This window comes from Parabacteroides caecihominis (genome assembly GCF_023656785.1).
Lineage (GTDB): Bacteria > Bacteroidota > Bacteroidia > Bacteroidales > Tannerellaceae > Parabacteroides > Parabacteroides segnis.
Map to the genome: position 1 here is coordinate 1 of NZ_JAMOKS010000021.1, position 57,671 is coordinate 57,671.

The following is a 57,671-nucleotide window of genomic DNA, read 5'->3' on the forward strand; positions in this document are numbered from 1 at the left end:
AATCGTGTAAAAGAAGAGATAAATAATGTATTTACGCAGTTGGTTCTTGTCCTTGCCGACAAAGGTTTCATCAGCCTTGACGTAGAGTATATCGACGGTACCAAGATTGAGTCCAGAGCCAACCGGAAGCAGTTTTTGGACAAATGAAACACAACATGGCATACAGAAGGTTCCGGCATGGGGGAGAAGACAAGGTGACTATGGACTTTGCCTTCTTTGCTATAGCTTTTAATATCAAAAAGATGTGTACAAAACTACTAAAAGCAGGAAAGAGAAGGAGTGCACACACTATATTTATCTTTATCAGACCACGTGTGACTCAACATACGACGAATATTAAGCCTTATTACCTAATTACTGAAAAAATAGTCGCATAGACAAAAAAAAGAGGAACGACTATTTTAAGATAAAAAAGGAGATGTGCCTTAGTTTTGACACACCCCCTTTGTGTTTCTTAACATGTGGAATTTTGAATGTTGGGTATGTTTATTTCTTAGCTTTACGACCAATAAAAAGAAAATGCAATGAGATTTAAACTAGTATTACAAATCGACAAAAAATACGGAAATCGCTTACCTTTTAACTACCAATACGAGCAAATGGCTGTTATCTATAAGATTCTTTCATTGTCAAGTGAATCTTATGCAAACTGGTTACATGATAATGGATTTGAACTAGATGGAAAACAATTCAAGCTGTTCACTTACTCATCTTTGATTATACCTTCTCGCTGGTTAGATAAGGAGCATGGATGCCTACATATAAATAGTGATACTGTAGAATGGTATATATCTTTTCTTCCTGAAAAATCAACACGGCAGTTTATTCAAGGTATCTTTATGGAACAGACATTCCAACTGGGAAATAGACAGAATGTTGTTCAATTCAAAGTACAGAGTGTCGAGATGTTACCAGCTTTAGACTGTGAAGAGGAGGCTGATTTTAGAACTTTATCTCCGATGTGTATTTCCCGTCGAGAGGAAAATGATAAAACGGTATATCTTTCTCCGGTAGATCCTTATGCGAAAGGAGCTATTTTAATGAGTCTTCTTAATCGGTATGTTGCTTATTATGGAAAGCCGTATCAAGGGATATTAAATTACGATTTTACTGTGACGAATGTTCTTAAGTCTAAATTAATAACAATAAAAGCAGATACCCCTCAACAAACAAGGGTGAAAGGCTTTCTTTGTGAATTTAGAATGAAGGCTCCAAAAGAATTAATGAATATAATGTATGAATCCGGGATCGCTGAAAAAGGTAGTTCAGGTTTTGGAATGGTAGAGAAAATAGATAAATCATCCTTAAAGTAATATATTATGAGCTTAGATACAGTAATAAAAATAGGTCAATTTTATCGTGAAACAAGAGATGCGTGGAAATACCATGATCAGATAAATTGGGCGATAAACGATGTGAAAGCATTAGAAAAGAAGAAAGATAAAGATGGTAATACCATCACTACTACATTCTATGAAGTAAATATTATTGATAATGGAAATAGTTTCTTTCTTGACTTCGATTCTATGGCACGTATCATAGATGAGGATAAGATTAAATCTATTTATTATTTGAATTTCAAGACATCAAAAAAAGATTCTTCTAAGCGTTATCTGTTAGGAGATTTGGTATATTCTTGCTATGAAGATAAAAAAGGAATGCTGATAGAGGGGGGTAACTATAGGATGTATGGAACATGGGCTGATAAAGAAAAAAATGGAATTGTGGAAAAGAAATCCTCTTTCTGGTTGAGTGAGGATGCTGCAAGCCGTATGGAGAATCCTTTTATTCAGAAATTTCGCTCCGAATTCAGGAGAAAAGCTGAATCTATTGAACAATTTCTTAAAAATCAGACATCCGTTGTGCTACATTTTAACTTCGACGGGAAAAGTTGGCAGGATATGGATGGTATAGTTGATAATATAGATATTATCCTGACAGAGAGTCTTGTAAAATCCCTTCCGGATACCGATAAGGTTATGTTGGACAAGTATCTATATAAAACGCTGGGTGGTGTTACCCCCGGCTTTGGAGAAACAGGGTATAAGAATCGTTTGTTTACACGTGATGATATCATTAGTTTGATGTATGCGGGAAACGCAGCAGAGAAACCATTGATGCGTATAGGTGGAATAGGTATAATAGCTTTGCCGCATTCAAAGCAACTGACATCCGATATGGTCGTTTACTTTTTTGAACGAGATAAAAGAACATTGGAGCAGGAGGGTAGGAAAGAAGCCGATATGACATTCGTAGATGAGGAAGATTCATGTGATTCATCCTTTGAAGGTTTATTGAAAAATGATTTTGATGATTCTGTTAAATTTGATATCATTTTTACGAATGTTCCGGCTTCTCCGGCTGGTGTTTTCTCTGACTTGATAGAATTTTCAGACGTACAAAAATCTCTCTTAAGAAGGGTTCATGCGCGAATTATTGAATGTAGACGCGAGATAGAGGACATGGCTTATACTGAATTTCCTAATGCCAGGAATTTTCAATATCAGATCCGTAACTCTTTTCAAAATCTGTTAGGTGATGTAACGAAAGATAAGAAAAAGTTCCAGTCCCATATTTTGAAAGCTTTGCCTCAGATTTATACGGATACTTATTATGAAGATCCTGTTTTGCTTCCTGCATTTTTGGAAAAGGTGGAATATAATATCCGAAACGATAATACAAATTTTAATCTACTGAAATATGATTTTTATTTTCTAATGAAAATACAAAAAAAGAATACGCTTATGATGATTAAAGATTTAAAAAGTTATGCTTTAGGTAAACAACTAGGCATAATGGCTCAACAGTTTGCGTCATGGAGGAAAGATTGTCCGATTAAATCATTTGAGAAATCTTATGTAGGGAATCTTTCCCGGAGGACAGCTTCGTTGGACGAGTTGGTAAAGTTTGCTGCTTTTCTTAATGAAAAGTTGGTTATGCATGGTTTGACTAAAAAGTGGGTAAAAGAAGCCTATATGAAGTTTGCAGATATCGTTAAAGATTTTGGCGGAGAGAAGTATAGTAAATATAATTGCTCACTTGGTTTTTTTGAAAGTTATTATGATTCGAGAAAACCCATTGAAGAAGAAATAACGGATGCTAATTAAATTATAGATACAAATGGAAAATCAACAGGAAAAATCAGAAATCCTTTTTTGGTACGATAGTACTTATTCAATACCTAATGGTGACCCTTTTACAGGGGAACAACGTTATGATGATGAAACAAAACGTATTTTGGTAAGTGATGTTCGTATTAAACGTTTTATCCGGGATTATTTTATTCAACAGAATGAAATAGAGAAAGATAAATATGATGTATATGTTTTCAATGATAAGTCACAGATTGCTGAAGGGAGTAAGGAGTCGGGTTCTTCTGCCAGAATGAAATCTTTGAGAGTGAAATATAATTGTGAGAAACCGGATAAAAAGAGACTGGAAGAGGAAGCATTGTCTTTAATGAAACATTGTATCGATGTACGTTTATTCGGTGGAATCTCTACTGAAAAAGATGCAGCTGTAAATATTACAGGTCCGGTACAATTTGCTCTTCTTAATCCATCTATGAATAAGATCGATTTGCGTATTCATCAAAATACGTCTGTCTTTTCATCCAGTGCAGATAAGTCAGGAGGCGCAATTGGTACGACAACAGTGGTGCCTTATGCTCTTAATCAGATTCACGGTTGGATTAATCCTTATTCGGCAAAGAATAGCGGGTTGACTGATGATGATGTGCAGGAAATGTTTAAAGCACTTTGGAACAGTATAAATAATGCAAATACCCGAAGTAAATCCAATCAGAATTCAGTGCTGTTGCTTCAGATTGTTTATCGTACTCCGAATGATAAATTGTATGGTGTCGATAAATTAGTAACGATAACATCAGAGAAAGAAGAAGAACAAATACGTGGAATGGTTGATTTTCAGTTTGATTTTAATAAGTTAAAGACTGTGGCAGATTCCGAAAAAGTGAATGAAGTACGCTTCTATACGGAAATAGAGGCTATAAAGAATGCGCTTCTTGCTTTGGGAAATGAGAAAATCAAGTCAATCGATATATTCACAAAATAATTGGAGGCATGAAAGGTGTTCGATTAAATATAAAAGGAAATTGGGCACAGTTTCGACGATCTGAGACCAATAATAATCCGCTTTCTCATGATTTGATAACAAAGACGGCACTGGTTGGTATGATCGGAGCTGTGCTTGGTAAGAATCGGGAAGAAATGAGGAATCTGTTCCCGGTTTTGTGTGATGACTTGAAATATGGCGTGCAGGTGAAAAATGAAGTAAAGAAGCAATCGTGGGGATTTACTTTTCGAAGTGCGACGAATGATTGGGATAAAGTACCGAAACAGATGGAGTTTCTTCGTAATCCTGAGTATGAAGTTATACTTTGCCTTGTCAATCAGCGTTCGGAAGCCTTGTTTACATCATTTGTCGATTATTGCAAGGAGGAAAAAGCTTGTTATAATCCTGTGTTAGGATTGCACAATTGTCCTGCAGAAATTCGATGGGAGGAAGATGGTGAAATTGAATATGTGGCTGATGGAGTGTTCTCTACGAAAGGTTTTGTTACAAGCAAACATATTCCGGAGGAATTGGATGCGAATACGTTACGTATAGGTTTTGACCGGATACCTTGTTTTCAGAATGATGATTTCTGGAATTTACCGGAAGGTTATGTTTCAATCGTTTATCCATCTGCCGGTCATTCAATTAAGGTGCGGGGTGAACATTATTTGTTTAATGGAGAAACACAGTGGTGTCTGATATGAAATACTGGTCTCATGTAGATAAGCTATTAGAAGTTCATATTTGCGGGGTGATTGAAAAATCCCGCAAATATACTTCTTTATCGATCACTGAAGTAGCTGCTCTTTTTCATGACTTTGGAAAGATAAATCCTAATTTTCAAAAAAAACTGGCGGGAATTAATGGTGGGAGATATTCAAATCATTCTTATTTGTCTGTATTTGCATTTGTTTATTTTGCAAAGACAAATCGGGAAGCCTGTTGGCAGTTGCTTAAGGCTGAAAATGCTGCTGACTATAAGATTAAAATTCGACAGGTAATCGCTTTGATTTCTCATCATCATGGAGATTTGCCTAATTTCAGGGATTTACTGAATTTGGAAGAAGTAACAAATGCGGGTATGTTCGTTGAAAAGAATGAGTTGCCGTTTTCATCCTTTCTATCCAAGCAATTGTCAATCGAACATAACCAGTTTTCAATAGATTATGATGAATCTGACTTTCAGAATTCGAGTAAGTTTGTAGAATATCTACACTTGAGACTTTGGCGTGCAAAAGCTTTGCAGTATTTTATGGATACCCAATTCGGATTTGCATCGTTAATACATGCAGATAAAAGAGATGCCGGAAATAATGTTTGGTATCAATTTGAGGATAGGATTCCACAGGCTATTGAAGAGATGAATTTGGCATTGGACCGGAAGTTTCAACTGTTTGATCAAGGACCAGTTTTATCTGATTTAAATTGTTTAAGAACTGCTATTCGGATAGAGGCTACAAAGAATATTTCTCGCTATTTATTGTCATCCGGGAGAGTGTTCACTATAACAGCTCCCACAGGTGCGGGAAAAACTTATACCTTATTATCGGTTGCTAAAGAAATACAACGTCAAAAAGGACAGTTGGGTATCATATATGCTTTACCTTTCCTATCTATCACCGAGCAAGTTCAACGGATATTGGATGAAGATGGAATTGATTATTTGCCTGTGAATTCGAAAGCAAATAACCAAGAATTGGTTACTGCATTGAATATGTATGAGGTAAATCCGACTTCGGAAAATTTGCAAAAGATACTTCAACAAGATTTTGCTGAACATTCGTTTGACCATCCTTTTATTATAACAACCTTTGTTCAATTTTTTGAAACTCTGGTTAGTAATAAGAATGCCACGTTATTGAAATTACCTAATTTTTCAAATCGAATATTTCTCATTGATGAATTGCAAGCATTGCCGCCACGTCTATATCTATTTTTTTCTGCGTGGCTGGAAGCTTTTTGCCGTATAAATAACTCATATGCCATATTGTCTACCGCGACTATGCCCAAGTTAGATTTTCCGGTAAAGAATTATGCCGATGAATTGGCTGACCCTTATCTCTTGTTTAAAGAGTATTCTGATAATCTGCCAATAGAACTGATAACTCCTGAAAGATATTTTTCGGAGAAAACGTTTAATCGCTATAAAATACATTTGATAGATAATGACAAATTTATGCTACAGGATTTGATTGACCATGTTTTGAGTCAGACTAAATCTTGTCTGGTGATTTTGAATACTATCGGTGATACAAAGGATCTATATGAGAAACTGGAAGAATTTTCTCATATTATCCTGTTAAATACTCATTTTACCTCTTCTGATCGGAGTGAAAAAATAAAAATGGCAAAAGCCTTTTTGAATGCGAATGAAAAGGTTATTTTAGTATCTACTCAATTGATTGAGGCAGGTGTTGATATTGATTTTCCTGTTGTATATCGGGATTTATGTCCGTTGCCAAGTCTTATTCAAAGTGCCGGAAGATGTAATAGGAATAATACTTTTTCAGAAATGGGAGATGTTTATTTCTTCCAATTGAAAAAAGAACAAGGAAAAGCGAGTTCAGAAGTAATTTACAAAGGAGAGGCTGCTCAGTTTCTTCATTTTTGTAAGGAGCATATTACTGATGGGGTAGAAGAAAATAAGTTGTATACTATTCAGTCTGATTTCTTTTCTTCTATTCGGGATTCTCTTACTATAGGTGAATTTAAGAAAGGAGACAAATCAATAAATATGATTGAATGTGTTAATAACGCTGAGTTTGAACATTTAGGACAATTTCAATTAATAGATAATGATCTGTTTGGTGAGCAGTATAAGTATTATATTCCAAAAGATGAAGAAGATTTTAGTTGTGAAGAGTTGGCAGACTTGACAGCACAATCTTTAAATACAACTGATTTTGAAAAGAATAGAAAGACTCGGATAGAAATTAATAGCAGACTTAAAATTTTAAGTGATAGAATCATAAATGTCCGTTTGAACTCTAAAGGAAATCAGGTAACCCCTGCTTATCGAGGAGGGAAAACTTATTTGGGTATACGTGTCTTATATGATTTGAACAGTTATTCATTTGAAAAAGGTTTAGAGTTAGGAACAAATAATTTATTATTATAATGCAGCATGTAACAGGTACATTGATTTCTTATTATTTCTATTGTAAACGTAGGATGTGGCTTCATGCCAATGATATTCGTTTTGAAGACACTTCGGATGATGTGGCTATGGGACGTCTTATTGAGGATTCTACTTATTTACAACGTGACAGTAACTATGAACAAGTAGAGCTAGATGGTATTAAGATCGATTTTTATGATCATAAAAATCGGATTATACACGAAACTAAAAAATCTCCTAAATTTGAGCAAACGCATATTTGGCAATTGAAATATTATATGTATGTTTTACTGAAAAATGGAATGGAGGGTATAACAGGTATTTTGGAATATCCGACGGAACGTAAGACACATAAAATAGAACTTAGTTTAGATGATGTGGCTGAAATTGATCAGATGATATTAGAAATTAAGAGAATTATTCAGTCTGGGGATTGTCCGCCACTTGTAAAAAGTGTTCGATGTAAAAATTGTAGTTATTATGAATTTTGTTATATTACGGAGGATGAAATATGAAGAAAACTTATTATTTATTTAATCCCGGTAAACTCAGTAGAAAAGATAATACCTTGAAGTTCGTTCCTGTGACAGAAGATGAAAATGGTCTTGAACACGATGGACAACCTAGATTTATACCTATAGAAGGTGTAAGTGAATTTTTTGTTTTTGGATCATTAGTGGCAAATAGTGCTTTGTTTAATTTTTTAGGACAAAATGATATTGCTGTACATTTTTTTGATTATTATGAAAATTATACAGGTTCTTTTATGCCCAAAGACTATTTGTTATCTGGCAAAATGTTATTAGCTCAAACGTCTAATTATGAAGATTGTTCTAAACGTTTGGTTGTGGCACGAAAATTTATTGAGGGAGCATCATATAATATGATAAAGAATCTTCAATATTATAATCGCAGAGGGAAAGATATGGAACCGATGATTGAACAGATGAAAGGTTATGCTTCTAAATTAGATCAAACTCAGAGTATACAAGAGGTAATGGGATTGGAAGGTAATATCCGCCAGGTCTATTATGAATCATTTAATTTGATATTAAATGATTTTCAAATGAATGGAAGAAGTAAACAGCCGCCAAAGAATGAGGTTAATGCTTTGATCTCATTTGGAAATATGATGTGTTATGGTTTTTGTCTTCGATCTATTCATCAGACGCAACTGAATCCTACGATTAGTTATTTGCATACTCCGGGAGAGCGTCGTTATTCACTTGCTTTAGATTTAGCAGAAATATTTAAACCGATTATTGTAGATCGTACAATTTTTAAAGTTTTAAATAGAAAAGAACTGCAAAGTAAACACTTTAACAGTTCTTTGAATAAATGTATTTTAAACGAGGCTGGGAAAAAAGTTTTTGTTAAAGCAATTGAAGATCGTATGTCTGAAACAATTCAACATCGTAGCCTCAAGCGTAATGTAAGCTACAGGCATTTAATTAAATTAGAATGTTATAAACTTAGCAAGCATTTACTAGGGATGGAAGAATATAAACCTTTTAAAATGTGGTGGTAGATGTATATTATTCTTGTATATGATATGGGAGAGAAAAGAGTTGCAAAAATGCTTCGTCTTTGTCGAAAATATTTAAATTGGATTCAAAACTCTGTATTTGAAGGAGAATTGAGCGATGTTAAATTAAAAGAACTGAAAATTCTGGCAGGAGAAATAATGGATAAAGACGAGGATAGCCTAATTATTTTTTCAAATCGTTGGGATAAGTGGATGGAGCGGGAAGTGATTGGAAAAGAGCGGTCTAGTATTGATCAATTTTTGTAAAAGTTGTCGATGCAAATTTTTGTGGATAAAAAGAGGGTTTATAGGAATCATTCATCTTTCAAAAAGTTCTTTGACATATTGAAAATCAAACCAATAATATAATTTGTCGATACCCTGTCTTTTTTCTATGATTGGGGATCGACAACTTTGTAAATAGAAAATGATAGTTGAATGCCGCGAAAAGCCTTTTATTATCGTATATAATGCTCGTTTTTGTAACGACTATAAATAGAACCTAACGGAATTGAAACACAATACATGTTGTTCCCACTCAAAATACTTCGTTGCTATAAATAGAACCTAACGGAATTGAAACGAAGAAGCCATTCAGGGAAAGACGGCAACAAGCCAGCTATAAATAGAACCTAACGGAATTGAAACGTCGTGTCCTCACATTCACATAGTTTCAAACCCTGTGCTATAAATAGAACCTAACGGAATTGAAACCTGGAGAGCTTCGGATATAAGCGAAACATCCATTTTCTATAAATAGAACCTAACGGAATTGAAACAAACTCAGAACTTTATCTCCGAATGCGAAAATTGCATCTATAAATAGAACCTAACGGAATTGAAACTTTATTTGGTTCCTTATGATGATGGTGATAGGATTCTATAAATAGAACCTAACGGAATTGAAACAGAAGAAAGGAATCTTAAGTTCGGAACAGCAAACTAACTATAAATAGAACCTAACGGAATTGAAACATGAGTCTTCGTAAAGTCAAGGCCATAGACCTCGCGCTATAAATAGAACCTAACGGAATTGAAACCCAGAATGTGGACAATCATTTAATACTCAAACCAGACCTATAAATAGAACCTAACGGAATTGAAACGCAGTGGCCCGTATATTTCAGCCGGGTATCAAATTCTATAAATAGAACCTAACGGAATTGAAACATGATGAGCAACAATGAGGAATATCAACAGGGTGAACTATAAATAGAACCTAACGGAATTGAAACATTGATGAATGAAAAAGGTATGACTTTCAGTAACCGTCTATAAATAGAACCTAACGGAATTGAAACGACGCAATGCGGGTATAAGTTGGCCGACCACATTACTATAAATAGAACCTAACGGAATTGAAACAAAGGTATGACTTTCAGTAACCGTGAACAAGAGATTCTATAAATAGAACCTAACGGAATTGAAACTGGGATATTCTTGGTTCTTATTTTTCCTGCTGCTACCTATAAATAGAACCTAACGGAATTGAAACAAGGCCGTTACTGTCGTATTTTCTTTTCCCTATGCTATAAATAGAACCTAACGGAATTGAAACTCCATCCGATCAGCGGGAAACGGAAGTAACAACTGCTATAAATAGAACCTAACGGAATTGAAACAGTTTATGACCGAAAATACAACCTGAAGGGTGGAGCTATAAATAGAACCTAACGGAATTGAAACCGGCTAATCTCAATTCATTTCGAATAAATCCATCATTCTATAAATAGAACCTAACGGAATTGAAACCTATTAACTAACTTTGCACATTTCTTGCTAAACTTCTATAAATAGAACCTAACGGAATTGAAACCCAGTAACTTTCAATGTAGGAAACCACATACCTTCTATAAATAGAACCTAACGGAATTGAAACTGACAAGTATCTGCTTTGGGCTTACACCCTGAAGGAACTATAAATAGAACCTAACGGAATTGAAACTTGAAGTTGGCCGGACAGGGTACAGACCAGCGCAGTCCTATAAATAGAACCTAACGGAATTGAAACGAACAGAATCGATTAAAGTATATCCATGCAGAAACTCTATAAATAGAACCTAACGGAATTGAAACTATAGAATCCGTAATAGATAAGTTTATGCCTGAATCCTATAAATAGAACCTAACGGAATTGAAACTACTGGGGATAGATACACTCCACGCTTACGTACATCTATAAATAGAACCTAACGGAATTGAAACATGAAAAAGGTAAACAAGCCCGTCGATATTTCATAGACTATAAATAGAACCTAACGGAATTGAAACATACTAGCCACAGCACCAATAGCCGTTACCCATCCACTATAAATAGAACCTAACGGAATTGAAACATCCTTATATGATTATATGAATGATCACCAGAAAAGTCTATAAATAGAACCTAACGGAATTGAAACATCGTCAAACGCCCGGCGTTGTGATCCTTCCACAACTATAAATAGAACCTAACGGAATTGAAACACAAGGTAACGGAACCGAAAAAGTGGTACGCGGCGGTCTATAAATAGAACCTAACGGAATTGAAACTGGATAAGATTCGATCAATAATAGATGAATTAAGGCTATAAATAGAACCTAACGGAATTGAAACTATAATAAAGAAACTATCACAGAATCAAACAATCCTCTATAAATAGAACCTAACGGAATTGAAACAGGAGAAATGGGCGGTATGTCTCATCAGTATGAACTGCTATAAATAGAACCTAACGGAATTGAAACATTGATTCAAATTATATACTTTCATAAACCCTTTTCCTATAAATAGAACCTAACGGAATTGAAACTAGATTACACCCGGCCATTGAACGAATATGCAACACCCTATAAATAGAACCTAACGGAATTGAAACTGCAATAGCTGTCAATTCAAGCAAAGTTTTTAACGTCTATAAATAGAACCTAACGGAATTGAAACGAAGACACGTGAAGTGATCAGCAAATTGTCTGGAGATCTATAAATAGAACCTAACGGAATTGAAACCAAAAACAAAGGTGGCTTGACATCTTTGACAGCTTTCTATAAATAGAACCTAACGGAATTGAAACTCAGGAACGACAATCTATTCGGGACCAGATCAATTTGCTATAAATAGAACCTAACGGAATTGAAACCCTATGGTCGTCTGATGCTTTAACCAGCCTGTTCCACTATAAATAGAACCTAACGGAATTGAAACCATAATAAGACAGGCTTTTTCCCTGGCCCACATGTTTCTATAAATAGAACCTAACGGAATTGAAACTCTACATTCGGTAATCTCTTTCTCGCCCGCAAATACTATAAATAGAACCTAACGGAATTGAAACCGTTTTTGGCTTACCCAATTAAATGTAGTCGGCACAGCTATAAATAGAACCTAACGGAATTGAAACAGAAATATGGCTTTTCGTCTTAAAGGAACAACAACCTATAAATAGAACCTAACGGAATTGAAACGAGAAAACCGGCGAACTTATGGATAGATATGAACACTATAAATAGAACCTAACGGAATTGAAACTACTCTATTGCTTTCCCTTGGTTATGATCTTGCTTAACTATAAATAGAACCTAACGGAATTGAAACAGTGGTGCGTCATTGAGAAAAATAAAAAGTTGACCCCCTATAAATAGAATCTAACGGAATTGAAACATTTCAACAACTTTGACAACAGCAGTCTTGTTCATTTCTATAAATAGAACCTAACGGAATTGAAACATAATGCACGATGGCATATTCGTTGCCTTCGTCAACTATAAATAGAACCTAACGGAATTGAAACGGGGTCTTGTGGAACTAGTCACTATTCCCCATACTCTATAAATAGAACCTAACGGAATTGAAACAATATACAATTTACCACATGGAAAATGAATAGGGATGCTTAAATAGAACCTAACGGAATTGAGAATAACAGTAGTGGATTATATGGATACGATTATAAAAGCAGCTTTAGCTTGATCTCTAATAAATTGTATTTCTATTTGGAGGCCCAAGTGCTAACGGATCATTCTTTTTTGTTTACATTTGCAACATTAATCTAAAAAGGAAAAGAATATGAAAAGGTTTTTAATGATGATGGTTGCTGTGATGGCTCTCTTTACATTAAGCGGTTGCGGGGAATCTAAAGATTCGTATGTAAAGGACTTCACGAAGTTCGTAGAAAAAGTACAGGCTGGTGCTGATAAGTATTCTAAGGCAGATTGGGAAGAAGCGGAAAAGAAATATATCGAATTTGCCGAAACAAAATATGATAAGTATAGTTCCGAACTTTCTACAGATGAAATGATAGGCATCACAAAGTTGAAAGCCACTTATCTGACAATCCAGACAAAGCATGGCATCATCGACAACATATTGAAGGAAGGAAACAATGCTTTGGACGATTTGATCAAATAGCATATAATTCTTTTTAAATCTCAATTAAAGCAATATCTTTGCATAAGTATGTAACCATTTAAACTGAAAAAGTTATGAGCGACAAAGACGATTTGATTTACGATGAAGACGAATCTGTAAAATTTATTCAGAACTATCTTCCCCAGGAATTGAAAGGCAAATTCAGCAATGACGATATCAATTATATTGTAGACCTGATCTACGATTTCTACGAATCACGCGGTTATCTGAACGACGATGCTGACGATGATGCCGACATTGAAATAGATGAGGATGAATTGATTGAATATGTAGTAAAGAATGCGCAGAAGGATGGCGTTGGCAAATTCGATCCCGAAGCAATAGGCTTTATTGTGCAGGGCGAGCTTGAATATTGCGATTCTATCAACATGTTCGATTGATAAACTGTTATATTCATATAAAGTTTATAAAAGAGCAAAAAGATGAAACATTTAAAACTATTATCGGTACTGCTATGTATGGCAGTAGTCTTTACAAGTTGTGGAACGTGGAATAATACGGCAAAAGGAACCGCTATCGGAGTAGGTGGTGGTGCAGCAGCCGGAGCAGGTATCGGTGCATTGGCCGGTAATACAGCATTAGGAGCAGTTATCGGAGCCGCTGTTGGTGGTACGGCCGGTGCTTTAATCGGTAAGAAGATGGATAAACAGAAGAAGGAACTGGAAGCTACTCTTCCTCCTGAAACGACTGTTGAAACCATCAACAACGGTGAAGCCCTGAAAGTAACTTTCGATTCTGGTATTCTGTTTGCCACTAATTCAAGTACACTGAGCGATGCTTCACGTAGTGCATTGCGTAAATTGGCTGTTAGCCTGAACGAAAATCCGGATACCGACATCAAGATCGTTGGCTATACCGATAACACCGGTAAGGTAGACTACAACCAGACTTTGTCGGAAAAACGTGCTAAAAGCGTATACGACTATATGATGGTCGACCAGGGTGTAAGCGGTCGCCGCATGGAATATGAAGGTAAAGGCGTTCACGATCCTGTTGCCAGCAACGACACTCCGGAAGGACGTGCACTGAACCGCCGTGTGGAAATCCTGATCCTTGCCAACGAAAAGATGATACAGGATGCTCAACAGGGGACATTGAAATAAATATTTATTTTAAAAGATAATCGAAAGGCCTGGAATAGCGTAAGTTATTCCGGGCCTTTTCTCGTTTTAACTATCGTTTACGAGCGTTTTGAAGTCTTACAACAAGTTAATTAACACAGTCAAAATAACATCGAAGAGAACCTTTTTTAATTTATTGTTGTTTCATGGGTAACTTATATATAAGCACAAATAATAGTATAAACTGTTTTAAACGTTAAAATGAGATGAAAAAGATTATTCCTTTTTTCTTGTTGATCCTTTTACTGGCATCTTGTCAGAAAGATCCGGATATGTCAAAGCTGGATAATGATTTCGTGGTGTACACAAATCATGATAGTAAGACCGATTTCAAGTCTTTCACCACATTCTACATTCCTGATAGTGTACTGGTAATTGGCAACAGCGAGAAGCCTCAGTACTGGACAGCAACTGAAGCAGACGATATCACTTCCACAATTATCAGTAACATGGAAAGCCGTGGTTACACTCGCACAATGGACAAAGAAGAAGCAGACCTGGGTTTGCAGGTTTCTTATGTTGAAAATGTAAATTATTTTACAAATTGGTATGATAACAATAACTGGTGGTGGGGTTACCCAGGCTATTGGGCACCTAATTACTGGAGACCGGGATGGGGACCGACATGGGGTTATGACTGGCACGACTGGTATTATCCGTACCCTGTTGTTTACAGCTACAGTGTAGGTTCACTGCTTGCTGAAATGGTCGACCTGAAATCTCCGACACCAAAGACTGCTGATACAAAGTTACCGGTTATCTGGACTTCATATATGGCAGGCTTATTGTCCGGTTCAAATAAGATCGATACTCAGCTATCTATCCGTGCAATTGATCAGGCATTTGTTCAATCACCATATATCAGGAAATAATTAAACGCGAATCAGTAAAATTTGAGTCTTATGAAAAAGATAAATAAATCAATAAAATTAGTCGCTTTACTTATCGCCTGTTTAGCGATTCCTTCACTGGCTGGCGCCCAGGTTGTAAACAATATGTATTTCAATATCGACTGGGATATCAACTCTCCGTTCGGCAATAACTTTGCCGACAAGACAAGCGGTTGGGGTGCTCACGGTGAAGCCGGTTATTATGTGGTTCCTAATTTTGCAGTAGGTGCATTTATTTCTTATCACACAAACAATAAATATATTGACCGTCAGACACTCAATGTAAGTGAAACATCTGCTATCACTTCTGATCAGCAACATTCTTTATTCCAGTTGCCTTTTGGTGCTGCATTCCGTTATAGCTTTACCCGCGAAGGACAGTTTGAACCTTATGTTTCAGCTAAATTAGGTGCAGAATACAGTGAAATGTCGACTTATATGAATGTAATGAAAGTGTACGACCGTCAATGGGGATTCTATGTAGCTCCTGAAATCGGTATGAATATTTTCTTTACTCCTGAAAAGAAATTCGGTTTGCACGTAGCTGCTTACTATAATTATGCAACAAACAAAAGTAAAGTCCTGACTTATTCCATGGACGGAATAAACAACTGGGGAGTGCGCTTCGGTGTTGCGTTCTAAAATAGAAGTTTGTTCTTTTAAGTGTTTTATGTAGTTTATTAGAAAGCGGGAGGCTGCAGCGGCAGTTTCCCGTTTTTTATTTTAAGTTCCAGGGGAATGCGATCTTATCCAGAAGATCTTTACGGATAGGAGGGAGCTCGCCTTTTTTCAAGGCTCTGCGCTGTACGAAACACCAACTGCCGAGTTTGTTCTCACGGGCGGTTGGCCAGCGGTTGTTTTCAGAGAAGAATTGTTGTAGTTTTTCATAGTTTTCCATCCAGACATCATCGATAGTCCAGATAAAACCTTCGGCATCCATCCGGGCGATGCGTTCAGCCGAAAGTAAACCTTGTTTCCGGTTCTTACGCTGGGTGTTACACCAGCTGCCGGCTTTGCCTTCATTGCTTTTGGGCCAACGTTCGTGTTTTTTGTAGTAGGCAAGTACCTGCTGCCAGTTCTCCGTCCAGAGCGAATCCAGATCCTGCTCCCACCAGAAGCCGATCGAATCGAGCAACCGTATCCTTTCATTGGAAAGGATACCTTTCTTTCGTGCCTGCCGTTGGGTGTTGCACCAGGTATTCAGTTTGTTTTCACCGCGTTTGGGACAACGGTGTTCTACGGACATAAATGCTTTCAGTTCTTCAAAGCAGTTCATCCAACGACTGTCCTGTACTTCCCATTCGAAACCGATCCGGTCCAACTGCAAGATATAATCTTCCGACAACGTCCCTTTCTTCCGGGCAATCCGCTGGGTGTTACACCAGTTTCCCAGTTTCCCTTCGGCTGCCTGCGGCCAGTGCCCTTCACGTTCCTTATATTCGATCAGACGTTCATACATCACCGGCCATGCATCCAACTCCGCCAGCATATCATCCACACGAGCACGGATATCGGACAGGAATCCTGTCACCTCAAACTCCATAAAGCCTTTAAAACTCTTTGGGGCACGGATCGCCGGATGATAAGCCAACTCCCTTGACATAGCCTCATAAACAGAACGGCCCGAAAGGTTATTGACGAAGTCTAGCACCACCGGATGCCGGTCCGAACCGGCTTTCAGGCAACGGCCCAGCTGCTGCAAGGCAACCACATACGATTCCGTCCGACGCAGGAACATGGCGGCATCTACTCCTTCCACATGCAATCCTTCGATCAGCATATTTATAGAGAAAAGTACATGCAGTTTTCCCGTTTCCCTACGGAAACGACGCAACGTCTTTTCATTCTCCCGATTGCTGAGTCCGTTATGGATCTCGAATGTTTCCGTTTCAAAGCCAGCCTGCCCGAGCCAGTTCGATACTTCGGGAATCATATGCTGAAGATCTTCCTTGTCTTTACAGAAAACAAGCATTTTCTTTACCTCTTTCGGAAGATAACGCCGGATCAGTTCCGATGCACTCAACGAGCCTCGAAAGTCGAGACGGGCAAAGTCTATCTTGTCTTGAATATGCTTGCGCCTTTCTAAAGTACAGTCACTCCTGTTCAGCATACGCTGTACCTTATCCAGTTGGTTATTCAGATCGAAAACACTCTGCACCAGGACAGGAACAGGCAGTATCTTATAATACCAAGCCATAGACAAAGACAGTTCATGGAACAGGTTTCCCTTGAAATAGACCTCTACCGTATCGAGCATCTCTTCGGGACGTATCGGAGTGGCCGACATTCCCAGTACACGGGCCTCCGGATTGTTATCTATTACTTCCTGTACAGCCTTTCCCCATACCTCCGCTCCGAAATGATGGAACTCGTCGATAATGATATGATCTGCTTTGAGTTCACCCACTGTTCCTCGATTCAGGACTAATGCCTGGAAAGTCCGGTAGGCGACATGCGGTATTGTCCTGCCGATAGCTTTTTTGATCTCGGCAATGATCGTAACGTTGGGAGCGATAACCACTATATCGTCTTCCGAATGGTTGACGATATAGCGGGCAATCAGATAGGATTTCCCGGTTCCGGTCGCCTGTACAACGGCTCCAATCCTGTTCGTTTTGAATCCTTCCTCAATAGCCCGGTAAGCCGCTTCATTATGTGAAAACAGTTCAATATGCTTTCCCGTCTCCAGACTTCTCAGATAACTTTCATCCGAAACTGTTAATCCATGCAGTTCAAAGGAAAGTGCCTCCGGCAGATAGCCTCCGTGAGCCAGGATGCGGAATTGGTTGCAGTCGCACATTTCCCCGACTCGCTGCATTTCAGTATATAACCTATCCACTTCCGGCAAGCCGACAGGTTCCTTATTCCATACTTCTTTCACAATGAAAGTAACGGAATCCTCCCTGAATCCTACCAGCAGACAGCCGGAATCTTCTGTGACAAAATAATGGTAAGAATGATAAAGATCGCGAAGAGACATTGAATTATTCAATATCTAAAACCTCAGTTTCCTCTTTGGGGTTAAAAAGGTCTTTGATAAACAGATAACCGATTCCACTGAATATGGCAAGGAATACAAATCCGATCAGAATCAGCGGTTTCTTGGGAGAGGCCGCTTTTAAAGGGACAGTGGCGGGTTGTATTATTGTATACACCGGTGTCTGTTCCTGTACCCGGAGTTTATCCTGTTCCAACTTCTGGGCCAGCGTATTGTAAACATTGAAGGTTAATGTCATTTCATTTTTTAGACGCTCCTGTTCCGTACGGTAGCTAGCTGAGATGATATTCTTGTTGGCATCCTCAAAAGCAGCATAAGCACGTTGTGCTTTGTAGTAGGACTCACGGGCTTCGCTGAATACTTTCTCTGTGAATTCAAGGTCTTGCTTTACTTTCTGGGTACGGTAATTTGTGATGTATCCCTGAAGTTTTTCCAATACAATTTGAGTGATATTCGCCGAGATCAACGGGTCCTGCATCTGAACGGAGACTGTGATTACCGATGTCTTTTTATCCACAGAAGCGGAGATACGTTGTTGTAACGCATTTATGACATCTGCCTGTTCCTTTGTTAACCTGAAAGAAGTCAATTCTCCACTACTTACCGGTTCTTCTTTTGAGAACAAATCTTTCACAACACCTAACAGTTTAAACGGAGCCTGTATCACATAACTCCACCACGCACTTTTCTGGTGATCATCCATATAATCATATAAGGATGCAGAGTAATCCCCTTTCTCATTTGTTACCTGTACGGGGAATAACTCCAGTAAAAAAGGAATACTGCTGACTACATCCGGATACAGGTCCGGGGAGATGGCATCCGCTCCTGAAGTACTGTTCAGGTTAATCCCTGCCATTGCAGCCAATCCACCCAAATTCCCCATCTTTTTGGATGGGTCGGAAGTTTCGGGTGCCAGTTTTACGGTTGTACTATATTCTTTCGGTATGCTGAAAGCTACGACAAGACCGACAACAACTGCAATTCCGCAACATTTAAAAATAAATTTACGTTCCCCCCACAACCGTTTAGCCAATTCTATTAAATCGATCTCCTGTGCATTATCTGTGTCAGGAGTGTTCATTTGAATCATATCCATATACTATCGGTTTATTTCATTGTATTAATAATAGAGGTGACCATCGCAGCCATCGAAGTGGTTGAACTGGCTATGCTCAGTACCTCTGCCAGGCTGGTTTTACGATCGCGCTGCGTCTTAGTCGGAACAACGATTTCGCATCCCGGTTCTACCTTTGGATATCGTTTGAAGAAGATAAAGCATTTTTTCGTTGTAGCAACCTTACCATTCATATAGATTACGATTGGATATTTACGAGCGATATCATTGTATCCTCCGGCTTGTGAAAGGCAATTTCCTACAGACATTCCTTTGGTATAAGTCACACTGTTCGGATAGGTTACGGCTCCGTTTATCTTAACTGTACTTTGTAATTGAGGAATATAAAGCTCATCCCCGTCACGCAATACCACATCGTGGGCACTTCCTGGATTAGCCAATGCTTTTTCCAAATCGATGCCGACTGAATAATTTTTGATATTTTCCAGTGACAAAGCCACCGAGTCACGGCTTTGCTTATTAGAACTCAGTTGCAGCAGAGTTTCCAAGCGGCGCATCTCATCTTCTGTCAACTGGCGTTTCAGGCTTGCTCCTTTTACATAGGCATCAGGGGTTATCCCTCCGGCTTTGGCTATGATATTACTCAAACGGGAATTCTTTTCTGCCAATACGTAATCACCGGAGAAAGTAATTTCACCATCAACCTTTACTACTTGCTGTTCCTGATATCCCGGTGAGAAACGCACATACACCTCATCAAAAGGTTCAAGGGTAAAAACGGAATTACTATTTTTGCCATCAACGGATATCAGTCCTAAATTGTCATTCAATTCAAAATTGAACACTTCTGCCGTACGATTACTGTTTTCGTAAGTTTTTGTATCTTTAATTCTTCTGGCTACTTCCACATTGACCGTTGCTGCCGATTCCTTCAAACCTCCGGCCATCATAATGGCATCTTCCACCGTCAGATTGTTTCGGTAGGGCAGGACTGTATCTACATAATTCACTGCTCCGCTTACTTTGATCGTATAAGGCTCGCGAAGATCAAACAGGGATGGAATGTTTAGTATGTCTTCTGGTTTGAGTTCTATATCCGGAGACGTACCATTCAGGATTCCACGGATATCTACGGCTATAACTGTTGTTGTGAAATCCGGATTTAAACGGGTGATCTGGGCACGGCCGGTAAACTCATCACCTTTCAGGCCGGCAGCTTGGTTGATCAATCCTTTTACGGTATGTACAGTTCCATTCAACTCATATTCTCCCGGACGCCAGACTGCACCGGTCACTATCAGACGGTTTTCGTAAAAAGGAATCACAGAGTCTACCAACAAAGAATCGCCATCCATCATCGCAAAGGTCGGATATTTATCTTCCGTAACAGTCGCTATTTGATAACGGCTATCGGCTTTTCGTTTGATACGGACATCTTTCTTATAAGCATCTCCGGTAAAACCTCCGGCCATGTTCAATAGTTGTTGTAAAGTTTCCCCTTTTTTCATTTCGAAAATGCGGTTACGTTTTACTTTTCCACGAACCACAGCCAGCTGATCGTAAGGGGAAACGATCACCATATCATTCTCTTCCAAACGGATATTCGTATTGTATTTGCCATTCAGGAGATAATCATATACATCTAATTTTGCAACTTCCTTACTGTTGCGGTATACTTTGATTCCGCGAAGCGAACCGATCTCATTCACTCCACCTGCCGCATACAAAGCATTAAACAGAGTGGCAAAAGAGGGTAGGGTATAGGTTCCCGGAGCAACGACTTCACCTACAATATTGACTTTGATGCTGCGTATCTGACTTAGACTGACAGATACAAATGTATTGGCTCCATCGGTATTTCCCGATAGGGTAGACATGATCCGTCCCAATTCCTGCCGGATACGGTTTTCGGCAGTTTCGATAGTCAGTCCGCTGACAGATACCGGGCCAAGATTAGGGATAAGAATTGTCCCTTCGGGAGAAACCTTCAGTTTCAGATTCAGTTCCGAATCTCCCCAGACATTGATCAGCAATTCATCTCCGGCTGACAGGATATAGTTTTTAGGAGTCGGAATATTCAGATCCGGTTCAAAAGACAGATTCTTATTAGAAAATATCTCTCGTCCGAAAACAGTTTCTTTCAAATCGTTTTCCGGTAGATTCCTTTTACGTTGCTCTTCCGGAGAGATACTATCCTTGCCCGGAGTAGTAGCAATAACCCGGTCAGAAATTACTGCATCGGAGGCCCTGGAAGTTGTTTGGCCTGCACCTGATTGTCCCATTCTCTTAGCAATTTCCTGCTGTATCTGATCATCTGTCATTCCCGCAGCTTTTGCCTTATCAATCAAATCCTGGGGAACCTGTGCCGCCAATGGTACTGCCAGCCATAGCAATCCCCCCAATAATACATTTCTGATTATGATATTCATATTGTTATTTGTTTTTATTATTTCGATTTAGGAGAGATCAGTATCAAAACTTTCTGAATTCCAACCGCGCATAATCTGATTGTAAAACCAGATGCTTCGATGTTAATTCTTTGACACCGAAGTGTTGTTCCGTCCCGTTCATGCCAAATGGTAATAAATCTTCAACTGTACTGATCGGCATGACTACAAATAGCGAATCTCCGGTATATTCCATATTTCCAGTTTGACTTGTTCCTCCGACTTGCATCAGGTTGATTGTATGCAAAGCCACACTGTAGTAAGCCCGCTCCGGTGTTTCTTCTTCTCCGGAAGTATATTCTATTTTTATTATTTGCCAACGCCCATCCAGGTCACCGTTGATAGGTGTTTTTCCGCAAGCACTAACTATCAGTACCAGCAGCACAGCTATTGTATATCTTTTCATCGTATCCATCCTGTTTTTCTGATTGTTAACATACCACCGGCACTTTTACCTAACATAGCTCCCCTGTCTATCCCTAGTGAAGCTGTAAAATCCCAACCTTTCAATTGATGAGGCGTATATTTTAACTCGGCTAGAGCATTGCCGTTTTTTTTGATTTCATAAAAAGGTAACGCATAGGTCCCCCAATTGCGGGTAACGGATAAAAGGATACGGTATTGCAGATCGGCACAAGGGTTACCCATTATTCCAAAATGATGTCCTTGCATCCGATTGCTTTTAAAAACAATATCTCCGTCGTTATTATAGATGGGAGACATGACAAGAGGGTTTCCGATTCCCATTCCCCAATGTTGCCATCCGGTATAGATATAGTGGTTATAATAATTATCTGTTCCGCTTACCTGCTCCGGTATTTCCGGTGTATGATCCCAATAGACAGCTCCCGTTTGATCTTTTGTTGAGATATATTCGTAAACGAAACTACCGATCACCCGATTCTTGGGAAACGTTATTTCTATTCCCGCTAGGCAATCTTTCCAGCCATATTCCCCGAACATCTGTGAGTGATCTTCAAAATAATGTTCGTAATAAGGACGGATTGTCCAATCCTGCGGAGCATACCAGGTTAACGAAAAATTCCAGCTACCTAAATGGTTTCCGTAAACATTTGTTTGTTCCCCTGTTGGAGTTTCACTGCCACCTCCGCTCGGAATAAACACTTTAAAGAAATCCTTTATTCCATTCGGCATATCAATCTTTTGATCTCCAATAAATGCATTTCCTCCGAATTGGGCTGCCATTTCCAAGCCTCCTTCCAAAATCAAAGGAAACTTCTCACGATTACCGATCTTCACATACAAATCTTTGGAATGATAGAGTACATGTTCCGTATATTTATTCCCCGGAGCCACGAAATCCTTCTGCCAGCCATCGTCTGTAAACATACCATAAGCGATATGGCCTTTGAAAGCCAGCCATCCTTTTGTTCCCGGTACAACGGTATATTCCGGAATACCGACGCGAATCTGCGGAACCGGACGGGCATTACCTGAAAATGTCAAGCCACCACTACTTAAAAGCGGATTATTGAATTCACTGTGTCTTTCTTTACTACCTACACTAACTCCCAGGCAACGATATTTCAGATCCGCATACAATTGTTGCACCACAAAAGTCGATGTAAAATTATAGGCCACAGCTAGATCTGCCCCGAAAGCATATGAGAAACGTTTATCGTTTTCCAACTCCCGGAAGATCCCGGCACGCAGATATCCGTTATTCTTCTCAATGGACGAAAGTCCTTGTTTATTTGCTGTCAGCCAGAAAGGAGTATGTTCCCCTCCGCTAAAACTGATTCCAGTCTCTGCCTGATAACTCAGTCCTTTCGTGATCTGAGCGTAAGAGTTCAAGGGGAGCAGTAAAATACTTCCCCAAATGATTAATATAGATATAAGTTTCATTTCTGAAAAATTTGAATCAATGATAGTAAAAGCTTCTATCTTTTTCACAATAATCCGATTTAAAGTTGAAAAATTGCTGAAATCGAAAATGAAATTAGTTAGTTGTTCTTATCCTTTTGAAAATGAGCAGTATAGTCTGTGTGCTGAAATTGTTTTGTCCGAAGGTCTGCAAGACTATATAAATATAGAAAGAACTTCTTTATAAAGATATATAAGTCTCCGACCTTTTTCAGATTACAGGAAAACAAAGAACTAACTTCATTTAATCTCTCCGCAAGATAAATATAAATTCCTTTAAATTGTAGTACTAATTTAACCTGTTCTGTATTTCTTAGAATGTTGTTTTACAGCGGATTAATAAATTCTATTTCTTATCGGTTGATTTGGTTTTATTTTTTAGTCTTGTTATAAATTCTTGTATTTCAGTATAATAATCAGAGTATTTGTCAAATAGTTTCATGTTTTTGCATATGGTACTCGCTGCATATTTAAATTTGAAAAACGGATATATAAATTCAGCAATTTTCTTGTATGAATAACCACCGAACAGACCATTTTGCTTCATCCCGGCAAAGAGTGCGATCATAAAAGCCACATACTCTTCAGGAACATGTTTATCATTCTTTTTTTTTATTGATCGATTTATGCATAATTATTTAATATTTGTGTTGTAAAACAACATTCTATACTAACTAAATCGATCTTCTTTTCTCAAAAAAGATATATCTTTTACATTCAAAAGTCCCTTATTTTATCTTCAAAACATATATCTTTTATCTCCGAAATAAGGGACTTTCAAATTTTCAATTAACAAAGTTTTCCTAAAAAACAACAATCACTCCGACCTGTTTCGGTGTCTGTTTTCGTTGTTATTCGTAGACTTCGGCAGTTTTTAATGTTCTGACCAGTTTCTCGTTTCTTACTACCTAGCGATGCAATAAGCGTGATGCTGAGTTCGGATGCAGATCCGGGTTATGACAGAGTGTTAATTCCGTCCATCCGTAACTGCGGATTTTAAATTTTTCTTCGTCTATATTCTTATGATTTAGTTCCACTAAGATAAGAAATTTAATCCATACAAAGAAGTGAAATTCAAAGTTTATACTCGCTATTTATATATTTATCCAGACTTATTTAACCCTTCGTGGCAGATGATGACATTTCATGTCATAGCCATTTTTCTGGTAACTTAACTTTGTCATGTTATCGATAACCAACCAGTTAACCGATTCCGCACCTACGAATCGAGGGAAGAGAGTTTTTAGGTCACTGTTTGCCTGCAAACGGGCAAGATGTCAAAAATATGGACACTAACATTTTAACCAATGTTCTGACTGTTCATTTTCGATATTTGAAATAGGAGATCCACGCCCAACAGAATAGGTAATATGCACTTTGAATAAACCCAAGTTTTTCAACTTTGTAAAGTGCGTTCCATTGTGGTTTTATTACTTTGGTTTTATTTCCGGTAACAGATGATTTGCGCATTCTATAATCAACTAGAATTTCTGGATTCCCGTATCCAAATTTGATATCTTTGAACATTGCAAGCCAGTAAACGTAATCATCGCGCATACTACCCAACTCTTCATTGAAATACATTTTAGGGATTTTAGATGTATCATAAATCGTTGTTGACGGGAAAATCGGGCAAGTTTTAAGCAGGGAACGATACGACACTTTTTCCGGCACAATGAAGGGGCGCAACAATTCCTCTTTTGTATTCTCGTCAATTCTCCGGTAGGAAGAAAAAACTAAAGGAGCATTGTTTTTTCCCATGAAAGCCATCTGTTTCTCCAAAAAATCAGGATGCCAAATGTCATCCGAGTCAAGGAAGGCAATGAAGCGCCCCTTTGCTTCTTTCAACGCGATGTTTCTTGCACCAGATGAACCCCGATTCTCCTTGCTTTCAATGAGCTTCACCCGTGGGTCTTGGGTGTATTTTTTGACTTCGTTTATACCTGCACCATTGTCAGGTGAGCAATCGTCAACAATTATCATCTCCCAATTTTCGTATCTTTGAGCAAATACACTTTCTATGGTTTCACCTACAAAAGCGGCACCTTTATACATCGGTGTGATGATCGACACAAGTTCTTGTTTCATGTTAATGAGTATTAATAATTTTTTCAGCTAACACCAAAGCTTTTTCTATTACTTGGTGCATGTCATAATACTTATATTCAGCTAAACGACCTCCAAATAACACTTTTGTTTGTGCATCTGCAAGTGCTTTATATTTTGCATATAATTTCCCATTATGATCATCATTCACAGGATAATACGGTTCATCACCCGGTCGCCATTCCTTTGAATACTCTTGGGAGATAACAGTATCCGGTTGTTGTCCAAACTCAAAATGTTTATGCTCGATGATACGGGTATAAGGAGTCTCTGCGTCCGTATAATTCACGACAGCATTCCCTTGGTAATTGGAGACTCCTTCCAACAAATTTGTCTCAAAACTTACCGTTCTATATTCCAAATGACCATAGCAGTAATCAAAATATCGATCTATTTCACTGGTGTAAATGATCTTATCCGCTATGGAATCAAAATATTTCCTATTCTCAAAATAATCAGTATTCAGTCGGACTTCAATACTTTCCAACATTCTTTCTACCATCTTCGTGTATCCACCTATCGGGATTCCTTGATAAGTATCATTGAAATAATTATTGTCGAAAGTAAATCGCACTGGAAGCCGTTGGATGATAAAAGCCGGTAATTCTGTACATTTACGTCCCCATTGTTTTTCGGTATAGTCTTTGATAAGCGTATGGTAAATATCTTTTCCTATCAAAGAGATTGCCTGTTCTTCCAAATTTTGTGGATTTTCAACACCAAACTCATTTCGTTGGTGTTCAATTTTTGTAGCCGCCTCTTCTGGAGTTGTTACACCCCACATTTGATAGAACGTATTCATATTGAAAGGTAGGTTAAATAAACGGCCTTTATAGTTCGCTATCGGTGAATTGGTATATCGGTTGAACTCCACAAAAGAATTCACGAAATCCCAGACTCGTTTATTATTCGTATGGAAAATGTGCGCACCATATTTATGCACATTTATACCATTCATATTCTCTGTATAAACATTCCCTCCAATATGAGATCGTTTGTCAATTACCAGACACTTATATCCTCTATTTTTGAGAGTATAAGCCATTGTGGCTCCAAACAAGCCAGACCCAACTATAAAAAAATCATACATATCTTTTACTATAAGCAACAACAACAAACAATCACAAACCAATAGCTCTCTTTGCTATTTGCTGATATGAAAAATAAATTAAACCTTTCTCCTTTGCCACTTCTGCATAGTGGGAATAATTTTGAATAAACTCTTCTATTACACGAATATATTCTGCTTGAGACCTTTCTTTAAAAAAAGAACAATTTCCTCCTAAATCTACATGAGTAAATCCTTCCATATATTTAAAGATACAAGGCTTACCTTGTCCTACAGCCTGTTCCCATAATACGGAATGGCTACCAGCAAATATCATCAAATCAGCGGCTTCAAAAAAATTATATGATTCATTACCTTTAATCCATCCTATATGACGTATTATATGATTGTCACATAATTTATCAAAAGTAACCTTAAAATCACCATTCTCCAATGCGCCAAAAATCACCATTCTCAATTTATATTTCTTACTCAACTCAAGAATAACTTTCATTAAGTCTATAATTTCTGTCTTAGTTCTATCAAATCGCCCTCCGGAAATAATCAATAATTCATCATTCTTAATTTCATATTTGTGACGGATTAATTTTCTCTGCTCACTTTCTTTTGCTTTTAAAACTAATTCATCATCAGCCCCCATTGGTAAAAATGCGATTTTGTCTTTAGGTATTCCATAGAAATCACTTAATAGAGTAGTCCTGCATGGTAATGTTCCATAAAATTTAGAAGCATAAGGGGTTACCATTTTAGCAGCATATTTATATAAGAGAGAATGTAATACATATTTTGATATTTTATTCCTTATACTATTACCAGGATCTACATGGCTGTCCACATACAATTTCACTCCTTTATTCCTCTTAATGTACTTTACAACATCCTTTACTCCTAAAAAATGGAAATTGTGCATGAATATAATATCTGGTGTGAACAATTCCAACTCTTTATACAGTCCTTTATAAAATCGTAATTTATGTGTCAATATATTAGAAAAGAGATTTATATAAGGGATGCGGTGAATAGGAATTCCATCTTCATTGATGTAACTCCTACTTTCAACATATCCTAAATTAAAATTATCCACAATAGTTTCTGTCGAGGCGACAATCAGAACTTCATGACCTTGTCTTTTATGCATTTTCGTTATAATATTCTCTTGATAGCCATAACCATCAACAAAATAATTACCTAAACAAAGATGGATTATTTTCATTCTTTCCTGTTTTTTAGTAAGCACTTCATTTTTTTACTCTGCTATATATCAGCAAAATAGACCTCCGTTTTTTGTTTTAAGTTATTTTTCTTTCTATTGTACTCAGTAAGCTCTTTGAAGGAGAGCTGCATAGTCCTAATTCCCGTGTATCATTTCACGGATCAGACCAGCGCAATATTGAAGATGTTCTAGATTCGGATTGTACCTTACCAAGTGTTTATAGACCGAGTAATCATCTGATTGTATCGCTCCTGTATAATCTTACAGAAACATTTGGATAGGCCAAGTCCCCCCTATTATCGTTTTCGTTATTGTAATAAAGGAAGTGGATTACCCGAATCTTCTTATTTATTATCACCCAAAGAATTTTTGAGATAGTTACCTGGCATCATACCGTCTCCTTTAAACTTGATTTTACTCTGCACCAGACTTCATCTATATTTAGCAATATCTTAATCCTCAACAACTCCGATTTCAAGAACTCTAAAGAGATCTCGATATCTTTTCACCCGCATGAAGCCAATTCATTCTCTGACACGTGAAAGCCGTTATAACGCATCCACATAAATAAACTTTTTACACCTTTCTTTTTTCTCGCTGTTTCATAATCAATAGATTTACAAAATTCTATTTATCCATTATTTGTTGTATTAAAACAAGTAAGATGTAGTTTTTCGCCGAATAGTTGGTCATATTTGGCAGGTGTAAATACATCATGACCTCCACCGTGATGGAGTGTCACTTCTCCAAAATACATATGTCCATCTACATCATAAAAATCCACACGAACATAATCGAATAATTTCGCAATTTCATCTGCATATTTTTTCATCAAATGAAAAGAAGCTGGTGGATCTATTTCTTCACCTCTTATTGTAGATGGGTCTTTTTCTTTTGGTATCCATGTAAAATCAACAGGATTCCAATTTGCATCATAAATATTTCTTTTATTCGTCGTTTCTCTACCTATTGCGCAGTACACAAATTGTAGTTCTCCATTTATATAATGCAATTTATAATCGTTAGGAATATAACCGTCTTTGCATTGAAGGAGTTTCTCTATAATAATACTTCGGTTATTAAAAGCATACTGCCATTCTCCATCAAATTTAGCATAATCAAATTTAAGCCACCACATACAAGCTCTTCGTAACATTTTAATATTCACGTTAGCTTTATCTTTAATAATTTGATAGGAACCTGATGAATGTGTTGGTTTAATAATAAAAGGTACATCAGGCAGAATATCCATAGTAATATCTCTCCAATTAGGAGTTTGGTATAGCAATGGAACCAAATACTGTTTTACTTCCTCCCCAAACATATCAACAAAGAATTGACGACTAAGATATTTATCACTACACTTCTGCATAACATCTCGGTGATCATATAGCTTAAGCCATACAATTTTCTCATTTAATGTTTTAGGGGTTCTTAAATTAGGATTAATCCCAAAGATTTTTTTATAATTCTTACATGACGTTTTAAGTGGTCCGTGCCACGTATTAATGTAATACTTAATCCAAAGGTATACATGTACCAAATCGTAAGGAAGCACATGACTTCTTACGAAAGTTTTCATTCTTAACATGTCCATATTAATTCTTTAAATTTATTATTATCTACCCAATTTTGATGTTTATTTCGAGATACGACAACTCCATCTGTTGCATATTGCAATAAAGGTATGTCTGATAAACTATCAGAGAATGCAATAGAATAAGTTGGTTTTGATGGAAAAAGCTTATTGATATATTGTATTTTTCTTTCATTCATACAATCGAGACCATCTAAAAAACCAGTACATATATTATTCTCTATCTTAATATTGCTCGATAAAAGAAAATCAAGATTGAAATCTTGCACAAAATATTTAAGATAAATACCATAACCTCCTGAAACAATACCAACTGTATATCCTTCCTCTTTTAGGCGAACGAGCTCATTTGTTAATTCTTTAATAAAGTGAGGTTTAATTCGTGTTTCATAATATTTTTTAGCATATTCATCTAAATCAGAATAGTTGAATCCTTTTAGTTCATAAGCTTTTAATTTTTTTTCTATACTTCCATACTTTCTAAATAGTTTTTGAAGGATAGGTAACAAGTATATTTTCTTTAAAAGTATTATGTTTTTTTCGATTTTAAACATTTTTGTTTTTTTTGTTCTTTCTCTGACATAGTCGCAAAATGCGTCAGCGGTTTGAAAATCAACTAAAGTTTCGCAAAAGTCAAAAAAAGCAACTTTCTCTCTATATAGCATAATATTTCATCATTACATTTAATACAATCTCCATCTGCTTTTTTGTTCCTATCGTAATTCTAAAGCACTTACGGACAGAATAGCCTTGAGTACAATCACGAACAAAAATATTGTTCTCTGCTAAAAATTGAAGTAAACTCATTTTTTCATTATATGAAGGGAATTCTATCATGATGAAGTTACCCGCACTTTCATAAGGCTTCATTTTTTTCGAGAAAAGAGTTTCAAGTTTTTCTTTGAACCAACATTTAGCCAGATTCACTTCTTTAGTATAGTTATTCATATATTCAACATCTGTTAATGCAGCAATAGTTGCAGTTTGAGCAAATGTTGTTAAGTTTTTAGGATTGCGAATACGATTAATGAATTGCACATTATCTTTCGATGCTATAAGATAACCAACACGAAAATTAGCCAAAGCAAATGCTTTGCTCATGGTGCGAGAAATCAATATATTATCATATTCCAACACTAAATTTTTAGCAGTAACTCCAGAAAATTCTTGATAAGCTTCGTCTATTAAAAATAAAGTGTCAGAATGTTCATCAAGCAAGTACTTGATATAATCTACTGTATGAACGTGACCAGTCGGATTATTAGGATTACAAATATATACAACTGCAGGTTCTATCTTTCTAATGTCAGACTCAAAATTCTCTTTATCAAACTTAAAATCATCAGTATAATTAGACCAATAAACATTAGCTCCATTAGCTTGGCAAGTCAAACGAAAGTTATCATATGAAGGACCTAGTATTAGCACTGGATCGCCAACGCTAATGAATACTTTGCAAATGTACTCATGCAGTAAGTCCGAACTGCCAAAATATTGCAAGTTCTCTTTAGGAAGACCAACATACTTTGAAAGAAGTTCTATCAAATGTTCATTGAATGTCGATGGGTAAAGATTAAAAAACATAGGTTCATCTATCAGTTTCTGCACCATCTCTTTCACAAGTGGTGTAGGGGGTACTGTTGCTTCATTCCAGTCTAATTTCAAAACTTTCTGTCGCTCTTCCGGATTTACTTGCCATACCTTATGAGAGGCCAACTTATAGGGCCTTAGGTTTCTCAAATACTTATTGGGAAATTTCATATTCTTAATTTATCGAATTAACTTCACAAATTTATTTATTATAATAGGAGGACAGTAGTCTATCAAAAAAGCACTTATAACTGTTCTCATAGTTTTCTTCTGTGCATAACGTTTTTTGATTTCCTGAATAGGAAGTCGGTTTATTTCCTCATAAATCGTTTCACGCTCGGGAGGACATTTAAAACTTTCTCTAAGTGGTACATTCACTTCGGCTTCTTTTTGAATATCAAGATTAATAAAATCAAAATACTGACTCGTACGTTCCCACAAGTTTATACCTGCTACTGTATTTATAATCACTACGCTGGTAGCTTCATGGGGATGAAAAGAAGGATAGTTGACATGTGAATCGCAATCGCCTATGGTTATATCTCCAACTCTCTGTAAATTTGAATAATGGCATTGATAACATGAACGTCTTAATGTCCATCCTTTACTAAAAAGCGAAAAATAGGGATCTAATTTCAAGTTCAAAGAACTTTTTCGGAAACACATGCTTACACAAGGCTTGTGTTTCTTGACTATCGTTAAAAAATATAAGCTTCTCGACTTAAATAAAGGGTGTTTTTTTCTGAATTGTACAGATGATATTTCTGAATTATTTGCCGCATACAAACCCAAGTCTTTCTTTAAAAATTTTGGACTTGGAACACCATGGCAAATGATGTCCATAGTGTATAAATTTTCAATATTTCTATTATGCAAATAAGCATACAATCCGGCTACTTGACAAGGTGTTCCACTGAATAATACTGGTTGATTAGACTTTAAATGTCTCTTAATACGAGGATATACATCATCCAATTGACTTTGTACATATTTACTTCCTTGTAATTTATATAAATCCCCAATCTTATCAACCAAGATGTGATGTATACGACCTTCACTATAAGTCGCACCACATACTACTGCATTTTTGTATTTTTGCAGGAACTTATGCGCAATAGTTACAAAGACAGCACCTGATGCACTTTTCTTATAGTATCTCTTTAGACGGCTTATAACATTATAGGGGAATTGAACAATATTTCTCTGATGTCCCAATTCTTGGGTGTGAAATACCTGCGGGCAACTTTTATAACACAAAGAACAATCCACGCAAAGAGTATTATCGATGATTGGATAATAAAAACCTTCCATATCTGGACGTAAAGTGATAGCTTTATGTGAACAGCTATGCTCACAACTTCCACATCCTACGCAGTCCTTACCTATTTCTAAGATATTCATAATCCTATGTTTCTGTTTGGGTTAAGACTTCCTCAATGGCAGTGTGAAGATATTCTATACTCTTTTTACGCAAACTTTCTATCTTTGGAATGATAATAGAATAATTCAATTGTTTGAAAGAATCAGGTAATAAAATGTTCATGTCATGATAACGTTCTGAAATGCCAAGCATATCAAGCTGTGCTGTCATTCTATCCGAATAATTTCCCCAGTGTGTTCCATCATTTCTTGTCAAAACTACAAATGCTTTCTCAAAAATCAATGAAAACATTAGACCGTGAAAAGTATCCGTGATAACGTACTCAGCATCACGAAAGGCACGAACATACTCCATAGGCCCAATGTTCTGGTTCTTGAAACGGTATTTACTTCTGATATCAATAGCCTTAATTTCCCCAATGCCCCATTGTTTTACTTGTTTTATAATGTCTTTTCTACCACCCTGATAGCCACCGAACAAATACAACAACACATATGGCTTTGCATACAGCCGCTCATTATTGCCAATAATTCTATTCCAATCTTCTTTACTATAAAGCATCGTTGGATCAACCACATGATATGAGCCCATACCAAAAGTATCTTTTATCATTTTTACTCCTGAGAGATCTCTGCATGATAGGCGAGATGGCTCAAAGCCTAATAAATAAGTTTTGCATCGCTCTTTATTTTTTTCAGAAATACGATTCACACCAAAACTAGGAGCATAAGCAATACGTTTGCTCTTATCGGTAAAACGCAGAAAAAAGTGCTCCCAATCTTTCTCAAACGCTTCGCACCACATCATATCGCTACCACAAACAAAAACATCAAATTTTTTTTCTAAAGCAGATTTGTCACAAGAGGGCGAATAAGTTTCTCCCGTAAACTCTAACTTTTTTTTTCTAAAACTGTTGTATGCCGATTTCAACTTATTAATCCGTCGGCGGTTAATGATTAATGAGAAGAACTGCGTAAGAGGTAATTTAAAAAGTAGGTTCAGTCTATTCTTCACTGTCTCATCGTTTGTCTGATACTTTATCAACTTTGGACTATATCCAAGTTGCCTGATTTTTTCATAGAGCGCAAAAGCTTGCAGACATGAACCATAATTATTAGTATATAATGTGACTAGTCCTATTTTTTTTTCCATCTTTTTTTATTTTTTTTCCATAAATCCTTTATTATTTCGTAACTTTCAAGATTAGTATTTTGGGCATAGACAATCACGATCACAAACGTCAATATTCCTTGTGTTAAAAAGCGAAAAAGTGGAATTAAATCGGTTTCATTTACCCACCATATTCCAATAAAAATTAATATTGCAGGTTTCACCCCATTATATAAATCTTTAAACTGTTCTTTATACAAGTAATTATTATTATTACGGCTTACCTTCGCAAGCATCATTAATTGAATAAGCATTGACAATACTGAACTTACTGCAACATAAAGGACACCAAAAGGAATTGATACAATTAACATTGACATACCTATTATCTTTGTTATTGTGACATATTTTAGATAAAGATCACTTTTCCCTACAGCCTTAAATGAATTGTAATGAATAGTTATCACTGGCCATAATAACGCGTCAAAACAAAGTACTTGTATATATATAACACTTGGTAACCATTTGGTAGTCATAAGGAGCTCCACCATAGAATCCGCTGCACATATAAGAAAGCAAAGAATAGATGAAACAAAGAACAAACTTATTCGGATAGTCTTTCGTACTATTTGCTTGACTCTATTGAGATTATCTTGATTACGTGACATAATAGGGAATAAAACGCTGTTTAGAGCTCCATTTATTCCACTCACAATCATATAGGGAAACTGTTTCCCTCTGTCATAAAAAGCCAAATCAGAAGGAGTATATATTTTACCTATTAAAAGACTTCTTATTTCGCTGTATAAAGTATCCATTAATGACCCTCCTAATATTTTAAAGCCAAAGGGCATTAATCCTTTTAAACGATTAATAGAGAATAATAATTTCGGTCTCCAGGGAATTAAATACCATAAGACAATAGTGCTAATACTTGTATTACATAGTTGCTGAAATACAATAGCCCATGCTCCATATCCTAAATAGGCCAACATAATACCAATTACGGCTGAGCATATAGCGGCTATAAAAACGGCAGTGAAGTGCTTCTTGAATAATAAATTCCTAGTAACAAATGTTTCTTGGGTACTTCTGAAACCTGTAATCACTAAACTAAATGATGCCACTCTAAGCAATGGTGTTAGCTGAGTATTATCATAAAATGAAGATATAAAAGGAGTACTGATATACAAAATAATATAAAGCAACAAACTGACAACTATATTAAAAAAGAATACGGTAGAAAAATCGATGTTGTCAGCATTTTCTTTTTGAATTAGAGCACTACCTAAACCACTGTCTACAAATACATTCAAGAATGTAGTAAAGATGGCGACAATTGCAACAAGACCAAAATCCGCAGGCGCAATCAATCGTGCCAAAACAATTGTTACTCCAAAAGATATAATTTGAGCCCCCATTTTTCCCATATATCCCCATGAAAAATTAGATATAGCCTGCTCTTTACCTACTTGTTCCATCTTAAAGATCCTTATTCAAAGAGAGATAAAACTCTTTGGACAACTTGCGTATTGTTTTCATATTGGAGAGATTTTTCTTTAATGAAGAAATTATTTGCGTAATTTCCCCTTTATTTTCTGCTTTCTTTACAATATCAATTTGTTCCAACCACAAATTCAATGTATATGGCTGAAATATCTCGGCAGCGTATATTCCGGCTTGTAGACCATATATCCGTTCATTAATCTTGAAGCGATATAAAGGCATAAATTTCTGTGAGATATACACCTCCTTAAATAATGCGTATTTTTGTTTCTGTTCTTCTTGCGTTAATTCAATCACATTAATGATATCATCTGATTCATTAGGTACTGTAACCGAGTAGCAATAGATTTGAGGAAAAATTTTATTGTTTGCCAATACATCGCTGAGCATATAGCTAATTTTACGATGTTCAAAATGCCAATCAACAATCAATGGAATCACAAGGATATCATATTTTCCATTTATGATAGTAGTATCAAAATTCATACAATCTCCATTTCCATGGATAATGGGAACACTCAATTTTTCACATAAATCTTCAATTTCTTTCTTTCTTCTTACTATATTTGACTTATTAGGGTTAGTACCTACAAATCCACAATAATAAACAGTTAGATTAGGTGCATGCCTGAGTAATGTGTATGAAGACAACAATTCATCATCCGCATGAGGTACAATAAGTAGTATTCTTGCACTCTTGAACCATTTATTTTCATTAATATAATTAGACTTCCTGGAGACTGCTTGTTGTTTTTTATAGAAACAATACCATTTTATGCATTTAATAAAATATATGCATTTGTGGTATAGTTTACTTAATAGCTCTTTGATTTTCATTTAGAATTTCATTAATGAGTGATATCCATTTGTCTGCTATACGTGTAGGGTGAAGTACCTCCTTTATCTCCTGAGCTTTTATTGATAACAGTTGAGCTTCTTCACGATTATTTACTACCTCACGTAACGCCTTACTTAGATTTTTGTCATCGTTGATTGGAACTAAACGTACACGCTTTCCATTATCAGATAACCATGCCGGTCCACCAATGGGACAATCGGTTGAAATGCAAGTGTAGCCGGCAATCATGGCTTCAATCAAAGCGTTTGGCATACCTTCAGTTAAAGAGTTTAGGACAAAAATACCTGCATTATCATCTTGTTTGGTGAAATCTTGTACATATCCGGATAAGAAAACTCTATTCTCCAATCCTTTCTCTTTTATCAAAGATTGAAGTTTATTAAATTCTGGTCCATCGCCATAGATTATAAGTTTACTATCTTTTATCTCATCTTTACATAGATTAAAGGCCTTAATCAGACCTGCAAAGTTTTTCTCTTCACTCAAACGACCAACTGAAACTATATTCAATCCATCTCTGCTTCTACTTTCATTATTATTGTTTGATCTAAAAAAAGCAGGATTGGGAATGATAACGCTCTTTGTTTTCAATTTATAAAAATTACTTGCTGCTTCAGTCTGAAAAACGGTTGCTGCACAGTGATTATAAGCCCATTTATAAAGTTTAGAACGTTCACCATATTCTATAGGGTTTCCACGTTCAGACCCAATAATTGGGATATGTAGCCCTACCGTATTGTATACCAATGCTTTTACTAAATCAGGTTTGTATACAATAATAAGATTTGGACGTATTTTATGAATTAAATAACGCAAACGAATCATAAACAGGACCCGGTAAAATATCCGTTTCAATCCCTTACTATGTTCATGCAAATCTATAGTATAGCGATAAATTGCTTTATTAAGATAAATTGTTTCCGGTTCTGTAGACATAGAAACACAATGTACATTCATTCCATGTTCGTGGCATACATTAGCGACAAAACTCAATGATTTTGAAACACCACCAATATGAAATCTTGGAAAAATAAATAATACTTTATGACTCATTTTCTTTCAAGAATAAATATGATCTTTTTCTTCATTATAGAAAAACATATACCTAATAAAATCCAGAATTTATATTCAATCAAATATGTACTGGAGAGAAACAAATGACCAAACCCTGAACACAAAAATATCAATAAAACGGGATTTCTAAATTTTGTGACGAATAAAGACTTTGTAATAGAAAAGAATATAACAAACAAAACTATAGAACCTACAAAAATACCATAATGCAACAAAATTTCTAATGTGATGTTATGGGGATATGAATCCATATATGATAAGTCTCCTGCTATTCCCCATCCCCAATAAGGCTTCTCCCAAATGTTATTCTTTGTTGTTTCCCAAATTATTTCCCTATCAGATAAATTTTCCAAAGCGTCTGCCCCCATTAGTATTTTATCTAATGTTCTGCTGTAAAAGCCCATAGTCTCAAAAAAAAATGATACTTCCTGAAGTAATGATTCTCCAAAAAAATAGAATATAACACCTCCTAAAAATATAAATATTGATAGAATTATTTTTTTTGATAAATTATAATGAAAAAGATAACAAATTAGGATATATAAAGCAATGAATAAAAGAGGTCCTCTTGAAGCTAAAATCATTATTCCTATAGTAAGTAAAATAGCTAATAATAAATTAAATTTACTCTTCTTACTTTCAGTAAATAAAAAAAGTATAGGAAATAGAAGCATATATCCAAAAGACATATTATATCGTAATTCTGTCTCTATCCCTCCAAATAACGTTAAATAAAAAACCAGAAAACCTTCCACTACAAGAGCGTAAACAGCAATTTTCACATGTTTACAGAAAAACATATCTAAATTCTTCATTTGTAATACCAAACAGAATATGGGAACACAAAAAACTAATGTCCATATAGCTCGTCCGATTATTTCTTTTTCTGCTGTAGGATAACGTATAATACTAATAAAATATAAAAAACTGATAACCATCTCCAATACAATTATTTTAACATAAAGAGATGGCTTAAAACTTTTATATTCATGTAGAAACATGAATATAAAAATAACGCTACACACTATGCTTATAGCTGTAGATATGGAAGGAGACAAATTGGGGAAAATTTGTTTTATCGAGTTGTTAGAAGAATGTACGAAAAGAAGTGTGGCAAATAATTTAGCCACACTATAATCATAACGATATTGCTCTAAATCATTCATATGAATAATGGCATATTACAACCTGCCATCAGTAGCTTCACTTGGTAAAATCCATTTTACATCATAAAGAACAAAATTATCTTTTCCAAGTAATTTGACATTGAGTTCTTTGAATTCGTTGTGAGCTACACCAAGAATAACTGCATCATATTTATCAGGAGGAAGTTCGTTTGTAATCTCAATGCCATACTCATGCATAGCTACAGCAGGATTAGCCCATGGATCGTATATGGTAAGATTGAGATGATATTCTTTCAATGCATTTACAATATCTACGATTTTTGTGTTGCGGCAGTCAGGACAGTTTTCCTTAAATGTGAAACCCAGAATCAAAATGTTAGAGCCAAGAACTTGAATACCTTTCTTAAGCATTAATTTGACAACCTGATTGGCTACATATTCTCCCATACCATCATTCATACGACGACCTGCAAGAATAATCTCAGGATTGTAGCCATGACGTTGAGAACATTGTGCAAGATAGTAAGGATCTACACCAATACAGTGTCCACCTACCAAACCCGGACGGAAAGGTAAGAAATTCCATTTTGTACCGGCTGCTTCCAACACGGCTTGAGTATCAATATCCATGAGATTGAAAATTTTAGCTAACTCGTTCACAAAAGCGATATTGATATCACGTTGTGAATTTTCAATCACCTTAGCAGCTTCTGCAACCTTGATAGTAGGAGCCAGATGAGTTCCGGCTGTGATTACTGATGAATAAACATCGTTAACAAGTTTACCAATCTCCGGAGTAGAACCTGAAGTCACTTTCTTTATTTTTTCTACAGTATGGAATTTATCACCCGGATTTATGCGTTCAGGAGAATAACCTGCAAAAAAATTTACGTTTAACTTCAAACCTGATACTTTTTCTATTACAGGAATACACTCATCTTCAGTTACTCCAGGATATACAGTTGACTCATATACTACGATGTCACCCTCGCTGATGACCTTGCCTACAGTCGTACTTGCACCGTAAAGAGGTGTTAAGTCTGGGTTGTTATTTTTATCTACAGGAGTAGGCACAGCCACTACATAGAAATTACAGTCTCTAATTTGCTCTATGTCCGTAGTGCAAACAAAACCATGGCTGTTGATTGCAGTTTGAAGAAGTTCATCACTTACTTCAAGTGTGGCATCATGACCAGCCATCAAAGCGTTCACACGAGACTGGCTCATGTCGAAACCCACAGTTTTGTATTTGGTTGAAAACAAACGTGCCAAAGGCAAGCCTACATAACCAAGACCGATTACGCAAATCTTAATATCTTTTTCCATTTTGATATAAATGTGTTATGACTATATTCTGTCTTTAATATTTTATTTCAAATTTTCCCAATACCAACTACAAGCAGCTTTCAAACCGTCACGCATAGAAAATAGAGGATTATAACCAAGAAGTTTTTTAGCTTTGTCAATACAAGCCAATGAGTGTGGAATATCTCCTGTACGATTAGGACCATGAATAGGCTCGATATTGGCAATTCTTGCATCGTATTCCGAAAGAAATTCCTTGAGGTATTTTACCAAATCGTTCAATGTGGTACGCTCTCCAAATGCTGTATTGTAAATTTGATTAACTGCATCAGGATTTGTGCTCTCCATAGCCAATACATTCATCTGAATAACGTTATCAATATAAGTGAAATCGCGAGAATATTCTCCATCACCATTGATGTTTGGAGCTTCATTATTCATAAGCTTCTTCACAAACAATGGTATTACAGCAGCGTAAGTGCCAAAAGGGTCTTGACGACGACCAAACACATTAAAATAACGTAAACCGACATATTCGATATCACCATAAGTACGAGCAAATACATCTGCATATAATTCATCAACGAGCTTAGTGATTGCGTATGGACTCAGCGGTTTACCAATCACATCTTCCACTTTGGGAAGTGACCTGCTATCGCCATAAGTAGAAGATGATGCGGCAAAAATAAAACGCTTCACTTTAACCTCACGTGAAGCAATTAACATATTCAAGAAACCACCAATATTTACATCATTTGTAGTAGCTGGATCTTGGATGGAACGAGGTACAGAGCCCAGTGCTGCTTCATGAAACACATATTCCGTACCTTTAACCGCCATCCGGCAATCTTCGATGTTACGGATGTCACCAACTATCAACTTGAAAGTTGTTGGAAACTTCTCAATCAACGGTATGATATTTTCCATTTTACCTGTTGAGAAGTTGTCCAAACAAACAACTTCGTTATCTCTGTTCAAGAAGTACTCACACAAATTAGAACCGATGAAGCCAGCTCCACCGGATATTAAAATTTTCGACATATATTAGACCTTATTATAGATTAAAAGCTATATGACTTCCTAATAATTTTATAGTATCCATGTACCACCACGTATCGCATGCCTTCGATTACATCCTAAGCGTTCTTTGCCTTTAGAATTTCTTCCGTAAGCACTCAAAAAGTTAATTAGAGCACTTTAGCAATGTCTTTGGGCTATTTATATTCAGAACACCTTCTCTTTATTGATTTTTATCCCTAATCCTATCAAACCACAGATTCAATCCTACCCAAGTAATAATGTCCGTAAAGAGCAGGACATTGTTGTTGATGTAAGTTATTAGTGCCATGTTGGCAATACTGAATAATAATGCCATTGCCAATATACAAATCATTGCTTTACGCGAACTGAACCCCATATCCAAAAATTTGTGATGTATATGATTTCTATCTGCGTCAAATAACCCTTTGTGATTTCGGGCACGCACCAATATAACCCGAATCACATCAAACATAGGAACTATTAAAGTAGAAAAGGCAATAACGATAGCTCCCTCTGAATACGGGGCTCTTTCAGGATTGTTATTGGTATAGGAGATAGCTAAAAAAGCTAATATATATCCCAGCGTCAAACTACCTGTATCCCCCATAAATATCTTTTTACAGCGATCTACATTACCAAAAACATTATAATAGAAGAAGGGTAGTAGTACTCCCAATGTAGAAAAAGCGAGCATGGCATAAATCCATTGGTCATAATAGATATATAAGCTGCCGAGAGTCAACAGTGATATACTACTTAACCCGGACGCTAATCCATCAATACCATCAATAAGATTGATCGCATTAACAATGAATACAGTTAATAGGATTGTAAAGGGGATTCCTAGCCAGGGAGTCAGTTCCTCAATTCCGAAAAGGCCATACAGGTTGTTGATCCATAGGCCGGACAGGGGGATAAGGGAGGCTGCTATGATCTGTACAACGAATTTGCTTCGGTAACGCAGTCCAACCAAGTCATCTTTTATGCCTGATAAATACAATAACGTTAAGCCACAGACTAAGAAATAAAATTCGGGAACTATGAAATGAAGGCTATCAATGGCGATTTCATAACCGATAAGATACCTTAATCCGGTGGTGAAAGCCAATGAAAATAGGATGGTGGGGACAAATGATATGCCGCCCAGACGGGGAATTATTCCGCTATGGACTTTTCGTTCGTCGGGAATGTCGAATAACTTTTTTCGGAAAGCTACAACGAGAATCCTTGGAATAATAAGCGCTGATAGAACTATTGATATAAGTAGAGAAATAGCAATGAATATATAAATCATAACAAACTATAAGGTATTGACACAACAAAGTTCGTCAGTCACAGAAGTGAGCTCACGAAAAACAATGACTAGCAAAAACGATCGTTTTTTTTAGTCACCGCAAAGGTATGCATTTTATTCATATCTACAACAAAGAAAAAATATTTAGATTTTAATTTTCAAAACTTATATAGAAATTGTTTCAATTGTTAAAATAGACAAAATAATGACTAGTTAAAACGATCGTTTTTTTTAGTCATTACTTTTTATTGTATGTCAGTGGAATATAGCTTGTTATTATATGTTGTGAAAGGTGGTTCAGCCTCTTGTTTTGCAGTTTTTTTGAAGATTGTTTTTATGTGTTAAATAGTACAATAAGTAATGTGCGGTTGCTGGTTAAAAATAACAAATATAGTCTATGGCATATACAAATATTTGTATTTATTATAATGTAGTGATGAGTGATCTCTTATGGAAGTGTAATATTTCTTATCACAATATCTGAAACTTCAGGCCAAATGACAGGCTGAGATAGTCTTTCGGCTTCAGATATTTGTTTCCAAATTTGTTAAGGATATACAGATCGCATGAACTGAGTTCGTAAAACAGCGTGACTGATTTATGCCATCTTCCCGGATTATTGAATTTAAAGGTGACACGTTCACCAAGAAAAATGTGGGTCCGTACTCTTGTTGAAAAGAAGTAATAGCCTTTAGGATATTTGTCAGGGCTTTGTACCCAAAAATCTCTGTCAAGCAGGGTGTTAATGTATAACCCTGTCGTTAACGGTTCAAAATCAATGTTTTTATGTAAAGGAACTCTCCAGGGGATATAATTCTGCTTTGCCGTAAATGTTGCCATAGTGTGACGTTTTTTTGAACTTTCTGCATTCAGGTTACGGGTGGTTTTGGGAACAAACCCGAAGAGAAGGTCTGTTTCCCAGTGATGGCGGTAGTAGTCCCATCCGATGCCGAAAGAGAACATACCCATGGAGCCGGCAAATTGTATTTTACTGTACCGGGGGATAAGATTTTCCCATAGTGAAGTGTATCTTTCTATATGTCTGTCATACAAAGTCGGGGCAGGGATACTGTCCTGAGCATTTATATGAAACGGAAAAAGCAAGGTTAAGAGCAGTAGTAATTTAAAATTTAACGATTTCATATGAGTAGTCATCAGGTGTTACGGTAAAGAGTAAATAAGTACGTTTGCCAATATTGTCGCAGCAATAATAAATGATCCCGTCATCGAACAGATCGCGGGCGGCAAAGTTATGATCGTGGGCATGCAGGCAGAAAAGAGGATTGGGAAATTCCCGTATCTTTTCCTGGAAGATATCTGCCACATTGTTATTGAATTGCTCGCTTCCGGGTGGTACATGCATAACAAAGATCGTGCATTTATCATCTTCTGTTGTACCGTTCAGTTCACTTTTTATAAAGGAGAAATCGGGTACAGGAATGGAGTAATCGTATTCAAGCGCATTCGTATTCAGGCAGATGAAACGGATTGCACCACCTCCGCCATAATACTGTGAGGGGCCGACGCTGAACGAGAAGTTTTTAGGACCGTACATATCCTCGTATACCAATTCCCCGTTGCCGATAATATCATGATTGCCGATCAGGGCAACATAGGGTATTTTTAGCTTGGATAAAATTGAATGTTGCCAGATATATTCTTTTTTGATACCAAAATCGGTCAGGTCACCTCCGTGAATGACAAAATCGATAGAGTCCCGTTGGTTGACATGCTTCACGAAGTCATTCGTTTCATCCAGCCAGCGCTGGGTGTCGCCTGTAAAGATAAAACGGATGGTGTCTTTATCCTGGCAGGCGTTCCGGATTTTAAAAATATTCGTTTCATTGATATCTTTATCTTCTTTGTTCGTGATTCTTCCGTCATACGGATGGTAATCTATCAGATCACACGATGTGAATAGTACGAATAGTAATAACGCATATTTCTTTATCATAATAAAGCCCTATCTTTTTTTGTTTGCAAAGATAGGGCAACTTTTATTTTAGGAAAGGTTTCTATTGAATTATTGATGGTCAGAAAGTCTATAGGCTGAATGCCTGTTCCAGTTCTGTGAAATCGGTAATAACCAGGTCGGCTGATTCATCTCCCCGGTAATCGCTCCAGCCGATACTTTTCAGCCAGATCGTTTTGCAGCCAATAGACGTAGCAGGAATAATGTCTTTATCGTGAGAATCCCCGATTACGACGATCGTTTCTGCCGGCAATGATAATTCTTTTACACCTAACCCGAATATAGCCGGATCGGGTTTGCGGATACCGACAACTGCTGATTCGACAATCGATTTAAAATAAGTATCCAGATGAAAATCTTTTAGTACAGATTCGATGTTTCCGTAGAAGTTGGAGACCAGTACCAGCGGGTATTTTTGAGACAATGCCTCCAGTATGGGGCGGGCTGTGTCGATCGACTTCCGTGCATAAGCATAGCACCAGTCGGCCAGCCGCTGTTTTAATCCGGGAGTGGCATACGCTTCGGGGATAAAATCGCCGGCTTTGAGCCATTCGATCTGTATGTCTGTCTTCAGGCGCAGCATATCGAGGAAAGTGTGATGGGGCTTTACGATCGGATTTTTACCTAACGTCCGTTCGCCGTGCACATAGGCATTCCGGAAGATCTCTTTGCTCACCGGTACTTCTTCGGCCTGGTAAGCCATCCAGATCACTTCGGCCCAGTGCATGCCATTGCTGTCGATGGTACCGCCATAATCGAATATGATTCCTTTTATCTTGTCTGATTCGAACATATATTTATGATTTTGATTCGAGTTCTTTAGTGAATTGGGCACAGAAACGTTCGTGTGTTACGATCATATATGCCAGCATGATATTCAATACCGTCATTTCAAATACGAAATACAGCCAGGGCATATCGATGAAAAGACTGACGAATAAAGCAATGACACGTGTGTTGAATGACAACATGTTCGTGTATTTCATCATCGGAAGGCTCTTTTCACGGAAGGCTTTCCGGAACCATTCCGGAGCTTCATCGTGATACTTGGTCCGGATGATGTTCATCATTTTCTGAAACTTCGGCGACAATGCTTCCTGCCCGACGGTATAGTTGATATAAAATGTTTCAAAAAGTTTATAGATAAAATCTTTTTTCCAACTCATCGTCTTATATTTCTCTTTCAGGGCGGGAGAGTGGGAGAGTTCGCTTCCGGCTTTTCCTTTCAGGAATAACAGATGGATATTCCGGTAATAATCAGCCATGGCGGCTTGTTTGCTGTGAAAAAATCCGGTGATAGCAGCAAATATCCAGATCCAGATACCCCATTCCGGTGTCAGGCGGAGGCAGATGGCGGCATAGATAGCAATAAACCAGCAGTCACCGGCTGTTCCGTCCAGAATACGGCCCAATGGTGTTTTCTTACCGGTCATGCGGGCCAGCTGTCCGTCGGCACTGTCGTATGAGTTTGCCCAGATAAGCAATAACATACCGATGATATTTATTGTCAGGCTCTGGTAATAGAAACAAATGCCGGCTGCAATACCTATAAATATACTGGCTACGGTAATTGCATTGGGGGATACTCCCAGCTTATTGAAGAATAACGCCCAACGATAACCGATCGGGCGATAGAAGTGGATATCGATGAACTCTTCGGTATCCAGGGATTTGAGTGTAGACTCTATATCGGGTTTCTTTTTTGTTTCTTCCATTACTTGCTGATTAAATTATAGATGCGGCGGGCAATCAGGGGAGCAGCTTCGTCCCGGCAGGGAGCAAAACTGGGCCAGTCATTGAAGTCGATCAGCCGGATCGATCCGTCATCTGAAATAATACAGTCACCACCGTAAATATGAATGTTCAGTACTTCTGCCGCCTGGCTGCAAAGTTGCTGCAACTTTGAATCGTCAAACGGAATGCCTTTGGCCGTTCCGTTTATCTGTTCCAGCCCGAATTTACTATGATGTTGGTTGGAGGGGTAGAACCAATAAAAGAAATCAGTTCCGGTCACGCCATAGAACTTAACCAGGTCGCCTACCAGGTGTTCGTTGACTACGGCAGTCTTGATTCCACGGATAGCGTATTCTTTCAGGATTGTTTTGGCTTCTTCCGGATTCCTCACATAGGTGACATCTTCCCGGTGGATGGCGTGAAAGTCACCCCGTTTGATCCAGCAGTTATAAAATCCGGCATTTTCCAGTGCGGCTGTCGGGTCTTCATCGGTGGGAAGGATCAGACTGGCCGGATGGGAGATGTTGTTCGACATTAACAGGCGGGTCATTTTCTCGCGCGTACAGTTTTCTATTCCATAGCCGGAGTTGATAACGGTATAACCCTGATCTTCCATCTGCTGTAGTTTATGGATAGAAGTCCAGTTTCTGACCATATTGAAGATGGCTGTCTCTTCAAAGTTATGGATTATCAGATCTGATTCTATGTATTCGTTTACTTCACATCCCAGATCGCGCAGATGTTGGACGGTCAGAGAGAAGATGGCGGCATCGTTACCGATATGGTTGGGGGAAAATTGATTTTCCCGGCGGATGCCTGCTATTGTTAGTTTACTCATTACTTTTTTATTTAGTTGTCACTTGTCAACTATCAACTGTTTAAAAAATCTTCGGCCTTTTTGATATCTTCGGCATGATCGACGTCTACGATTTTGCTGAATGGGTAAGCCTTCAGCTTTAATCCTTCGGCTATAAGCTGACGTTGGTAGTTGCGCATACGTGACATGCCTTGTCCGATTGCATTATTCAGGACTTTCAGTCCGGAGCGCCGCAGGCAGTAAATACCGCCGGAGATATAAGAACATGCCGGTTCTCCTTGTTTATCCAGAAAGCCCCGGATTATTAAATCGTTGTCTGTATCTACGTATAAAGGTTTTTCGTCATCTATAAAGTCGGTTACTGCCATTAACCCGTCCAATTGACTTTCTTTCAGGAACGCCTGGATGTATCCGCCGAACTCTTCTTCTTTGAAAATCGTGTCGACGGTTGTCAGGCAGATATGATCGCTGTCCAGATGGTGACTGAGCTCATAAAAGCTATGCATGGAACTGGGAGTGGATTTAACCAGCAGATAAAAAGGAACAGGCAGTTCCAGATTCCGCAAGTGTTCCTGCACTTCCTTCATTTCTTCATTTACAATAATACTGATAGATGACGCATCGTTTTTCAGAAAAACATTGATTAAACGATCAATTAACGCCGTACCGTTTAGTTGTACCAGTGGTTTGGGCCATTTTACTCCTTCTTGCACCAAGCGGGAACCCTCGCCAGCTGCAATGATTGCATAATCCATATTTGTCAGAAACTAATTGAATTAAGATGATTGATATATGAAAAAGAAATTCTTCTATCCGAGGAAAAAATCGTTTTTGGACGGATAGAAGAAGTCTTTTTATATGTGTGTATTAATCCAGATAGCTAGGTGCTTTTTCTCCGATCATATCACGCAAAGTCTGTTTAACCATTCTCCATTGCTGGAACAGGTCGTGAACAGGCTGGTGTTCGAAATCGTGCATCGGGCTCTTGCAGAAGAATGACAACCAAGTCTGGATACCGGACATACCGGCACGCATAGCCAAGTCGCTGAACAATACCAGGTCGAGAGCGATAGGAGCGGCGAGGATAGAGTCACGGCAAAGGAAGTTTACCTTGATTTCCATCGGATAGCCCATCCATCCGAAGATGTCGATGTTGTCCCATGCTTCCTTGTTATCCTTGCGGGGAGGATAATAGTTGATACGTACCTTATGATATACGTCACCATAAAGGTCCGGATATTTTTCAGGTTCGAAGATATTGTCGATCACTGACAGTTTGCTAACTTCTTTTGTCTTGAAGTTTGCAGGATCATCCAATACTTCGCCGTCACGGTTTCCTAAGATGTTGGTGGAGAACCAGCCGCTTACACCCAGCATACGTGTTTTGAACATCGGAGCCAGTACAGTCTTCATTAATGTCTGTCCGCTCTTGAAGTCCTTTCCGGAGATAGGTACATTCATCTGTTTGGAGAATTCCCACATAGCTGGCGTGTCTACACACAGGTTAGGAGCACCCATAATGAACGGAGCGCCTTCTGCGATAGCAGCGTAAGCATAACACATACTCGGGGAAACAGCTTCCGTATTGTTTTCCTTCATCGCTTTTTCCAATGCGGCAAGCGACATGTGTTCATCTGACAGAGGAATGTAGATTTCAGTACTTGCAGCCCATAAAACGGCGATACGTTCGCAGTTGTTGGCAGCCTTGAAATCGCGGATGTCCTGGCGGAGTTGTTCTACCATTTCCCAACGGGTGGCAGCCTGTTTGATGTGCGTTCCATTTAAGCGTTTAGCCCAGTTGTGATCGAATGCAGCCGGCATCGGTTTGATGGCCTGCAATTCTTCTTTCACATTGTTCAGGTCTTTTTCCTTTAATACTTCAGCATACATGGCAGCTTCGTATGCATTATCGGGGAATATATCCCAACCGCCGAATACAATATCGTTCAGATCAGCCAAAGGCACAATGTCTTTGATTGCTTTCTCTTCTCCGCTCTCCAACCGCATAGTCGCCATCTGGGCGATTGAGCCAATTGGTTTCGCTACTCCTTTACGAGCAGCCAGAGTACCTGTAATCATGGTGGTTGATACTGCTCCACCTACACCCACAACGAGAATGCCAAGTTTCCCTTTAGCTTCTTTTACTTCGATTTTTTCCATGTCAATTTAAGTTCAAAAATAATTGTGCAAATTTAGGCCTTCTTAATTGAATTAAAAAGGATAAATATGCGATATAATTGGTCAAAAATACTATATTTTCCAATAACTTGCCAGTCTTTCTGTACAAAAGTACTATTCTCTTCGTACTAAAGGCTTATTTTTTGAGTTGTGCGTGAGATAAAAAAATATCTATCTCTTGAACTATTTTGTTACAAAACTATAAAAATAGATTGGTTTCACAAATAATTTTGACGAATATAGTTGTTTATCGAATAAAAATACTTTCCTTTGTGGCATGTGAACAACATAGTTTTCAGAAATTGCTCTTTTATCTCCGATGTAATATTCAACAAGTGAATTTATTTTGTAGTAATGGACCTTTCCAAGATTATTTGTTACAGTTTTTTTATTAATTATTTTATATCATTTTTGTATGAATATTTACATTGGTAACCTGAACTATCGGGTTAGAGAATCTGACTTACAGCAGGTTTTAGAAGAGTATGGAGTTGTAGAATCAGTAAAGTTGATCATTGATCGCGACACTAACAGATCAAAAGGTTTTGCATTCGCAGAATTTACAAATGAAAGCGAAGCAAGAAATGCAATCAATGAATTGAACGGTGCTGAATACGAAGGCCGTCAGATGGTTGTTAAAGAAGCTACTCCAAGACGTTGAGTTAGTTTTAACAAATAGTATAAGAGAAGGGGTACGGAAGTTAAACATCCGTATCCCTTTTTTTATTGCTGATAATTTCTTACGTTTGCTGCAAATTTTGAAATAAATGAAAACTCTTCCCTTGAAATCTGCCCGTCTGCTTCTGCCGGGTCTCTGCTTTCTGATTGCAAATCTATTTGTTGTATGTCCGGTCCGGGCACAAATTTCCGACCGGGTGTTTAAGTCGGACCATCGGATTGATCCGGAAAAGAAAGGGCAATTATCTGTCGAGCTGGATAATATAAGTTTCTTTAAAGATAATGAATATACCGGTTCGATTATGAAAGGATATTCTTTGCCGGGATTCTGGATACAACCGAAGGCTGTTTTTTATCCGCTGGGTAATATAAAACTTGAGTTGGGGGTGCATATGCTCCGTTATTGGGGGGCAAAGAAATATCCGAGCCTGGCTTATCAGGATATTGCCGAATGGAAAGGCGACCAGTATCAGCATGGTTTCCATGTCCTTCCTTTTTTTCGGGCGCAGATGGCTTTGTCCGATCATGTGAATATTGTTCTTGGCGATATTTATGGTGGTGCTAATCATAACCTGATCGAACCTTTATATAATCCGGAGTTGAACCTGACGGCTGATCCGGAAGCCGGACTTCAGTTGTTGTATGACTCCCGCAGGTTTGATCTGGATGTTTGGGTGAACTGGGAAAGTTTTATTTTCCGGGAAGATACGCATCAGGAGGCTTTTACTGTCGGGTTGTCGGGACGTTATAAGCTGAATGATCCGGATGCGCGTTTTCATTTTTATGCACCGATGCAGGGATTGGCCCAACATCGGGGAGGGGAGATCGATACGATATTTACTAACTCTGTACAGACTTTGATGAATGGCGCTGTGGGAGTCGGTACGGTTTGGAACACCGGCAATCCGATATTCCGGAATGTAAATCTTGAGTTTGATGTCGCTGGTTATTATCAGCAGGCCGGTAAGTTATGGCCATATGGCAGCGGCTCCGGTTTTTATGTCCGGGCATCTGCGGATATTTACGATTTTCGGGTGAAAACATCTTATTGGAACAGTGATAAATTCATTTCCATGTTCGGCAGTCCGTTTTATGGGGCGGTATCGACATCGGATGAAAATGTTTCTTTTGGCGGGCAAAATATGGTTTATCTGGGGTTGGAATACTCAAAGAGTTTTGGGAAAGGTTTTTCCCTGGGGGTAGATGTGGATGTATATCAGCATCTGTCTGTCGATAAGTTTGGACCGGGGGCTGGTGAAGTCGGTAAATCCGGCAGTGCTACCAGTTTTTCGGCTGGGATTTATTTTCGGATCAATCCATCGTTCTTAATCAAGCAGTTTTAAAAGGAGAAAATAATGAAAATAAATAAAGGTCTAATTTATATTAGACCTTTTTTCTTTTTGATAGGATTCAAGCAAAAATAGTGTTTTTGCTAATGACGGGAAAGTTGGTAGAACGACCGGGCGTTCCGGATTCCACTCCGGATCTTCCGTGATCATTGTGGATAAAGTTCCCGCATGCATGAGTACTGTCTGTGCATCTGTGATAGCCGTTATGATATGACGTTTTTCCGTAGGCAATAAAACGAAATACCCTTCATCGACTTCTACTACCGGGGTTGCCGTTTTCGAACAGATGAGAAGTTTGCCTGTAGTGACAAAAAGTAATATGTTTCCCATTTGTTCTGTGTCATATACTACTTCACCGGCTTTTACTTCTTTGCATTCAAATTGATTAATAAAATTCTTCATAAAAAATTGCTACTCGTTCAGCATTGCTTCAATCGGCCTGTTTGGCAGATATTGAAGCATACCGGTAGAGTATTCTATCTGATGTTTACCGTTTTCATCGGAGTAGATTACATAATATTCAATACCGGGAATATTTTTTGCCGCTTCGCGTGCTTTTTCCAGCCCCATCGCCATGAAGGCTGTCGCATAAGCATCGGCGGTGATACAATCTTCAGCTACAATTGTTGCGCTTAATATGCTTTGTTCGGATGGGTATCCGGTACGCGGGTCAATCGTATGAGCGTACTTTTTTCCATCTTTGACGTAGTAGTTACGGTAGTTGCCGGATGTGGCAACGCCTCCTTTTTTGCATAACTGGACTACTTCTTCTATATCGTTTTTTACTCCGGTTGAATCGTCTTCCGGTTTATTGATTCCTATGCGCCAGCATTTCCCGTTCTGGTTGACGCCTTTCATCGTTACTTCGCCACCAATTTCGACCATGTAATTTTCAATGCCTTCACGTTCAAGCAGACGTGCTATGACATCGCTTGCATATCCTTTGGCGATTGCGGAGCAATTCAGCAGGATGCGGGAATCGTCTTTTACGACTTTCCGTCCGTCCAGTCTGATTTTCTGATAACCGACAAATTGCTTGATACTGTCGATCATTTGAGGGGTCACACTGTCCATTTTGCTGAAACCGAATCCCCAGAGATTGACCAGAGGAGCACAGGTGATATCGAAAATGCCTTCCGAATGGTCGGACACTTCTTTCGCCCTGTTGAACACCTCGATAAACCAGTCATCTACTTCGACCGGCTCATTCCGGTTCACTTTTGATATGATAGAGTTCGGATTGAACGGATTTAACGAAAGATTGAACTTTTGAAATTCGGCATCAATCTTTTCTGTCAGTATTTCAGAACCTTCATATTTAATATGATAGATAGTATGAAAAACGGAACCGCTTTCTTCGAAATATTGTTTCTGTTTTGTACAGGCAGTGAACATAAGTATCCATAAACCGGCCGCCAGAATGATCTTCTTGTACATCTCTTTAAATTTTAGCGCAGCAAAGATACTAAAATTTATTGTAATTCAATCAATGTCAGTTGTCAAGCCTTTTTGTTTTCCATATAAGCCCCTTTCATGGGAGATGCGCAGTTGCGTGTAAAAATATCCAGGATACCGCGGCTATGGCGGGATACAGGCTGTGTCCATTGTTTACGACGCTCCGACAGAATCCGGTCTATTTCCTCCGGTGATTGTTGGAAGCCGTTGGCTCCGATGATCTCGAGCTTACGGGCAGGTATGTCGATGTGGATCAGGTCATTGTCTTCAACCAGGGCGATAGGACCGCCGTCGTATGCTTCCGGGGAGACGTGTCCGATGGCCGGGCCACGGGTGGCTCCGGAAAAACGTCCGTCGGTAATGAGGGCAATACTTTCTGCCAGTTCCGGGTCGGAGGCGATGGCTTCGGTCGTGTAAAACATTTCCGGCATTCCGCTGCCTTTCGGGCCTTCGTAACGGATAAAGACGGCTTCTCCCGGATGGATATTTTTCTGCAATACAGCCTGCAATGCTTCTTCTTCGCTATCGAATACACGGGCCGTCAATGTAGCCTGCATCAGGTTGGGGGAGATGGCGGCATGTTTGACAACGGCTCCTTCCGGGGCGAGATTCCCTTTTAATATGGCAATCGCTCCTTGTTTCCGGATCGGACTTTTAAACGGTTTGATAATGTCGCTGACTTTTACTCCAAGCGGGGACAAGTATTTGCGGCATCCTTCATAAAATCCGTTTGTGCGGAGTGTTTCAAGATTTTCTCCCAGGCTTTTTCCGGTTACTGTCCGGACGTCCAGGTTAAGCACGTCTTTCAGTTCTTCCATAATGGCGGGAACGCCGCCGGCATACCAGAAATATTCGCCCGGCCAGAATCCGCTTGGACGGATATTCAGTAAAAAAGGAATTTGGCGATGGATTTCATCAAATAATTCAGGCGGAAGGTCTATGCCTAGTTCATGCGCAATGGCCGGCAGATGTAGCAGGCTGTTGCTGGAGCCGGCTATCGCGGCATGCACCATGATTGCATTTCTGAAAGCGTCGATTGTCAGGATATCGGAAGGCAGTAACTCTTCTTTCCCTAATTCAACGGAACGCTGGCCGGCATACCGGGATATCTCTTTTATATAATGTACGTGCGTAGGGATCAAGGCCGAACCCGGCAGTGCGATACCTAGCGCTTCGGCCATTACCTGCATTGTGGAGGCTGTTCCCATAAATGAACAGGCTCCACAAGCCGGGCAGGCGTCTTTTTTATAAGCGAGGAATTGTTCTTCGCTTATCTCTTTCCGTTCGTATTGTGCACTGTATGTTCCGATTTGTTCTAAAGTCAGCAGGTTGGGGCCGGTTTTCATAATACCTCCCGGCAGGAGCAGGGCCGGCATATTCAGCCGGGCGATCGCCATCAGGTGGGCAGGGACCGATTTGTCGCAACTGGTAATGAATATTCCCGCATCGAAAGGCGTTGCTTTTACATGTATCTCTATCATGGCAGCCATAATATCGCGGGATACGAGCGAATAGTTCATTCCGTCGTGCCCCTGTGCTTCGCCGTCGCAAATGTCAGTGACGTAGTAATTGGCAACCCGTCCTCCGGCATCGCTGATACCTTTGCCGGCTTCTTCCACCAGCTTGTTCAGATGGGCACTCCCGGGGTGGCTGTGTCCGTAACTGCTCTCAACGATGATTTGCGGTTTGCTGAGATCTTCAATGCTCCAACCACTACCGAGGCGGAGTGAATCGAGTTCCGGTGCCAATTTACGTAATTCCTGACTTTTCATATATACTTATTTTATTAGCAGAAGAACAGGTGTTCTATCAATATTTTTGCTCCGATACCGATCAGTATCAGTCCGCCGATCAGGTCGAGTTTCAAATCCACCTTACGTCCGAAACGACTTCCGAAATAAACGCCTGAAACAGACATAAGGAATGTGATGATTCCGATCAGGGAAGCCTGGATGATGATATCCGATTTCAGGATAGCCAGCGAGATACCGATAGCCAGTGCGTCGATGCTTGTTGCTATGGACAGCCCGAACAATGTTTTGTTGCAGAGCGGATTTGTTTTGCAGTCCTCATCTTCTTCCTGCGTACTGTCGTATATCATTTTACCTCCCAGGTAAAGCAACAGGACGAAAGCGATCCAGTGGTCGAAGGCTGTAATGTATTTCTGGAATCCGACACCGGCCAGATAGCCCAGAACTGTCATTGTGGCCTGTGTGATACCCATAAAAGAGCCGATCTTAACCATATTGCATACGGTGCAATTCCGGATTACTGCTCCGCCGGTTACGGACACGGCCAAACTATCCATCGATAATCCGATGGCTAGTAACACTATTTCTATAATTGACATAAATTAAAAAGTTTCCCTTTTGCTAACCTCTGTTTTCGCTTTCCTTATTCTTCGGAGCCTTAGCGAACAGATATGTGGTTTTCCGGGATGAGCGACCACCCCGGCTATACTCATATTTCTGATTCTATCTTATAGTTGTTTCTATTGGATGAATTCCTGGAAATCAACTCGCCGATAAATCCGGCTAAGAACATTTGCGTTCCGAGGATCATCGCAGTAAGCGATATATAGAAATATGGAGAGTTTGTTACCAACGGACGTAAATCGCCGGAGAACATGGAGATCAGTTTCATGCTTAATACGAATACCAATGCGATGAAACCGATAAAGAACATCACGCTTCCCCACAGACCGAAGAAATGCATCGGCTTTTTTCCGAATTTTGAAGTAAACCATAACGTGATCAAATCCAGATAACCGTTGACAAAACGGTTCAGCCCGAATTTGGTTGTTCCGTATTTGCGTGCCTGATGCTGTACGACTTTTTCACCGATCTTATGGAAACCGGCAATTTTTGCCAGGTACGGAATATACCGGTGCATATCGTTGTACACTTCGATATTTTTGATAACGACATTTTTGTAAGCCTTCAGGCCGCAATTGAAATCGTGCAGGTTGTCTATGCCGGAGAATTTGCGGGCCGTGGCATTGAATAGCTTTGTCGGAATCGTCTTGGATAACGGGTCGTACCGTTTCTTTTTCCATCCTGAAACGAGGTCGTATCCGTCTTCCGTGATCATGCGGAAGAGTTCCGGGATTTCGTCCGGACTGTCCTGGAGGTCGGCATCCATGGTGATGACGACATCTCCCTGGGCACGCTCGAAACCGCAATGCAGTCCGGGTGATTTACCGTAATTGCGGCGGAACTTGATGGCTCTGATACAAGGATTCTTTTGCTGTAAACCCTCGATCACTTCCCATGAATTGTCCGTACTGCCGTCGTTTACAAATATAATTTCGTAAGTAAAGTTATGTTCTTTCATCACCCGCTCTATCCATGCTTCCAGTTCCGGTAGAGACTCGGCTTCGTTGTACAACGGAATAACTACTGATATATCCATTATTTGTATTGTTTCTCCTTATTGTTCTTGTCTGATCGCACCGGTTTCATTGTTCCTGCACAGAATGGCTGCTACCGGTATCGAAAGTATAATACCATAAAATATATTATTGAAAACACCCTGAATAGCCATATGGATAGGGGTGAAATTGGTTTTTCCGATTGCTTCCATGACTTCGGTGCTTACCTGTGAGTCTTTCAGTACTTCAATCATCTGGTTCACGGAGTTTGCCAGAAAATCGGCCGGAGCGATAAACTGGAAGAACACGAAATGTTCGAGGGCGACGATCAATGCGGCAAAAAAGTAAAGCATTGTGCCGAAGCGCCAGGCATGAAAGAAACTGATCTTTCCGCCGATGTCCTGTTTGTATCGTTTTGTCAGATAATAGGCGATGAACGGTACTGTCAGTGTAAGCACTATATATATAATGTTTAGGGCAGGAACCGTATTGCTGAAAATAAAGAACAGGTACTTGATCACCCAGAAAATTCCCATGGCTAAACCATAAGTCATCGCGCTTTTTAATAGTAGACCTTTATTTTCTTCCATTTGTGCTGCTGTTTTAAAGTTTCTATCAGCAAAATTAATCCTTTTGTTATAATATGCAATGTATAACAATAAAAAAGAGGAAGTTTAACTGAATAAACTTCCTCATTTCTGAGCCTCTTGTCGGATTCGAACCAACGACCCCGAGATTACAAATCACGTGCTCTGGCCAACTGAGCTAAAGAGGCAGGTGGGTAAGCTTACTACATCGCGCCGCTACAACCAAGTACCCTTGCTGCGGTCAAGCCCTGGGGGATTCCGAGGGAGCATGCCGTGTAGGACTTACCCGGGTGCAAAAGTAGATATTATTTTTTACAATGCAAGCGTTTTTATGCATTACAGGTGATATTTGTTTCTAAGTGGCTGTAAACCTTTTCTTTTCAATATAGTTAAAAAATGTATAACCAAATTCTCTCTTCCGGGAATGTGACCTTTTATCATCGAGCCGTTGACTTTTTAATGATTTTCTATTTTGACAATTTGCTTCTCTTTTCTGTTTCCTGCTTAAAAATAGATACGTTAAAAAATATTACCCGGTTGGGTATTTTATTTTACCCGGTATATTAATCCGATTTACATGGTATACTACTATCATTTTGATAGTGCACTAACTGTTTTGATCGGGCGATTATCCGAACTTAAAACAATCATAGGATTTTTTTGACAGAATACTTTGCAGTATTGGCATAGTCTAAATATTCTTGTACATTTGTACCCTAATTCAAAAATCAAAAACACTAAGAACAATGGGTGGTTTTTTCGGAACTATTTCTAAATCGTCTTGTGCAACTGACTTATTTTACGGCACAGACTACAATTCTCACCTGGGAACCCGCAGAGGCGGTATGGCAACCCTACACGAAGGCGTCTTCAAACGCTCTATCCATAATCTGGAAAATTCTTATTTCCGTACTCGTTTTGAAAGTGAACTGGAGAAATTCCAGGGAAATTCAGGTATAGGTATCATCAGCGATACAGATCCTCAACCAATCTTTATTAACTCTCACTTAGGTAAATATGCTGTTGTGACCGTAGCAAAGGTGAACAATCTGGAGGAACTTCAGGTTGAACTGCTGGATAAAGGGTGTCACTTTTCTGAAATGAGTTCCGGTCAGATCAATCAGACTGAATTGATTTCATTACTGATCTCTCAGGGAAAAACTTTTGTTGAAGGTGTGGAAATTGTTTTTGAAAAGATAAAAGGTTCCTGCTCGATGCTTATTCTGACAGAGGAGGGCATTATTGCCGCTCGCGACAAATGGGGACGTACTCCGGTGTTGATCGGTAAGAAAGATGGTGCCTATGCAGCATCAAGCGAACCTTGTAGCTTCCCGAATCTGGGATATGAAATAGATTATAATGTAGGACCCGGCGAAGTGGTTATGCTTACGGCAGACAAGATGACACAGTTGCGTAAGCCGAATAAGAAAATGCAGGTTTGTTCTTTCTTATGGGTGTACTATGGTTATCCGGTCTCTGAATATGAAGGGGTGAATGTGGATGCATCCCGCTATGCAAGTGGTATGGCTATGGCGAAGAAGGATGAGGTGGACGCTGATTTTGTATCGGGTATCCCTGACTCGGGTATTGGTATGGCGTTGGGATATGCTGAGGGCAAAGGGATTCCTTACCGTCGTGCTATCGTTAAATATACACCGACATGGCCCCGTAGCTTTACCCCGGCCAATCAGTCTGTGCGTGACCTGGTTGCT

49 protein-coding genes, 1 tRNA gene, 1 pseudogene and 1 CRISPR repeat array (1 of these 52 running past the window's edge) are annotated in these 57,671 nt (G+C 38.3%); of the genes and pseudogenes, 17 read left to right on the plus strand and 34 right to left on the minus strand.

Annotated elements, in window-relative coordinates; translation table 11 throughout:
* Positions 1 to 119 precede the first annotated feature (119 nt).
* The 14 genes and pseudogenes from NBH14_RS17485 to NBH14_RS17550 all read left to right on the plus strand — a co-directional run.
* Positions 120 to 377, plus strand: a pseudogene (locus NBH14_RS17485) (transposase); the annotation flags it as partial.
* A gap of 147 nt (positions 378 to 524) precedes the next feature.
* Positions 525 to 1,313, plus strand: a complete 789-nt coding sequence (gene cas6 / locus NBH14_RS17490) for a CRISPR-associated endoribonuclease Cas6 (protein ID WP_186960619.1) — start codon at positions 525 to 527, stop codon at positions 1,311 to 1,313.
* 6 nt (positions 1,314 to 1,319) lie between these two features.
* Entirely contained in the window at positions 1,320 to 3,107 is a 1,788-nt protein-coding gene (locus tag NBH14_RS17495) for a hypothetical protein (RefSeq protein WP_186960618.1), read from the plus strand.
* A 13-nt stretch (positions 3,108 to 3,120) separates the two neighbouring features.
* Complete coding sequence (cas7b, locus tag NBH14_RS17500; RefSeq protein ID WP_186960617.1) at positions 3,121 to 4,074, plus strand: type I-B CRISPR-associated protein Cas7/Csh2; 954 nt, start codon at positions 3,121 to 3,123, stop codon at positions 4,072 to 4,074.
* Positions 4,075 to 4,082: 8 nt separating this feature from the next.
* Positions 4,083 to 4,781 (plus strand): CRISPR-associated protein Cas5, encoded by a 699-nt coding sequence (gene cas5 / locus NBH14_RS17505; RefSeq protein WP_186960616.1) that lies wholly within the window; start codon positions 4,083 to 4,085, stop codon positions 4,779 to 4,781.
* Entirely contained in the window at positions 4,778 to 7,195 is a 2,418-nt protein-coding gene (cas3, locus tag NBH14_RS17510) for a CRISPR-associated helicase Cas3' (protein WP_186960615.1), read from the plus strand. Before cas5 ends, cas3 begins: the two co-directional genes overlap by 4 nt.
* Positions 7,195 to 7,710 carry a CRISPR-associated protein Cas4 gene (gene cas4, locus NBH14_RS17515; RefSeq protein ID WP_186960614.1) on the plus strand — a complete coding sequence of 172 codons (516 nt, stop codon included), beginning with the start codon at positions 7,195 to 7,197 and terminating at the stop codon, positions 7,708 to 7,710. Before cas3 ends, cas4 begins: the two co-directional genes overlap by 1 nt.
* Entirely contained in the window at positions 7,707 to 8,723 is a 1,017-nt protein-coding gene (gene cas1b, locus NBH14_RS17520; protein WP_186960613.1) for a type I-B CRISPR-associated endonuclease Cas1b, read from the plus strand. Before cas4 ends, cas1b begins: the two co-directional genes overlap by 4 nt.
* A complete protein-coding gene (cas2, locus tag NBH14_RS17525) occupies positions 8,724 to 8,987 on the plus strand; it encodes a CRISPR-associated endonuclease Cas2 (RefSeq protein WP_186960612.1) in 264 nt (87 codons plus the stop codon).
* Between the two features lie 222 nt (positions 8,988 to 9,209).
* Positions 9,210 to 12,620: a CRISPR direct-repeat array (repeat unit 29 nt; unit sequence CTATAAATAGAACCTAACGGAATTGAAAC).
* Positions 12,621 to 12,766: 146 nt separating this feature from the next.
* A complete protein-coding gene (locus tag NBH14_RS17530; RefSeq protein ID WP_128134021.1) occupies positions 12,767 to 13,108 on the plus strand; it encodes a DUF6565 domain-containing protein in 342 nt (113 codons plus the stop codon).
* A gap of 74 nt (positions 13,109 to 13,182) precedes the next feature.
* Positions 13,183 to 13,509: a hypothetical protein gene (locus NBH14_RS17535; RefSeq protein ID WP_007652830.1), complete on the plus strand. Its 327-nt coding sequence runs from the start codon at positions 13,183 to 13,185 to the stop codon at positions 13,507 to 13,509.
* Between the two features lie 42 nt (positions 13,510 to 13,551).
* Complete coding sequence (locus NBH14_RS17540; protein WP_128134022.1) at positions 13,552 to 14,232, plus strand: YiaD family glycine zipper/OmpA-like lipoprotein; 681 nt, start codon at positions 13,552 to 13,554, stop codon at positions 14,230 to 14,232.
* 224 nt (positions 14,233 to 14,456) lie between these two features.
* The gene (locus NBH14_RS17545) at positions 14,457 to 15,122 is read left to right on the plus strand and encodes a DUF4136 domain-containing protein (protein ID WP_186960611.1); all 666 of its coding nucleotides are present in this window, start codon (positions 14,457 to 14,459) and stop codon (positions 15,120 to 15,122) included.
* 30 nt (positions 15,123 to 15,152) lie between these two features.
* Entirely contained in the window at positions 15,153 to 15,782 is a 630-nt protein-coding gene (locus NBH14_RS17550; RefSeq protein ID WP_186960610.1) for an outer membrane beta-barrel protein, read from the plus strand.
* 76 nt (positions 15,783 to 15,858) lie between these two features.
* Here NBH14_RS17550 and NBH14_RS17555 read toward each other — a convergent pair whose 3' ends face one another.
* The 27 genes from NBH14_RS17555 to NBH14_RS17685 form a co-directional block, all read right to left on the minus strand.
* A complete protein-coding gene (locus tag NBH14_RS17555) occupies positions 15,859 to 18,120 on the minus strand; it encodes a Helicase associated domain protein (RefSeq protein ID WP_186960609.1) in 2,262 nt (753 codons plus the stop codon).
* A gap of 4 nt (positions 18,121 to 18,124) precedes the next feature.
* Positions 18,125 to 19,231: a Wzz/FepE/Etk N-terminal domain-containing protein gene (locus tag NBH14_RS17560; protein WP_186960623.1), complete on the minus strand. Its 1,107-nt coding sequence runs from the start codon at positions 19,229 to 19,231 to the stop codon at positions 18,125 to 18,127.
* A gap of 17 nt (positions 19,232 to 19,248) precedes the next feature.
* Positions 19,249 to 21,645 (minus strand): SLBB domain-containing protein, encoded by a 2,397-nt coding sequence (locus NBH14_RS17565; RefSeq protein WP_186960608.1) that lies wholly within the window; start codon positions 21,643 to 21,645, stop codon positions 19,249 to 19,251.
* Between the two features lie 43 nt (positions 21,646 to 21,688).
* Positions 21,689 to 22,078, minus strand: a complete 390-nt coding sequence (locus tag NBH14_RS17570) for a lipocalin-like domain-containing protein (protein ID WP_186960607.1) — start codon at positions 22,076 to 22,078, stop codon at positions 21,689 to 21,691.
* Positions 22,066 to 23,529, minus strand: coding sequence for a capsule assembly Wzi family protein (locus tag NBH14_RS17575; protein ID WP_186960606.1), 1,464 nt, complete (start codon positions 23,527 to 23,529; stop codon positions 22,066 to 22,068). Before NBH14_RS17575 ends, NBH14_RS17570 begins: the two co-directional genes overlap by 13 nt.
* Before the next feature lie 1,338 nt (positions 23,530 to 24,867).
* A complete protein-coding gene (locus NBH14_RS17580; protein WP_186960605.1) occupies positions 24,868 to 25,635 on the minus strand; it encodes a glycosyltransferase family 2 protein in 768 nt (255 codons plus the stop codon).
* A 1-nt stretch (position 25,636) separates the two neighbouring features.
* A complete protein-coding gene (glf, locus tag NBH14_RS17585) occupies positions 25,637 to 26,743 on the minus strand; it encodes a UDP-galactopyranose mutase (protein WP_186960604.1) in 1,107 nt (368 codons plus the stop codon).
* 31 nt (positions 26,744 to 26,774) lie between these two features.
* Positions 26,775 to 27,935, minus strand: a complete 1,161-nt coding sequence (locus NBH14_RS17590) for a glycosyltransferase family protein (protein WP_186960603.1) — start codon at positions 27,933 to 27,935, stop codon at positions 26,775 to 26,777.
* Between the two features lie 631 nt (positions 27,936 to 28,566).
* Positions 28,567 to 29,532 carry an ATP-grasp fold amidoligase family protein gene (locus tag NBH14_RS17595; protein ID WP_186960602.1) on the minus strand — a complete coding sequence of 322 codons (966 nt, stop codon included), beginning with the start codon at positions 29,530 to 29,532 and terminating at the stop codon, positions 28,567 to 28,569.
* A complete protein-coding gene (locus NBH14_RS17600) occupies positions 29,520 to 30,197 on the minus strand; it encodes an HAD family hydrolase (protein ID WP_186960601.1) in 678 nt (225 codons plus the stop codon). The genes NBH14_RS17595 and NBH14_RS17600 overlap by 13 nt, the downstream gene beginning before the upstream one ends.
* A complete protein-coding gene (locus NBH14_RS17605; RefSeq protein ID WP_186960600.1) occupies positions 30,187 to 31,293 on the minus strand; it encodes a pyridoxal phosphate-dependent aminotransferase in 1,107 nt (368 codons plus the stop codon). The genes NBH14_RS17600 and NBH14_RS17605 overlap by 11 nt, the downstream gene beginning before the upstream one ends.
* Positions 31,294 to 31,302: 9 nt before the next feature.
* The gene (locus NBH14_RS17610; protein WP_186960599.1) at positions 31,303 to 32,523 is read right to left on the minus strand and encodes a Coenzyme F420 hydrogenase/dehydrogenase, beta subunit C-terminal domain; all 1,221 of its coding nucleotides are present in this window, start codon (positions 32,521 to 32,523) and stop codon (positions 31,303 to 31,305) included.
* A gap of 4 nt (positions 32,524 to 32,527) precedes the next feature.
* The gene (locus tag NBH14_RS17615; protein WP_186960598.1) at positions 32,528 to 33,655 is read right to left on the minus strand and encodes a polysaccharide pyruvyl transferase family protein; all 1,128 of its coding nucleotides are present in this window, start codon (positions 33,653 to 33,655) and stop codon (positions 32,528 to 32,530) included.
* Positions 33,640 to 35,094 (minus strand): lipopolysaccharide biosynthesis protein, encoded by a 1,455-nt coding sequence (locus NBH14_RS17620; protein WP_186960597.1) that lies wholly within the window; start codon positions 35,092 to 35,094, stop codon positions 33,640 to 33,642. The genes NBH14_RS17615 and NBH14_RS17620 overlap by 16 nt, the downstream gene beginning before the upstream one ends.
* A gap of 1 nt (position 35,095) precedes the next feature.
* Positions 35,096 to 35,956 (minus strand): PIG-L deacetylase family protein, encoded by an 861-nt coding sequence (locus tag NBH14_RS17625; protein WP_186960596.1) that lies wholly within the window; start codon positions 35,954 to 35,956, stop codon positions 35,096 to 35,098.
* Complete coding sequence (locus NBH14_RS17630) at positions 35,931 to 37,031, minus strand: glycosyltransferase (RefSeq protein ID WP_186960595.1); 1,101 nt, start codon at positions 37,029 to 37,031, stop codon at positions 35,931 to 35,933. The genes NBH14_RS17625 and NBH14_RS17630 overlap by 26 nt, the downstream gene beginning before the upstream one ends.
* Positions 37,028 to 38,218: an O-antigen ligase family protein gene (locus NBH14_RS17635; protein ID WP_186960594.1), complete on the minus strand. Its 1,191-nt coding sequence runs from the start codon at positions 38,216 to 38,218 to the stop codon at positions 37,028 to 37,030. The genes NBH14_RS17630 and NBH14_RS17635 overlap by 4 nt, the downstream gene beginning before the upstream one ends.
* 15 nt (positions 38,219 to 38,233) lie before the next feature.
* A complete protein-coding gene (locus NBH14_RS17640) occupies positions 38,234 to 39,505 on the minus strand; it encodes a nucleotide sugar dehydrogenase (protein ID WP_186960593.1) in 1,272 nt (423 codons plus the stop codon).
* A 42-nt stretch (positions 39,506 to 39,547) separates the two neighbouring features.
* Positions 39,548 to 40,525, minus strand: a complete 978-nt coding sequence (locus tag NBH14_RS17645) for an SDR family oxidoreductase (protein ID WP_186960592.1) — start codon at positions 40,523 to 40,525, stop codon at positions 39,548 to 39,550.
* Positions 40,526 to 40,724: 199 nt separating this feature from the next.
* A complete protein-coding gene (locus tag NBH14_RS17650; RefSeq protein ID WP_186960591.1) occupies positions 40,725 to 41,819 on the minus strand; it encodes an MraY family glycosyltransferase in 1,095 nt (364 codons plus the stop codon).
* Between the two features lie 471 nt (positions 41,820 to 42,290).
* On the minus strand, positions 42,291 to 42,962 hold the full coding sequence (locus NBH14_RS17655; RefSeq protein WP_250817689.1) for a hypothetical protein: 672 nt from the start codon (positions 42,960 to 42,962) through the stop codon (positions 42,291 to 42,293).
* Positions 42,943 to 43,773, minus strand: coding sequence for a metallophosphoesterase family protein (locus NBH14_RS17660; RefSeq protein ID WP_186960589.1), 831 nt, complete (start codon positions 43,771 to 43,773; stop codon positions 42,943 to 42,945). Before NBH14_RS17660 ends, NBH14_RS17655 begins: the two co-directional genes overlap by 20 nt.
* Before the next feature lie 88 nt (positions 43,774 to 43,861).
* On the minus strand, positions 43,862 to 44,584 hold the full coding sequence (locus NBH14_RS17665; protein WP_007652863.1) for an HAD family hydrolase: 723 nt from the start codon (positions 44,582 to 44,584) through the stop codon (positions 43,862 to 43,864).
* Between the two features lie 4 nt (positions 44,585 to 44,588).
* Positions 44,589 to 45,506: a CDP-alcohol phosphatidyltransferase family protein gene (locus tag NBH14_RS17670; protein ID WP_046146742.1), complete on the minus strand. Its 918-nt coding sequence runs from the start codon at positions 45,504 to 45,506 to the stop codon at positions 44,589 to 44,591.
* Positions 45,506 to 46,363, minus strand: coding sequence for an ATP-grasp domain-containing protein (locus NBH14_RS17675; protein ID WP_186960588.1), 858 nt, complete (start codon positions 46,361 to 46,363; stop codon positions 45,506 to 45,508). The genes NBH14_RS17670 and NBH14_RS17675 overlap by 1 nt, the downstream gene beginning before the upstream one ends.
* Before the next feature lie 32 nt (positions 46,364 to 46,395).
* Positions 46,396 to 47,097 (minus strand): NTP transferase domain-containing protein, encoded by a 702-nt coding sequence (locus NBH14_RS17680; protein WP_186960587.1) that lies wholly within the window; start codon positions 47,095 to 47,097, stop codon positions 46,396 to 46,398.
* A gap of 112 nt (positions 47,098 to 47,209) precedes the next feature.
* Positions 47,210 to 48,502, minus strand: coding sequence for an inositol-3-phosphate synthase (locus NBH14_RS17685; protein ID WP_007652868.1), 1,293 nt, complete (start codon positions 48,500 to 48,502; stop codon positions 47,210 to 47,212).
* A gap of 433 nt (positions 48,503 to 48,935) precedes the next feature.
* Between NBH14_RS17685 and rbp the strand changes: the two genes are divergently transcribed.
* On the plus strand, positions 48,936 to 49,181 hold the full coding sequence (gene rbp / locus NBH14_RS17690) for an RNA-binding regulator (RefSeq protein ID WP_007652869.1): 246 nt from the start codon (positions 48,936 to 48,938) through the stop codon (positions 49,179 to 49,181).
* Positions 49,182 to 49,287: 106 nt separating this feature from the next.
* Positions 49,288 to 50,541 (plus strand): LpxZ family protein, encoded by a 1,254-nt coding sequence (lpxZ, locus tag NBH14_RS17695; RefSeq protein WP_186960586.1) that lies wholly within the window; start codon positions 49,288 to 49,290, stop codon positions 50,539 to 50,541.
* Positions 50,542 to 50,571: 30 nt separating this feature from the next.
* Here lpxZ and NBH14_RS17700 read toward each other — a convergent pair whose 3' ends face one another.
* The 7 genes from NBH14_RS17700 to NBH14_RS17730 form a co-directional block, all read right to left on the minus strand.
* Positions 50,572 to 50,949, minus strand: coding sequence for a cyclic nucleotide-binding domain-containing protein (locus NBH14_RS17700; RefSeq protein ID WP_007652871.1), 378 nt, complete (start codon positions 50,947 to 50,949; stop codon positions 50,572 to 50,574).
* A 9-nt stretch (positions 50,950 to 50,958) separates the two neighbouring features.
* On the minus strand, positions 50,959 to 51,984 hold the full coding sequence (locus tag NBH14_RS17705) for an FAD:protein FMN transferase (protein ID WP_186960585.1): 1,026 nt from the start codon (positions 51,982 to 51,984) through the stop codon (positions 50,959 to 50,961).
* A gap of 62 nt (positions 51,985 to 52,046) precedes the next feature.
* On the minus strand, positions 52,047 to 53,774 hold the full coding sequence (ilvD, locus tag NBH14_RS17710) for a dihydroxy-acid dehydratase (RefSeq protein ID WP_186960584.1): 1,728 nt from the start codon (positions 53,772 to 53,774) through the stop codon (positions 52,047 to 52,049).
* A gap of 14 nt (positions 53,775 to 53,788) precedes the next feature.
* On the minus strand, positions 53,789 to 54,352 hold the full coding sequence (locus NBH14_RS17715) for a manganese efflux pump MntP (protein ID WP_007652875.1): 564 nt from the start codon (positions 54,350 to 54,352) through the stop codon (positions 53,789 to 53,791).
* Between the two features lie 110 nt (positions 54,353 to 54,462).
* Entirely contained in the window at positions 54,463 to 55,413 is a 951-nt protein-coding gene (locus NBH14_RS17720; protein WP_128134379.1) for a glycosyltransferase family 2 protein, read from the minus strand.
* A gap of 18 nt (positions 55,414 to 55,431) precedes the next feature.
* A complete protein-coding gene (locus tag NBH14_RS17725) occupies positions 55,432 to 55,962 on the minus strand; it encodes a DUF4199 domain-containing protein (protein WP_007652877.1) in 531 nt (176 codons plus the stop codon).
* A gap of 111 nt (positions 55,963 to 56,073) precedes the next feature.
* A tRNA-Thr gene (locus NBH14_RS17730) sits at positions 56,074 to 56,147 on the minus strand.
* Positions 56,148 to 56,705: 558 nt separating this feature from the next.
* Between NBH14_RS17730 and NBH14_RS17735 the strand changes: the two genes are divergently transcribed.
* Positions 56,706 to 57,671, plus strand: partial view of an amidophosphoribosyltransferase gene (locus NBH14_RS17735; RefSeq protein ID WP_128134377.1) — the 5' portion only. 438 nt of this gene lie beyond the right edge of the window; only the first 966 of its 1,404 coding nucleotides appear in the window; its start codon is at positions 56,706 to 56,708; its stop codon lies off the right edge, out of view.

What these genes read in the sequence shown, in the direction of transcription:
- NBH14_RS17645 (WP_186960592.1), bottom strand. Translation starts at nt 40,525, where the DNA reads ATGTCGAAAATTTTAATATCCGGTGGAGCTGGCTTCATCGGTTCTAAT.
- NBH14_RS17615 (WP_186960598.1), bottom strand. Translation starts at nt 33,655, where the DNA reads ATGGAAAAAAAAATAGGACTAGTCACATTATATACTAATAATTATGGT.
- cas2 (WP_186960612.1), top strand. Translation starts at nt 8,724, where the DNA reads ATGTATATTATTCTTGTATATGATATGGGAGAGAAAAGAGTTGCAAAA.
- NBH14_RS17550 (WP_186960610.1), top strand. Translation starts at nt 15,153, where the DNA reads ATGAAAAAGATAAATAAATCAATAAAATTAGTCGCTTTACTTATCGCC.
- NBH14_RS17635 (WP_186960594.1), bottom strand. Translation starts at nt 38,218, where the DNA reads ATGAATGATTTAGAGCAATATCGTTATGATTATAGTGTGGCTAAATTA.
- NBH14_RS17610 (WP_186960599.1), bottom strand. Translation starts at nt 32,523, where the DNA reads ATGAATATCTTAGAAATAGGTAAGGACTGCGTAGGATGTGGAAGTTGT.
- NBH14_RS17590 (WP_186960603.1), bottom strand. Translation starts at nt 27,935, where the DNA reads ATGAAAATAATCCATCTTTGTTTAGGTAATTATTTTGTTGATGGTTAT.
- NBH14_RS17670 (WP_046146742.1), bottom strand. Translation starts at nt 45,506, where the DNA reads ATGGAAGAAACAAAAAAGAAACCCGATATAGAGTCTACACTCAAATCC.
- NBH14_RS17595 (WP_186960602.1), bottom strand. Translation starts at nt 29,532, where the DNA reads ATGGACATGTTAAGAATGAAAACTTTCGTAAGAAGTCATGTGCTTCCT.
- cas3 (WP_186960615.1), top strand. Translation starts at nt 4,778, where the DNA reads ATGAAATACTGGTCTCATGTAGATAAGCTATTAGAAGTTCATATTTGC.
- NBH14_RS17660 (WP_186960589.1), bottom strand. Translation starts at nt 43,773, where the DNA reads ATGATAAAGAAATATGCGTTATTACTATTCGTACTATTCACATCGTGT.
- NBH14_RS17680 (WP_186960587.1), bottom strand. Translation starts at nt 47,097, where the DNA reads ATGGATTATGCAATCATTGCAGCTGGCGAGGGTTCCCGCTTGGTGCAA.
- NBH14_RS17640 (WP_186960593.1), bottom strand. Translation starts at nt 39,505, where the DNA reads ATGGAAAAAGATATTAAGATTTGCGTAATCGGTCTTGGTTATGTAGGC.
- NBH14_RS17495 (WP_186960618.1), top strand. Translation starts at nt 1,320, where the DNA reads ATGAGCTTAGATACAGTAATAAAAATAGGTCAATTTTATCGTGAAACA.
- ilvD (WP_186960584.1), bottom strand. Translation starts at nt 53,774, where the DNA reads ATGAAAAGTCAGGAATTACGTAAATTGGCACCGGAACTCGATTCACTC.
- NBH14_RS17630 (WP_186960595.1), bottom strand. Translation starts at nt 37,031, where the DNA reads ATGAGTCATAAAGTATTATTTATTTTTCCAAGATTTCATATTGGTGGT.
- NBH14_RS17575 (WP_186960606.1), bottom strand. Translation starts at nt 23,529, where the DNA reads ATGAAACTTATATCTATATTAATCATTTGGGGAAGTATTTTACTGCTC.
- NBH14_RS17545 (WP_186960611.1), top strand. Translation starts at nt 14,457, where the DNA reads ATGAAAAAGATTATTCCTTTTTTCTTGTTGATCCTTTTACTGGCATCT.
- NBH14_RS17620 (WP_186960597.1), bottom strand. Translation starts at nt 35,094, where the DNA reads ATGGAACAAGTAGGTAAAGAGCAGGCTATATCTAATTTTTCATGGGGA.
- NBH14_RS17540 (WP_128134022.1), top strand. Translation starts at nt 13,552, where the DNA reads ATGAAACATTTAAAACTATTATCGGTACTGCTATGTATGGCAGTAGTC.
- NBH14_RS17530 (WP_128134021.1), top strand. Translation starts at nt 12,767, where the DNA reads ATGAAAAGGTTTTTAATGATGATGGTTGCTGTGATGGCTCTCTTTACA.
- NBH14_RS17600 (WP_186960601.1), bottom strand. Translation starts at nt 30,197, where the DNA reads ATGCTATATAGAGAGAAAGTTGCTTTTTTTGACTTTTGCGAAACTTTA.
- NBH14_RS17535 (WP_007652830.1), top strand. Translation starts at nt 13,183, where the DNA reads ATGAGCGACAAAGACGATTTGATTTACGATGAAGACGAATCTGTAAAA.
- NBH14_RS17570 (WP_186960607.1), bottom strand. Translation starts at nt 22,078, where the DNA reads ATGGATACGATGAAAAGATATACAATAGCTGTGCTGCTGGTACTGATA.
- NBH14_RS17555 (WP_186960609.1), bottom strand. Translation starts at nt 18,120, where the DNA reads ATGTCTCTTCGCGATCTTTATCATTCTTACCATTATTTTGTCACAGAA.
- rbp (WP_007652869.1), top strand. Translation starts at nt 48,936, where the DNA reads ATGAATATTTACATTGGTAACCTGAACTATCGGGTTAGAGAATCTGAC.
- cas4 (WP_186960614.1), top strand. Translation starts at nt 7,195, where the DNA reads ATGCAGCATGTAACAGGTACATTGATTTCTTATTATTTCTATTGTAAA.
- NBH14_RS17685 (WP_007652868.1), bottom strand. Translation starts at nt 48,502, where the DNA reads ATGGAAAAAATCGAAGTAAAAGAAGCTAAAGGGAAACTTGGCATTCTC.
- NBH14_RS17715 (WP_007652875.1), bottom strand. Translation starts at nt 54,352, where the DNA reads ATGTCAATTATAGAAATAGTGTTACTAGCCATCGGATTATCGATGGAT.
- NBH14_RS17580 (WP_186960605.1), bottom strand. Translation starts at nt 25,635, where the DNA reads ATGAAACAAGAACTTGTGTCGATCATCACACCGATGTATAAAGGTGCC.
- NBH14_RS17725 (WP_007652877.1), bottom strand. Translation starts at nt 55,962, where the DNA reads ATGGAAGAAAATAAAGGTCTACTATTAAAAAGCGCGATGACTTATGGT.
- lpxZ (WP_186960586.1), top strand. Translation starts at nt 49,288, where the DNA reads ATGAAAACTCTTCCCTTGAAATCTGCCCGTCTGCTTCTGCCGGGTCTC.
- cas6 (WP_186960619.1), top strand. Translation starts at nt 525, where the DNA reads ATGAGATTTAAACTAGTATTACAAATCGACAAAAAATACGGAAATCGC.
- NBH14_RS17705 (WP_186960585.1), bottom strand. Translation starts at nt 51,984, where the DNA reads ATGTACAAGAAGATCATTCTGGCGGCCGGTTTATGGATACTTATGTTC.
- NBH14_RS17605 (WP_186960600.1), bottom strand. Translation starts at nt 31,293, where the DNA reads ATGAAATTTCCCAATAAGTATTTGAGAAACCTAAGGCCCTATAAGTTG.
- glf (WP_186960604.1), bottom strand. Translation starts at nt 26,743, where the DNA reads ATGTATGATTTTTTTATAGTTGGGTCTGGCTTGTTTGGAGCCACAATG.
- cas5 (WP_186960616.1), top strand. Translation starts at nt 4,083, where the DNA reads ATGAAAGGTGTTCGATTAAATATAAAAGGAAATTGGGCACAGTTTCGA.
- NBH14_RS17560 (WP_186960623.1), bottom strand. Translation starts at nt 19,231, where the DNA reads ATGATTCAAATGAACACTCCTGACACAGATAATGCACAGGAGATCGAT.
- NBH14_RS17625 (WP_186960596.1), bottom strand. Translation starts at nt 35,956, where the DNA reads ATGAAAATCAAAGAGCTATTAAGTAAACTATACCACAAATGCATATAT.
- NBH14_RS17565 (WP_186960608.1), bottom strand. Translation starts at nt 21,645, where the DNA reads ATGAATATCATAATCAGAAATGTATTATTGGGGGGATTGCTATGGCTG.
- cas7b (WP_186960617.1), top strand. Translation starts at nt 3,121, where the DNA reads ATGGAAAATCAACAGGAAAAATCAGAAATCCTTTTTTGGTACGATAGT.
- NBH14_RS17700 (WP_007652871.1), bottom strand. Translation starts at nt 50,949, where the DNA reads ATGAAGAATTTTATTAATCAATTTGAATGCAAAGAAGTAAAAGCCGGT.
- NBH14_RS17720 (WP_128134379.1), bottom strand. Translation starts at nt 55,413, where the DNA reads ATGGATATATCAGTAGTTATTCCGTTGTACAACGAAGCCGAGTCTCTA.
- NBH14_RS17650 (WP_186960591.1), bottom strand. Translation starts at nt 41,819, where the DNA reads ATGATTTATATATTCATTGCTATTTCTCTACTTATATCAATAGTTCTA.
- NBH14_RS17655 (WP_250817689.1), bottom strand. Translation starts at nt 42,962, where the DNA reads ATGAAATCGTTAAATTTTAAATTACTACTGCTCTTAACCTTGCTTTTT.
- cas1b (WP_186960613.1), top strand. Translation starts at nt 7,707, where the DNA reads ATGAAGAAAACTTATTATTTATTTAATCCCGGTAAACTCAGTAGAAAA.
- NBH14_RS17665 (WP_007652863.1), bottom strand. Translation starts at nt 44,584, where the DNA reads ATGTTCGAATCAGACAAGATAAAAGGAATCATATTCGATTATGGCGGT.
- NBH14_RS17675 (WP_186960588.1), bottom strand. Translation starts at nt 46,363, where the DNA reads ATGAGTAAACTAACAATAGCAGGCATCCGCCGGGAAAATCAATTTTCC.